Source organism: Nocardia sp. NPDC003963, assembly GCF_053605105.1.
In genome coordinates, this window is the sequence record NZ_JBSGIP010000031.1 from 1 (window position 1) to 57,671 (window position 57,671).

Here is a 57,671-nt window from a genome sequence, read left to right on the forward strand (position 1 = left end):
GCCGCCGTCCGCCACGCAACCGCGCAGACCGGCGCAGGCTTGGCCAGCGCGGCGCGTCGGCCGACAGCGGCGCGGCTGGCGCCATAGCCACCGATCCGAGATGGCTGATTTTCGATAACCGAGAAGTGTGGGCACGACGAGAGCCGTACCCGACTTGCTCTCCCGCAGCTGTCCACCGAATCCGCAGGCCCTCGTTCGTGGGGCCTGGCTGTGGTCCGGTCTCAGGAAGTTCGACACCGATCTGACCTGCGCGGATGAATTGCTGAACAAATCTCATGGCGACATCCGTACGGGGACTGGGCTGGTTGCGTAATCCCTGCCTCCTCATGGCCCGATTGTCTGACCTCACTCGGCCGAGTCAAGGGAAAGAGCGCCCTTGACACGACCTCCCTCAGCTCAGGATGGCCAGTATGAGGAAGCAGGGGAAGGGAAGTCACCAGGGGCATACCGAGGAGCAAAAAGGCACCGGAGCCGTCGATACGGGCCGAAACTGAACGACACTCATCAGCACATACGGCCAGCTCATCGGCACCACTCATCACCACCCGGTATCGCGGTTCTGCGCTGATAACGAAGAGGTCGGAGGTTCAAGTCCTCCTAGACCCACAGATGGACAACCCGATCTGTTCCGAAATCCGGTCATACCGCACGGAACGGGTCGGGTTTTCTGCTGTCGGGCGCCGGTTCCGCCGGGGCGTCCGGGCCGGTTGCCGTACCGGACAGCGAGAGTGCGCGAAGTGCGCAGAGCCAGCCGATTCCGCCGAGCACCATACGTGGGTAGTTCAGGGTGGTCCAAGTGGTGATGAAGGATTCCACGTGTTCGGGGGTCCATTGCTCGCCTTCGGACTGGAACGAGAGCATCTGCGGTACGAAGTAGAGGTAGCTCGACAGCGCATAGCAAGTCATGAGGGCGGCGGCGGCCAGCCACCAGCGCCGGAAGGCGACCGGGGTTCGCCACGCGAGGTAGAGGTTGACCAGGGCGAGCAGTGCCACGGCCGGAGAGACGAAGGGCCAGAAAGCGCGTCCCGCGCGATGGAATCCCGATTCGGTCATCGCCTCGTGTGCTCCGACGGTGGGAACGTCGGTCCACTGCGGGATCACGCCGAGTTTCTCGTACCACCCTGCGCCGAACTGGATCCCGACGAAGATCACCAGCAGCCACAGGGGTATTGCTCGTTTGGTACTCATGGTTCGTTCTCCTGACCGCAATAGTCTCTATATAAGAGTTTCTCTGATTCAGAGAGATTAGGACGAGGAGGCTGCCCATGACATCGGGGAAGACCCGGAGCGAGACCCTGACTGCGCTCCAGCTGGCATTTCGAGCCCAGTCCAGCGGGACCGTGCTGCTGCATTCGGCCATCGCGAACCGGCTGGGGATCGGGATCACCGATCTCAGTTGCCTGAATATCCTGACCATGTACGGGCCGCAGACCGCCGGGCAATTGGCCGGCCGGATCGGTATCACCCGAGGGGGTGCGGTCACCACGATGATCGATCGCCTCGAAACCGCGGGATTCGTACGGCGGGAACGTGATCCCGCCGATCGCCGGCGAGTGCTGGTGATCGTGCAGGACAGGGCGCTACAGGAGGTCGCGCCCATGTTCGGAGAGCTCTGGGAAATGCTCGGACAGCAGTTCGCGGCGCGCACCGACGCCGAGCTCGCACTACTGACAGATATCGTCACCGAAAGTGTGGCGGCGCTCGATCGGGCCCGGGAAAGTCTGCGTGAACAGCGCTGACCGATACGGGCCTGAGTGGGCGCAAAACGGTGAAGCCACTAAGCTATGGATATGAAATACGTTCTCACCATCGGAATTGTCGCTGCGGTTCTCATCGGTATCAACAAGCTGCGCCAGCGTGACGACGCCGACCTGTGGCACGACGTCACTACGCGCTGATCCCACCCGCGGACGACGTACTGCGCCGTCGCCGCCGGACCCGGTGACAGCCGGGTCCCTGTGATCACGGCCGGGCCAGTAGTTCGATGACCGAGTACACCTGTTCGGTGGTCGGTGTCGGCAGATTGTCCCGGCCGTGGATCAATCCGAGGCCGATATAGACCATTGCGCCCGCTCGCAGGCCGGCCTGATTCTCATCGAAGCCCAGATCCAGCATCGTTCGGTAGACAGTTTCGAATACGCGCTGGTCGAGATTGCGTACCGCATCGGCCACCTTGGGATTGCCGCGTGACCATTCCCGCACCGTGGTCTCCACCATCCAGTGTCGGTGATCGACGAGCATCGCCGCCATTTTCTCGATCCGTTCCTCCACCGGGATCGCCGCGAAGGCCCCCAGCTCGCGTACGGTTTCGCTCTGCACCGCGCTCCAGCGGTCGGCCATCGCCGCCATGAGCTGCTCGATATCGTCGAAATGCCAGTAGAAGCTACCTTTGGTGACACCCAGCTCCTGGCACAACCGCGGGATCTTGATCGCCCCGACGCCCTCGCGGGACAGGAGATTCAGCGCGCCGTCGACCCAGTCGTCGTAGGACAGCCGGGCGGTGCTCCGCCGCCGGGTCTGCTGCGCGCGAGCCTTTTTCGAGCGGGGTCGCGGTGGAGCCGTCCGATCGTCGGGCGAGTCGGAATGCGAAGCGGTGGACGAACCCGCCGTCATCGGTCCGACAGGTCAGCGCTGAGTCTCATACTCCGATGGTAGGGGAGGTGGTCGGCGGCCTCGGCGGATTCGCCCATCACGGTCGGCTCCCGCTCCGGAAGGGGACTATGTGTCTCCTTCGATCGGCTGCCGGATTGCCCTGTTCAAAATCCGTACCTTCGAGTACGGTATTTCCATACTTTTGAGTATGGATTGGCGCGCTGCCGTCGCGGCGCACCGGTACAGTCCCGGGCGGTCGGCGAGCGGCCGCGCGGGGGAGGGGAACAGTCATGTCGATACCAGCAGTGACGCCGGTCGAGGAGACAGCGGCCGAGCACTGCCCGACCGCCTTTCGCTACTGGCAGGCACGCGCTACTCCGGCGGTCCGGCGGCTCGAACGGTTCTTCCGGACGGTGACGGGCTCGGCGCTGTTCCCGACCGACGAGCAGGCCCGGGCGCTGTGCGCGGATATGTTCGCCGGTGACCCGGTCGCGGAACGGTTCGTCGCCGAGGTCATGCGTGGCGAGAGCGGCCGCGATCGCGGCCGGCGATCGCTGGAAACCGCACTGTGCGAGGGAATCGGCGCCGTTCCCGATGCTCCGGACTCCATGCGCGCGCTGTTCGACGAATTCGAGACGGTGCCCGACTGGGTCCAGCCGGAGCTGGTCGAACGCGGCGCCGCGGTCTGGCGGCGCTGGGGCACCGTGCTGTTCAGCTTCGCGGGGGCCGAAACGCTGGAGATGTACACCGAATCCGCGGTCGCCACCCCGCTTTCGCTGGCGGGCGGCTACGCCGGCGACAGCGCACTGCGCAGATTCCTGGAGACCTGCCGGTTCTGGATGGATGTCTCCCAGCCCGGAGCGCTGCTCACCCCGGGCTCGCAGGGGCGGGCCACCGCACTGAAGGTGCGGATCATGCACGTCTCTGTGCGCGCGGGTGTACAACGGCATCCGGAATGGGAGAACGACCGGTGGGGGCTGCCGATCAGCCAGACCTATCAGCTGCTCACGTTGATCGCCGGCAGCACCATCCCGGGGATGGGGCTGTGGGCGCTCGGTTACCAGACGACTCCCGCCGAGTTCCGGGCGCTGCTGCACTTCCAGAAGTACATGGGATACCTGCTGGGCGTGCGGCTGAGCTGGCATCCGGAAACCGTGGCCGATACGCTCCGCGTGATGGCGATGACGATGGTCGCCCGCGCTCACGATGCCGGTGCCCAGGGCGCCGAACTCATCGAGTCCTATCCCGCGGCCTTCGCGCCGCGACCGGAGCAGCGCGGTCTGGCCAGGCTCCGGGCGCACTACAACTACCGGATCAACTCCGCGTACTCGGCCCTCTATATGCTGCCCACCACCCGCCGTAACTACCGGATGCCGTCGGCCTTCCCCTGGCTGCTGATCCCCATCGCCCGGATCCCGCTGGTCACCGCCGTGGAATTCCTCCGCCGGATCCCGCCGGTCGGCCGGGTGCACGAGCAGCTCATGCTCTGGCACCGGGAGAACTGGTACCGCGAACAGATGCAGGGCCGTGAGGCGGAGTTCGAGGCAACCGGTGCGTTGCGGCGGTGACCAGTGCCGACAGGTAGTCTTGTTTGACGGTGTACGTGCCGGAACGCTACTGTTTCGCAGGCGACTCGCGGCGCAAACCGCCCCGGGGCCTTAGCTCAATTGGCAGAGCACTGCCTTTGCAAGGCAGGGGTTAGGGGTTCGATTCCCCTAGGCTCCACTCGACAACGTCTCCGGCCTGCTTCCCGTGGCCGGGGACGTTCTCTGTTTCGGCCCGGCGCGGCACGTTCGCCGTTACGCAGAGGCGGGTCCGGGCCCTGACCGGTTCCGCGCATCCGGTGCGAATCAGCCTGCCGCGCTGAGCCTGCCGCGGTGCCGATCGCCCCATTCCTCCAGCGGCCGGAGCGCTTCGGCGAGCTCTCGGCCCAGCGGGGTCAGGGAGTACTCCACCCGGGGCGGTATCTCGGGATAGACGGTGCGGTGGACGACCCCGCTCGCTTCGAGGTGGCGCAGATTCTCGGTCAGCACCTTCTCGCTCACCCCGGTAAGCGTTCGGCGGATGTTCCCGAACCGCTGCGGGCCCTCGCCGAGAATCCACATCAGGTGCATCTTCCACTTACCGCCGACCACTTCGATGGCCAGGGACATACCGCAGATCTCGTGATCCACATCACCGGATACGGCCACGGCGTCCTCCTGACCTCGTTACGGACCTCATGGTGAGCAACCCCACCCGCAAGTGCGTTCTTCCCGACTCTACCTGCGGCGACGAATATCGGGACCGGCGCCGAAACCGACTGAACCATTACCGATGAGAGGTTGTTCCGATGTCTCAGCACAACAGCCCATCCGTCACCGTGATCGGGCTGGGTCCGATGGGCCGGGCGATGGTACGGGCATTACTGGCGGCCGGTACCGAGGTCACCGTGTGGAACCGTACCGGTGCGAAAGCCGACGAGTTGGTCGCGCTGGGCGCGAAACGGGCCGCGACGGTAGCCGAAGCGCTCGACGCCAACGAGGTGATCGTGCTGAGCCTGACCCATTACGACGCGATGTACGACGTGCTCGGTCCGGCCACCGACCACCTGTCCGGAAAGGTGATCGCCAATCTGTCCTCGGATTCGCCGGACAAGGCGCGCGCCGGGGCGGCCTGGGTGCGTTCCCACGGTGGCGAGTTCCTGTCGGGCGGATTCATGTCCGCGGGCGACAACATCACCCACCCGGCGTCCTATGTTTTCTACAGCGGACCACGTGCGGTTTTCGACGCGCACGCCGAACTGCTGCGCCCGCTGAGTCCGCAGGAGTACATCGGTGCCGACGACGGGCTGGCCCAGGTGTTCTACCAGGCGCTGCTGATCACATTCCATCCGTGGATGCTGGCCTTCGATCAGGCTCTGGCAGTGATCGAACAGTCCGGCAGCGATATCGACAAGTTCCTGCCCTACGCCCAGCGTTCCAGCGAGGCCTACCCCTTCTTCATGGCCGAGTACGCGGCGGCGGCGAAGAACGGCGGCTGGGGAGATCTCGCGTCGTTCGCGATGATGGACGCCGGGGCGCAGCACATCATCGATGCCAGTGAAGAGGTAGGGGTGGACGCCACGCTTTCCCGTACGGCACAGGGTTTGTGGCGCCGGGCGCGGTCGGTCAGCGAAGCGGCCGGGCGCCCGGTGTCGATCTTCGAGCTGCTGCGTTCCGGCGCTTCCTGACCGCGCGGCATCGCGCTCGCCCGCACCGGATGCTCGGCCGTATCGGTGGCCGAGCACCCGGTGTCCTATCTATCTGCGATGGCCCGCATCGGGATTCGTCTGCCGAGCCTTCTCGGCGATCTCCTCCGCGTACTCCTGATGGCCCACGCCGGGGAGCTGTTCCAGCGTGAGGCTTTCGATATCCCAGCGCGGCCGGGAATCGGCGATGAACCGGATGGCGTCGCGGACGTTTCGCTCGCCGGCCGGTTTACCGATATGCGCCGACGGCGTATGCAAACGGAACCAGCCGAGCAGATCCGCGGCCGTGCCCTCGATACAGGTGGCGGTGACGCTATCGCCGGAATCGGCCGCATCCGGGAGCAGCAGACTGGTCGGGGAAACGCCGAGGGCGACCGCCAGCGCCATCAGGTCGTCCACGTCGACCCGGCGTTCGCCCCGCTCGATACGCGACAGACCGAGTACCGGGATCGGGCGTCCGAGGGCCTCGAGGCTGCGCGCCAGATCGGCGTAGCCGAGGTTCATACGATTGCGATACCGCGCGATATTGACCCGAACGGTATTGCCCGTCGCGCCGAGCGGGTTCTTCTTGATCACCACCTGAACAGGTTCATCTATCGAAATGATCGCGTCAAGAATCGTTTCGATGTACCGATCGGTAAGGGCTGTTCGCCCTCTCCGGCGCTGAAATCTATCAACTTGATAGCTATCGAAACGATGCTGTGACACATCTTTTCGATAGCTCGAGAGTCGGCTGTCAACTCGAGCGGGTCGCGGTCACATAGGCCTGCGGAGCGGTCTCACCCTCGTCGGCCCTGCGGTCCAATCGGAGATCGACGGTGAAGCCGGCGGTGTCGAGGGAGTCCACCAACTCGTCGGTCCGGATCCGGTGGAAGTCCAATGAGATGGTCCGGCCGAACCCTTCGTCCAGATGCAGGATGTCGGAGCCGGTCTGAAAGGCCAGCAGTAGTTTTCCGCCGGGCCGCAGCACTCGCCGGAACTCCGCCAGCACACCCGGGCGCTCCGCCGGGGGGATATGGATGAGCGAATACCAGGACACGACACCGGCCCGAGTCCCGTCCGGGATATCGAGTGCGGTCATCGAACCGACTTCGAACCCGATCTCCGGGAAAGAATTGCGCGCCATATCCACCATCGCGGGGGAGAGGTCGATCCCGTGCACCCGGATTCCCTGTGCCGCCAGGAACGCGGCGACCCAACCGGGACCGCTGCCGATATCGGCGACGGGTCCGGAATCTCGCACCGATTCGGCGAACGCCGTGAGAACCGCGTGGTTCCAGAAGTTCTGCTCGAGGTATCCGCCGAAATGCTCGGCGTAGGCGGTGGCGATCGCGTCGTAGCCGGCGCGAGTACGTGAGAGGAAACAGGATTCGGTCACCGCGACGACAGTAGTGTCCGGCGCGGCGGCGGAGGCGACCGTGACCTTTGCGGTGCCAGGGCGTAGGTTTGGTGGTGTCGACCCTGACGGAACGAGCGGAGAAGACCTGGTAATGCCTGCTTCGGAATACGGCGGGCCCGGGATCGACGGATCGGACTGGAGACGCGGACGAGTTTTCTGGTTCGACTCGGAGAAGGGCTTCGGCTACATCAAACCCGACGACGGAACCGATCAGGTATTCGTCGAGTACCGGTGCATAGAGACAGACGGCTATCGCACCCTGCACGCCGGCCAGCCGGTGCTGTTCGTCAGCACGTCCCGGCCCCGCGGTCACGAGGCGGTGACGGTCCGGCCCGAGGCGGGCGCCGCGCTACCCGAGACCGCCCGGGGTGGCGACCACGTCGAGCACTAGCGCCGGACCCCCATCGCGCCACAGGTCGGTACCGGCCAGCCCACGGCCGCGGACGCCAGTTCGCGGTCGAACGCGGCCGCGGTGTCAGCGGCGAACGGGACGGCCGATCGGGTGCGCAGATCGACGTGGACCGCGGTGAGCTCGAGAGTGCAGCTGAGTCGCCGAGTGGTGTCGTTGACCAGCAGCGCCATGGCGTGGACGACCTTTTCGGAGCGGTCCACGCCGCGTACGTACACCGAAACCTCTTCACCAATCCGGGTTTCGGAGTAGTACCGGATATGGTGCTCGCCGGTGAAGAAACCCGTGCCCCGTTCCGTGCGGTACTCGTCGGTGATACCGACTCGATCGAAAACCCCCGTCGTGGCCCGCACGCACAGATCGAAGTAGTGCGCGATATTCATATGGTCGTTCTCGTCGCGGTAGGAATCCGGGACAGTGATCGGCCCCAGCTCGCGGGAAAGCGCCACGACCTGGTCGTAGCCGGGAATCGATATCGCCCCCGTCATGATCGGCTCCTTTCGCCGGCGGCCGGTTTACAGGTACACAGAGCGGCCCCGGATCCCTGAGGACCCGGGGCCGGCTACCGCTTGTTCAGAGCGGTCGCACGTCGATGACCTTACGCAGCCGCGCCTTATCGCGTTCGAGCCGGCGGGCTTCGTAGGCGATGGGGAAATAGCGCAGGCGTTCGGGTAGCAGCGGCACCAGTCGCGCGAGGAACCAGCCCAGGATCCGGAGTTTGCGTTCGTCGGACTCGCTCCAGGTCAGACCCAGCTTCTTCCGTGCTGCCTCCGGGGTGGTGCCCACGGTGACGAAATACTGCATACGACCGAACGGGCCGGTCAGCGTCCGCCACGCCGGGTGCAGGGCCCGGGGCAGCTGGGTGGGCGGGGCGATGGTCCGGATGACCTTCAGGTAGTCCTTCGAGGTCTGGGTGGCCTCCAGGTGGTTCGCCACCTGATCGGCGAAGAACTTCTCGAAATCGGCGTAGGTGGCCGGTAGTTCCTTGGGCGGTACCGAGAAGTTGCGCATCAGCTGGAGGGCTTCGCGGTAGTAGTCCTCTTTTTCGGCGGCGGTGAGCGGCCGCTTCGCGAAGTACTTCGCGTTCTCGGAGAACGCGAAGGTGCCGGTGTGCAGCACCCAGGCCCACGGGCCGCTGGACAGTGCCGTATGCCGGACGCCTTGTGCGTCGGTGGTGTTGAGGGTGGTGTGCATCTTGCGGAGCCGGTCGGTCTCGCCCAGCGATTCCTCGCCGCCGTAGGTCCACATCATCACCGCGGACAGACTGCGCATCGCGCGGCCGATCGGGTCGGTGCGGAAGGTGGAGTGGGCGTCGACCACCGCGGAGATGGTGGGCTCCATGGTCTGCAGGAGAAATGCCGAGCCCGCGGTGAGGGAGAAGGTGATCAGCCCGGTCTCTTCCCAGGTCCGGGTGCCGGGACCGAATGGACGACGCTCCGCCGGAGCGGGCGTATCGATGGCTGCGACAGACGCGGTCATGCGGATCTCCCTTGATCTACTGCATCGAGCTGATGAGACGATAATACTCCAAATCTCTCACCATTGCGTCGAATGGCGAGGCGGGGTACCGGGTGGATCTGCGGAAACGGCCGGTGCGTGGTGGATCCGGGAATATCCGCGGAGCGGAACGGTCGCGCTCCTGGAGACTGTCCGGCCGACGAAGGAGGGGTCCGGATATGAGAGCGGGCCTCGGCGAAGGGGGGGAGTTAGCCGAGGCCCGCGTAAGGTCGGCCCGGGGGGGAGGGGCCGACGGAACCGATCCTACGCGATCTCGTGGAATTGCGCGCACAAGGGGCCCAAGAGTTTCGAACTTTTTCCGTCGCTCGTCACAGTGCTGTGAATGGATAAGAGCCTCGAGCTGCTGATCGTTCAATTATTCTGCTGGACAATCGAATTGGACTTCTGGACCAGTGTATTCCGCCCAGCGGAACACGGAGCTGCGCGGCGCTTCCCGGCTGCGCTGCGCGGTGCTGCCGGGGCCGGACTTGTCGGACGGTGCTGTCACTATGCCGCTGTGCACTATGAGCATGCGCACGGCCGTCCCCGCTGCCGTGCCTCCCCCCCCGATCGAGTGACGGCGGATACCGAATCCAAAGGGTGCTGCGCGCGACGCGGCGACCGGTCGTGAGATGTGTCGAGGCCGCGGCTCGTACCGGGAGGTCGTCGCAGAACCGGATAAATCGGATGAAAACGTCGGAGGCGGCGACGATACTGCACGGTGTCGGCCCGGTTTGCCGAAGCGCTCCAGGTCGGTGGCCGATCCGCTGCCGGCGATATACGACCAGTCCCCGACCCACATACTCATTCAGGAGAATCATGCCCGACGCAATAGTCGCCGAGGGTCTCGTAAAACACTACGGCCGCCGGGTACGCGCACTCGACGGCCTCGATCTGACCGTGCCCGAGGGGACTGTCACCGCTCTGCTGGGACCCAACGGAGCCGGTAAGACCACCACCGTGCGAGTGCTCACCACGCTGCTGGTGCCCGATGCCGGACGGGCGACCGTCGCCGGGATCGATGTACTCGCACACCCGCGAGCACTGCGGTCCCGGATCGGTGCTTCGGGCCAGTACGCGGCGGTCGACGAATATCTGACCGGTTTCGAGAACCTCGAGATGGTCGGGCGGCTGTACCACATGGGGACCCGGCGCAGTAAGGAACGCGCGCGCGAACTGCTCGAGCGGTTCCGCCTCAGCGATGCCGCCGATCGCCCGGTCCGCGGCTATTCCGGGGGTATGCGCCGCCGGCTCGATCTGGCCGGTGCGCTGGTGGCGAATCCGCCGGTGCTGTTCCTGGACGAACCCACCACGGGCCTCGATCCCCGGGCCCGGCTCGACCTCTGGGATGTCATCGAGGAACTGGTCGCGGGCGGTACCACCCTGCTACTGACGACCCAGTACATGGAAGAGGCCGACCGCCTGGCGGATGCCATCGCGGTGATCGACCGGGGACAGGTGATCGCTCGCGGCACCGCCGACGAGTTGAAGAGCATGGTCGGCGGTGACCGGATCGAATTGACGGTCGATCACATCGACAATCTGACTGTCGCGCAGCAGGCGCTCGCGCCGCTGGCCGACGGCGATATCCATCTCGAACCGGGTCTGCGCCGGCTGGTGGTCCCGGTCAGTGACGGTTCCCAGGCGCTGGTGGCGGCCATCGGCAGGCTGTCCGACGAAGGAGTGAAGATCCAGGACGTCGGGCTGCGCAGGCCCTCACTCGACGATGTGTTCCTCACCCTCACCGGGCACGAGGCCGAGGACGACCCGGGTGGAGCCGACCGCTACGAGCAGGACAGACGGTCCGGCGACGAGCGTCGACCGCCCGCCGACGGCGAAGTCGGTCCGGCGCGCGCGGTGGAAGCGATCGAGGCGATGGAAGGGAAGAACAGATGACCGCGCTGGTAACCGTCGGCGATACCGGGGAGACCCCCACCCTGGTCGAACGACTTTCCATGGTGGTCAGCGACAGCCTGACCGTCACCAAGCGCAATGTGATCAAGATAAAGCGAGTACCCGATGTGCTGATCTTCAGCACGCTCTCGCCGATCATGTTCGTGCTCTTGTTCGCCTATATCTTCGGTACCGCCATCGAAGTGCCCGGCATGGAGGGCGGCTATCGCGAGTTCCTGATCGCGGGCATCTTCGTGCAGACGGTGGTGTTCGGGTCGACCTTCACCGGACTCAGCCTGGCCGAGGATATGCAGAAGGGCATCATCGATCGCTTCCGGTCGCTACCCATGGCCCCGTCCTCGGTGCTGATCGGGCGCACCGTCAGCGATGTGGTGATCAACGTGGTGAGTCTGGTGGTGATGTCGCTGACCGGGCTGATCGTGGGCTGGCGGATCCGTGGGTCGGTACTGGACGCGATTCTCGCCTACGTCCTGCTCCTGCTGTTCGCCTACGCGATCTCCTGGATCATGGCCGTGGTCGGCCTGATCGTGCGCACACCCGAGGTGTTCAACAACGCCAGTTTCATGGTGATCTTCCCACTCACCTTCCTGGCCAACACCTTCGTGCCGATGGACGAACTGCCGACACCGCTGCGAGTGTTCGCCGAATGGAATCCGGTCTCCGCGCTCACGCAGGCATCCCGCGAACTGTTCGGTAACGCCGTGCCGGCAGCACAGACCCCGACGGCCTGGTCGATGCAGCATCCGGTGGTGACCACCCTGGTCTGGGTGATCATCATCCTGGCCGTATTCGTACCGCTGGCACTGCGGCAGTACCGCACGACCGTCAGCCGCTGAGCTCGGTCAGCTCTCGGTGGCCCCGGTATCGTCCGGGGCCACCGGGGCGCTGTTGCGCGTGTAGCCGATCCGGGGCGGGGCGGGGGCGGGTTCGGGCGGTTGCGGGCGCTTGCTGCGCACCAGCCACGCGGTACCACCCGCCGCCGCCACCGTGGCAGCGGCCAGCAGCCGATAGCGCAGACGACTGGATGGACGCAGTGGCCTCGAACTCATGGCTCAACTCTGGCACAGCCCGGCCGATAACGCAGACCGGCAGGTCAGAGCCTCGGCGCCGGTATCGATCGCGAGTACGGCGCGCCGCGCGCCGCGCGTACCCGTGGCACGATGGGCAGGTGAGTACGACACGCCCGGCCGGGTCGGGAGCACGCCGCGAGATCTGCCCGACGACCAACCGGAGCCCGCGGTGAACCCCCAGCAGCCGTCGCCGCCGGCCCAGGTCTGTGTCCGGCATACCGACCGCCCGACCGGACTGTCCTGCACCCGGTGCGGCCGTCCGGCCTGCCCGGAATGTCTGCGTCCGGCCTCGGTCGGACAGCACTGCGTCGATTGCCTGCGTGCCGATCAGCGCAGTACCCCGCAGGTCCGGACCGTTTCGGGGGCGGTGGCGGCGCGTAATTCGGTGCCGTTCGTCACCTACACCCTGATCGCGCTCAACGTCATCGTCTACGCCGTCACCGCGGCGCAGTCACGCAGCCTGATGAACAACCAGCGCGGATCGGGGCTGTTCGTGGACTGGGTCATGTACCCGCCCGCGGTGGCCGGTGGCGACTGGTTCCGGGTGATCGGTTCGGGATTCCTGCACTACGGGCTGATCCACCTGCTGCTGAACATGTTCGCGCTCTATATCGTCGGCCGCGATATCGAGCTGGTGCTGGGCCGCGCCCGCTATCTGGCCGTGTACCTGATCTCGCTGCTGGGCGGATCGGCCGCGGTGATGCTGCTGGCCCAGGACAATCTGACCGCGGGAGCCTCCGGTGCGGTGTACGGACTGTTCGGGGCGATCACGGTCATCCTGATCAGGTTGCGCCAGAGCCCGAACAATATGCTGATCCTGATCGCGATCAACGTGTTCATCAGCTTTTCGCTGCCGGGTATCTCGCTGTGGGGTCACCTCGGCGGTCTGGCCGCGGGCACCCTGGCCACACTCGGGATCATGTTCCTGCCCGCCTGGGTGCGGGCCCGGACTCCGGAGCGGGCCAGATCGGTCGGTGTGGTCGCGCTCACGGTGCTGACGGTCGTGGCCCTGGCGGTGATAGCGCTGGCATCGTCGTCCATGCGCTGACTCCGGGTCCCGGGAGTATCGCCGGGTGCACCGGCGCATGTTTTACGTGAAACATGCCGTCGCCGGCCCGGCATCGGGCCGGGGCGGCTTCGGCCGCCGCACGGCGCTCAGTGCGCGGAGCTTCCACGCAACCGCAGTTGCGTGCGCAAGATGTCGTAGACATCCTCGGGGCTCGTACCCAGATCCCAGCGTCCGAAGATGAGCAGTCGCTCGGAGCCCAGATGATCTACGTCGATCTCCAGCATCGGCGATTTGCGGCCGAGCCGGCGATAGCCCACCACCCGGGCACGCAGGATCTGCTCACGGGTGTACTCGGTGACGCCCGTGAGGGTGCGCAGTACCAGCCGCGGGTTCGCGCCGGGCACCACCGCCAGTCGCGGCCGTTGCCGCAAGCCGAGCCCGGCGAGGCCGACGAGTACCAGGGCGGCCACACCGAGCAGGAACTTACCGGGCACCTCGGTGGTCAGTACCGCCGCGACCGCGAGAACCACACCGCCCCCGGCCGCCGCTACCAGCGCGGGCAGGGGAGTTGTCCAGGTAAGACGCGGTTCGGGGCTCTCGGGCTGCACGCGGTGTCCTCCCCGTTCTGGTCGAGAGTTATCCACAGGTCTATCCACAGGTGTGCATTAATTACACCGGTGTAATCCTGAGTGCGATGCCGCTAGCGCCACCGCATCGTCATGATCAAACCGACCACCATCAGGCCGAATCCGATCAAGAAGTTCCAGGCGTTGAGGTTGCTCATCCAGCTGATCTGATCGGCCGCGAGGTAGTAGACCAGCAGCCATACCAGGCCGGCCAGCATGAAGCCGAGCATGATGGTGACGTACCAGACGGGCGATGGACCGACTGCCTTCACCTTCACCGGCGTGCGGCTGGCGGGGTTGATCGTGTAGTCGGTCTTCTTCCGGACCTTCGACTTGGGCATGATGTCCTCGTGTTCAGCGTGCAGGTCGTATTCCAAGGCTATCCCACCAGGTAATCGGTGTGATGCCCAGCGGCCGAACCGTACGCTCCGGGCAGGTGGACCGGGCGGGATCCGGCGGGCGCGTGAGGCGGTGGACGTGCGGCCGCGCCGCCGCGCGACGGACGTGTGGACCGATCCCGGCGCACCCGTATTCTCCACGTCGGTCCTCACCACACGACGCGGGTGAACCGCTCGCGCCACGACCGCGGGCCGGGCCGGGTGCTCCGGTGGGCGAACACGTAATCTTTGGGGATGCGTGTACTGGTCGTCGACAACTACGACAGCTTCGTGTTCAACCTGGTGCAGTATCTGGGCCAGCTGGGCGTCGAGGCAGTGGTCTGGCGCAACGACGACGCGGAGCTCGCGGACCCCGGGGCGGTGGCCGGTGAGTTCGACGGAATCCTGATCAGCCCCGGTCCCGGCACCCCGGAACGCGCCGGCGCCAGTATCGACCTGGTCCGTGCCTGCGCCGACCGCGGCACTCCGCTGCTGGGCGTATGCCTGGGCCACCAGGCCATCGGCGCGGCCTTCGGCGCCACGGTGACCCGGGCTCCGGAACTCCTGCACGGTAAGACCAGCTCGGTATTCCATATCGGCACCGGGGTCCTGGCCGGACTGCCCGACCCCTTCACCGCGACCCGCTATCACTCGCTGACCGTGGTGGAGAAGACATTGCCACCCGAATTCGACGTCATCGGCCGTACCGAGAGCGGGATCGTGATGGCCCTGCGTCACCACGAATTGCCGATCCACGGCGTCCAATTCCATCCGGAGTCGGTACTCACCCAGGGCGGTCACCGGATGCTCGCCAACTGGCTGGAGGTCTGCGGCGCGCGTCCCGAAGAGGGGCTCGTGCAGATGCTGGAAGCGGAAGTCGCCTCCCTGGCCGTCTGACACGAAACCGGGCGGCCGAATCATCGGCCGCCCGGTTTTCCCGTTCAGTGACTCACCCGGGTGCGGGTCAGGGGGGACCCAGCGGAAGTACGCCGGTGTTGACCGTCACCGTCGTCGAGGAGGGGACGGTGGTTCCGGCGGAGGGCTGCTGGCTGAGTACCTTGCCGGCCTGATCGGAGTTCAGCGTGATCTGCGTGATCTGCCGTACCTGGTTCGCACTGCCCTGCCAACCGCTATCGCGCAGCTTGTCCACGACCTCGGCGGTTGTGAGGCCGACCAGGTTCGGCATCGAGATGCGATCGCTCTGCGCCACCTGGACGGTGACCGTGGAACCCTCGTCCGCGGTCGAACCGCCGGCCGGGCTGGTGGACAGGACCTCCCCCCGCGGACGCGCGGACTGGACCTGCTCCACCACGATCTTGAACCCGCTGCCCTCCAGATTCGGCTGCGCCACATCGATCAACTGACCGACCACATCCGAAACCCGGATCTGCTTGGGACCGCTGCCGACGGTCAGCGTGACCTGGCTGCCCGCGTCCATCTCGATACCGGGCGAAGGATCCTGGCCGATCACCTTGTCCTTGTCCTGGGTACTGGACGGTTCCCGCTTGATCTCCGTGTTCGCCTGCAGGCCGACGTTGTTGAGCTCTTGTTCGGCGTCCTGCTGGGAGAGGCCGGTGAGGACGGGAATCGGCACCTGCTGGGGCCCGGTGGACACCTGCAGGGTGACGGTGCTGCCCTCGTCGGCTCGTGAGCCGCCCAGCGGCAGCGTCGCGATCACCTTGCCGGTACTGATCTTGGGGTCGGGTTTCTCCTGGACGGCGACATCGAAGCCGAGCGAATCGAGCTTCTGCTGGGCCTCGCTGGCGGTGGTGTTCGACAGATCCGGAACGGCCACCTGATCGGGCCCGCTACCCGGTCCGATCAGCACCCAATAGAGCCCGAAGGCCGCCACCAGCGCGGCGACCACACCGGCGGCGATATACGCCGTCCGGCGGGGCCGGCCTCCGGAATCGTCACCGTAGTCGTCGTAGTCGTCGTTGTCGGCCCGGTGATAGCCGCGGCCGGAGCCGTCCGCCGGACCGAGCATGGTGGTGCGATCTTCGTCGGTCATCACCATCGGCGCACCGGGCTTCTGACCACCCAGCACCCGGATCAGGTCCGCACGCATCTCCGCGGCGCTCTGATAGCGGTTCGCCGGATTCTTGGCCATCGCCTCGAGTACGACCGAATCCAGCTCCCGGGGCACCCCCTCGTAGACGAGCGAGGGCAACCGGGGATCCTCCCGGACGTGCTGGTACGCGACGGCGACCGGTGAGTCTCCGGTGAAAGGAGGTTGTCCCGTGAGGATTTCGAACAGCACACAGCCGACGGAGTACACATCGGAGCGGGCATCCACCGTCTCGCCGCGAGCCTGCTCCGGGGACAGGTATTGGGCTGTGCCGATCACGGCCGCGGTGGCGGTCATCGGATTGGCGGCATCGGCGATCGCGCGTGCGATACCGAAGTCCATCACTTTCACGGCACCGGCCCGGTTGATCATGATGTTGGCCGGTTTCATATCGCGGTGCACGATTCCGGCCTTATGGCTGAAATCGAGCGCCGCGCACACATCGGCGATGACCTCCATCGCGCGCCGAGGTGCGATGGGCCCCTCGTTGCGCACGATATCGCGCAACGTATCGCCGTCCACGTACTCCATCACGATGAAGGGCAGCGGACCGCCGTCGATCTCGGCTTCACCGGTGTCGTATACCGCGACGATCGCCGGATGGTTCAGGGCCGCCGCGTTCTGTGCCTCCCGTTTGAAGCGGAGATAGAACGTGGGATCGCGGGCCAGATCGGCGCGCAGCACCTTGATCGCGACATCGCGGTTGAGCCGCAGATCGCGGGCCTTGTGGACTTCGGACATACCGCCGAACCCGATGATCTCGCCCAGCTCGTAGCGAGAGGAGAGATTCTTCGGGGTCGTCATGGCTGTCCTTGTGGCTCATCGGCCGGCTCGATGAGGTGGGTGGTGTTCCCGATGGTCGGGAAGGGGATATCGATATCGGGGACCGGCGGGCGGCGACGCGTGGTCGTCTCCTCCTGCTCGTCGGTGGTTTCTTCGCTGGCCGTCGTCTCGGTGGTGCTGGGCGCGGTCGATGTGGTGGTCGGCGGCGGGGTCGTGGTGGTCGCCGGTGGCGGCGTCGTCGTGGTGACCGGCGGCGGGGTGGTCGTGACTTCCTGCGTCGGAGTCCAGACCGGGGGTTCGGTCACCACGTAGGTGGTGGTGACCGGTGGCGGTAGCGGACGGGTGGTGGGTGCCGTGGACGAGGTGCCCGGCGGGGTCCCCTCCGGGTTGGTGTCACCGCCGAACAGCAGCCACAGCACAGCTCCGCCGAGCAGCAGCGCGCCGATACCCAGCGCGATCATCCATTTCTGGTTCTTGTTGAGGGTGCCGCCCGCGCGGTCGTCCCGGTAATCGTCGTCGCCGGGGTCGTTCATCCCGCGGTCCATCGCGGTCGCCGGCCCGGCCATCGCGGCGGGCGGCGTGTTGTAGCGCACGGTCGCGCCCTCGTCGAAACCAGGTGGCGGTGCGGAGATCACACTGGTGGCCCCGGTCGCGGGGAGATTGCGCGGCGGGGGCGGCCGGCGGCCGGAACGCACCGCGGCGACCGCCTCGGCGAATTCGCCGCCGTCGGCATAACGCTGAGCGGGATCCTTGGCCAGGGTTATCTCGACCAGTTCCCGCACATTCGGTGGCAGATCCGCGGGCAGCGGCGGCGGCACATCGCGGACATGCTTCATCGCGACGGTGAGCGCACCGTCACCGGTGAACGGCCGCTGGCCCGCGAGCGCCTCGTATCCGACGACACCGAGCGAATACACATCACTGGCTGCCGTGGCGTCTTCACCGACCGCCTGTTCGGGCGCGATGTACTGCGCCGTACCCATCACCATGCCGGTCTTGGTGACCGGTGAGGCGTCGACTGCCTTCGCGATACCGAAATCGGTGATCTTCACCTGTCCGGTGGGAGTGACCAGGATATTTCCCGGTTTCACATCGCGGTGCACCACACCGGCCAGATGCGCCACCTGTAGCGCGCGACCGGTCTGCTCCAGCATGTCCAGACCCTGGGCCACGGACAACCGGCCGAGCCGGTTCAGCACAGTGTTGAGCGGTTCACCCTGAACCAGCTCCATCACCAGATAGGCCGTCTCGCCGCCCTGGGGATCGTAGGTTTCGCCGTAGTCGTAGATTCCCGCGATACCGGAATGGTTCAGTTGCGCGGTGGTCTTCGCCTCGGTACGGAACCGGTGCCGGAAGGTCGGGTCCGCCGAGAACTCGGATTTGAGGACCTTGACCGCGACCCGGCGATCCAGCCGGGTGTCCAGGGCTTCCCAGACCTGGCCCATACCGCCCGTGGCGATAAGCCGCTGCAGCCGGTAGCGGTCCGCGATCAACGCGCCGTTTGTCAGCATCGGGTTCCCCGCAGATTCACTTGCACATCCATCTCGTTCAGCGACCTCGCAGACCTGCGTCCAGTACCGCCCGGGCGACCGGCGCGGCGACCGACCCGCCTGTTGCCGCCAGCGCCCGGTCACCGCCGTTCTCCACGATGACCGCGATGGCGATCTTCGGGTTCTCGGCCGGGGCGAAGGCTATGTACCAGGCATGTGGTGGTGTATTTCGCGGATCGGCGCCGTGTTCGGCCGTACCGGTCTTCGACGCGATCCGGTAGGACGTTCCACCGCTGCCCGCGGTGTTCTCCTCCGAGGCGACCATCAGGTCGGTCAGCGTAGACGCTACCTCGGCGCTCACCGCCTGGCCGACCGAGACCGGCTCGGTGGTGGACAGTTCGCTCAGGTCCGGGTTCTGCAGCTGGTCGACCAGGTAGGGCTCCATCCGCACACCGCCGTTGGCCACCGTAGCGGCGACAACGGCATTGTCGAGCGGGGTGAGCGCGACATCACGCTGGCCGATACTGCTCTGCCCGAGGGCGGCGTTGTCCGGGATATTGCCCACCGTGCTCTCGGCGACCGGCATCGGGATACCGCGGTGTGGCCCGATCCCGAAGGCCGCGGCCTCGTCTTCCAGTGCCGCCGCGCCGACCTCGACCCCGAGCTCCACGAACGCGGTGTTGCAGGAACGCCGGAACGCCTCGTAGAGGGTGGCGGTGGGGCCGGACCCACAGGTGGAACCGTTGTAGTTCTCCAGGGTGGTGCTGGTGCCCGGCAGCGTGATGTTGGGCGCCGCGGTGAACTGGGACTGCGGATTCGCCTTCCCGTTCGACAGCGCGGCCGCCGTGGTGATCACTTTGAACGTCGACCCGGGTGGGTAGGTCTGCGAGATCGCCCGGTTGATCATCGGCTGGTTCTCGTCGGCGCTCAGATCTTCCCAGGCCTGTGTGCCCTGGGCGCCGTCGTGCCCGGACAGCAGATTCGGGTCGTAACTGGGGGTGGACACCATGGTCAGGATCTTGCCGGTGCTGGGTTCGATCGCCACCACCGAGCCGGTGTAGCCCTTGCTGGTGAGCTCGTTGTAGGCGACCTGCTGCATCGCCGGATCGATCGTGGTGACCACATTGCCGCCGCGAGGGTCGCGGCCGGAGATCAGGTCCACCAACCGGCTGCCGAACAGCTGTCCGTCGGAACCGTTGAGTACCGGATCCTCGGCCCGTTCCAGCCCGGTGCTGCCGTACTGCATGGAATAGAACCCGGTCACGTGGGCGTATGCCTGCGGATCGGTGGGGTAGACGCGCAGGTACTTGTACCGGTCGTCGGTGGCGACCGAACTGGCCAATACGGTGCCGCCGGCGGATATCTGGCCGCGCTGACGGGAGTATTCGTCGAGCAGCACCCGCGAGTTACGCGGATCTGCCCGGTAGTCGTCGGCCTTGATGACCTGCACGTAGGTGGCGTTGAGCAGCAGAGCGACGATCATCGCCATGACGGCCATGGCCACCCGGCGCAATGGGGTGTTCAACGCGGGAGACCTCCTTGCCGTCGCGACACCATCACGGTCTGGGCTTCGGCCAGCGGTGCGGGCGCCGGCTCCCGGCGGCGGGCCGGGGCGGGCTCGCGGGCCGCGTCGGAGATCTTGATGAGCAGGGCGATGAGAATATAGTTCGCCAGCAGTGAGGAACCGCCGTAGGAGACGAACGGCGTGGTGAGACCGGTGAGCGGAATCAGCTTCGTCACCCCGCCCACGACCACGAAGACCTGGATGGCGATGGTGAACGACAACCCGGCGGCGAGCAGTTTGCCGAAACTGTCCCGGATCGCCAGCGCGGTGCGCATACCGCGCAGCACCAGCACCAGGAACAGGATCAGGATCGCGGTCAGACCGATGAGGCCGAGTTCCTCACCGATGGTCGTCACGATGAAATCGGTTTTCGCGAACGGCACCTGTGAGGGGCGTCCCGCGCCCAGACCGGTACCGGCCAGCCCACCGGTGGCCAGGCCGAACAGCGACTGCACGATCTGGTAGCCGGTGTTGTTGTAGTCGTCGAACGGGTGCAGCCAGGTCTCCACGCGGACCCGGACATGTCCGAACATCTGGTAGGCGAAGACGAATCCGAGGGCGAGCAGTCCGCCGCCGATCAGCAGCCAGCCCACCCGTTCGGTGGCGATGTAGAGCATCACCAGCACGGTGCTGAAGATCAGCAGGGAAGTACCGAGGTCCTTTTCGAAGACCAGTACACCGATGCACACGATCCACACCGCGAGGATCGGGCCCATATCGCGGGCACGGGGGAACTCCATACCGAGGAAGTGCCGGCCGGCCGCGGTGAACAGTTCGCGTTTCGAGACGAGTACCGAGGCGAAGAAGATGATCAGCAGGATCTTCGCGAATTCGCCGGGTTGCAGGCTCAAACCCGGCAACCGGATCCAGATCTTGGCACCGTTGACCTCGGACAGCGAACTGGGCAGGATCGCCGGGATCGCGAGTGCCACCAACCCGACGAGGCCGAGCGTGTAGGCGTACTTGGCCAGTGTCCGGTAGTCGCGCAGCACGATGAGGATCGCGACGAACAACACGATCCCGAACGCGGTCCACAGGATCTGCTGGTTCGCGTCGGGGGAGGGGATATCCCACGAGTTGTAGGCGGCGGTCTGCTGATCGGCCAGATCGAGCCGGTGGATCAGCACCAGGCCGACCCCGTTGAGCAACGCGACGATCGGCAGCAACAGCGGATCGGTGTACGGCGCGAACCGGCGCACCGCGAGGTGCGCGACGGCGAAAAGACCGAGAAAGGCAAGGCCGAGCTTTGCGATATCCCAGGTCAGCGATTCTTCTTGGCTGGCTTCGACCAATGCCAGGGCGGCGGTGGTGATCAGTGCCGCGAATCCGAGCAGCACGAGCTCGGTATTGCGCCGGGTCGTCGGCGACGGCGCCGGAGCGAAACCGCCCGGGGGGCTCGGAAAAGCCCCGGCGGACGGTGGTGCGGGTGCGGACATCAGTCCGTCACCCGGCAGTTCTCCCCCGCGATCTGGGGCTGAGCGGTGGTCGTCGGAGCCGGGACGGTCGTGGTCGGCGGCGCGGGCGGCGCCGGGTTCTCGGCGGGCGCCGGCGGCTGCGTGGCCGGGGCGGGCATCGCGTCGGTGGGGGCGGGGGCCGGGGCGGGCGCCGGTGCGGGCGTGGTGGTGACCACACCCGGCTGGGCGGCCGAGGCGTTCTTCTTGCACACCGGCAGCAGTTCGCGGTCGGCCAGGACGGCCATCTGTTCGCGGGCCTTGTCCAGGGTGCCGGGCGGCAGCCCGCGCTCGACCTGGTCGCGGCCGGTCTGCTCCAGATCGCTGACCTTCAGCACTCGGCAGCCCTGGGGCAGTGCGGCGCCACTCTCGACGAGACTCAGATCGCCCTTGGTGGTGACACAACCGACGAGGTTCACCTCGTGGATGGAGTAGCCGAGGATCGAACCGGGTAGCCCCTGCATGACCACGACACTGTCGTTGTCCGCGCCGACGTAGTAGTTGGTGCGGATCATCTTGTAGCCGACCGCCAGACCGACCACGACCGCGAGGACGAGGGCGACCGCGAGCAGCAGCCAGCGGAGTTTATGGGATTTCTTGGGCTGCGGCTCGGGTTCGCCGGCGGCCCGCCGCGGGGCGGCGGCCGGGGGGCGCATGGCGGCGGCCCGGCCGGCGGCGGTGTTCGGCGGCGGATTGTCCTCCGCCTCACCGGACGCGGCACCCGCGACGATCGGATGGCTCTGCCCGTAGTCGAGGTCGATGACATCGGCGACGACGACGGTGACATTGTCGGGCCCGCCGCTGCGCAGGGCGAGCTCGATGAGCCGGTCGGCGCATTCGTCGGTACTGCCCTCGCGCATGGTGTTCGCGATGGTCTCGTCGCTGACGACGTCGGACAGGCCGTCCGAGCACAGCAGATAGCGGTCTCCGGCCCGGGCCTCGCGCATCACCAGCGTCGGCTCGATCTCGTTACCCGTGAGCGCGCGCATGATCAGCGACCGCTGCGGATGGGTATGGGCCTGTTCCGCGGTGATCCGGCCTTCGTCCACCAGCGACTGGACGAAGGTGTCGTCGCGGGTGATCTGGGCCAGTTCGCCGTCGCGCAGCATATAGGCGCGCGAATCGCCGATATGGACCATGCCGAGTTTCTTGCCCGCGAACAGGATGGCGGTGAGCGTGGTGCCCATACCGTCGAGTTCGGGTTCTTCCTCGACCTGTTCGGCGATGGCGGAATTACCGGCGTGGGTGGCCCGGTTCAGTTTGCCGAGTAGATCCTCGCCGGGTTCGTCGTCGTCGAGATGCGCCAGGGCGGCGATCATCAGTTGCGACGCCACTTCGCCGGCCGCGTGGCCGCCCATGCCGTCGGCAAGGGCAAGCAGGCGGGCGCCGGCGTAGACGGAATCTTCGTTGTTGGCGCGGACGAGGCCGCGGTCGCTGCGCGCTGCGTAGCGGAGAACAAGTGTCACGATCGGAGCTCGATCACTGTCTTGCCGACCCGGACAGGAGTGCCGAGCGGAACGCGGACTGCGGTGGTGACTTTGGCTCGATCGAGGTAGGTACCGTTCGTCGAGCCGAGGTCTTCGACATACCAGTCGTCACCGCGTAGGGACAACCGGGCATGCCGGGTGGAGGCATAGTCATCGGTGAGCACCAGCGTGGAATCGTCCGCACGGCCGATCAACACCGGTTGGGTACCGAGCGTTATGCGGGTACCGGCGAGAGAACCTTGAGTCACCACAAGATATTTGGCGCCCTTCTGGCCCCGGCGCATGGACGGCAGCACCGTGGAACCGCGCGGTCCCCGGGTCTGGAGTCGTTTGCCGGAAGCCGCGTAGATATCACTGCGGAGGGTACGCAGGATTGCCCACACGAACAGCCACAGCAGCAGGAGGAACCCGGCACGGGTCAGCTGCAAGATCAATCCCTGCACGGCGCTCCACCTCCTGTTCGACCGCGTGTCGGTGCTGTAGGCGTGGTGCAACCCACCCCACTGCAATGCTCGTCCCCGCGGGACCGCTGTGCGGTGCCGCGCGTGTGTTGGCACATCATAGGGCCGTCGGACGAGACCGATCACGATTAGGCCGCCTCATTATGCGAGAGGCGCCTCGTGATCCGCACGGCGAGCCTACGGCATCAGACAATACGGATAAGGATCTCGGAGTGCCCGGCACGGATCACATCGCCGTCGGCGAGTTGCCAATCCTGCACGGGGGAGCCGTTCACCAGGGTGCCGTTCGTGGACCCGAGGTCGGACAGCATCGCGGTCTGGCCGTCCCATCGCACCTCGATATGACGCCGGGACACACCGGTATCGGGGAGGCGGAAATGCGCGTCCTGACCGCGGCCGATGATATTGCTGCCTTCCCGCAGCTGGTAGGTCCGGCCGCTGCCGTCGTCGAGTGCGAGCGTCGCGGAGAAGGCGGTTCCGCCCGCCGGCGCGTAGCCGGCCGGGGCGCCGTAGCCGCCCTGCTGGCCGCCCTGCTGCGGGTAGCCCTGGCCCTGCTGCTGGCCGTAGCCCTGCTGCTCGTAGCCCTGGTCGTAGCCGGGCTGCTGGGCGTAGCCCTGCTGGTCGTAACCCTGGTCGTAGCCGGGTTGCTGGGCGTAGCCCTGTTGGTCGTACCCGGGCTGCTGTGCATAACCCTGCTGGTCGTAACCCTGGTCGTAGCCCTGCTGGCCGCCCTGGTAGCCCTGGTCGTACCCGGGCTGTCCCTGGTAGCCCTGGTCGTAGCCGGGCTGCTGGCCGTAGCCCTGCTGGTCGTAACCCTGGTCGTAGCCGGGTTGCTGGGCGTAGCCCTGTTGGTCGTACCCGGGCTGCTGTGCATAACCCTGCTGGTCGTAACCGCCCTGCTGGCCGCCGTAGCCCTGGTCGTAGGCTGCGCCGCCCTGCTGGTAGTCGTAGCCGTTCTGATAATCCTGGCCGCCGTTGTAGGCCGCGCCGGGACCGTAGTCCTCGGGGTACGCGCCGTTCTGCGGCCCGCGTCCCGCGGGTCCGGGAGCGTACCCGCGATTGCGTGGATCGGACTCCGCGTGCTCACGGCTCGGGTCGTAGCCAGAGTTCTGCGTCATGGGGCCAGCTCCTGGTTGCGGGTTAGCGGGTCGTTGTAGCGGTTCCGGGCGGCGAGCCGGTGCAGCTCCGCGGTTCGCGTCGGGGTCGACGCGACCGCTCGTCCTGAACATTCCGGTGTGCAGCGTAGGGGATGCCTCGAACGCCACGTGTACTTCGCCGTAGGTCTGCCAGCCTTGATCACGGATGTAATCCTGCAGATGTTTGGCGAAAGCGCGGGTGGTGAGGTCGTGATCGGCGTCCAGTTGCCGGTGGTCCGACGAGTTGATGGTGATCACGTAACTGTTGGGTGCGAGCAGATGCCCACCGCCGACATCTCGGACGTTGTCGGCGGCCTCACGCTGCAGCGCTGCCTCGACTTCCTGAGGAACGACGTTCCCGCCGAATGCCCTGGCGAAGACGTCACCGACGGCGCCCTGTAGGCGACGCTCGAAGCGCGAGACGATCCCCATGCGGGCCCTCCCTTCGGTGAGTCTCTCCTCATTCTTTACGACGACACGCGAATACGGCGTGTCGTACTACGAGCACGTTCTCTGCATGATATCCACGATCGGCTACACCTGTAACTACCGGAACCGTGCCGGAGTTCCCTCCGTTCGGAGAATTCACGCTCGAGCCCAGGTGGAAGAACCTTTCATCGGGCCCGTGACCACGTGATTTCGTCTGCCGGACACCTCCGTGCTAGTGTCTGTCCGTCGCTCGGGCGAGTGGCGGAATGGCAGACGCGCTGGCTTCAGGTGCCAGTGTCCTTCGGGACGTGGGGGTTCAAGTCCCCCTTCGCCCACCGAGAAGAAGCCGTGAATCCATCGGATTCACGGCTTCTTCTGTTTTGCCGGAATCGCCGGCGCTCGGATCGCCCCACTCGGAAACCGTTGATGTGGCAGTGGTCACGTATGCGTGGGCAAGCCTGCCCATCGTTACTGGAACGTGTTACAGAAATATGCCGGAAAAAGCATGTAATCCGTTGACTCCATATCTGAACCTGTTCTAATTCATTTCATGCGGAGATATGAAGGCCGTCGAGTGGTGGTGACAGGCGCGGGTTCGGGAATCGGCCGGGGTGTGGTCCTGCGACTGCTGGACGAGGGCGCTCGGATCGTTGCCGCCGATATCGACGAAGCGGGTCTGGCCGGCACGGTGGAGCGGGCCGGCGATGCGGTCGAACGGCTCGGCACCGTCGCCGTGAACATCGCCGATATCGAATCCGTGCGCGCGGCCGCCGATACCGCGCTGCGGGATCTGGGTGGGCTGGATGTGCTCGTCAACTGCGCGGGCATCCTGAAACCGGCCCGGACGCACGAGATGCCGCTCGACGAGTGGAACCGGGTCATCACCGTGAATCTCACCGGCACATTCCTGATGACCCAGGCGCTGCTGCCGCCGTTGCTGGAATCCGGCCGGGGTGTGGTGATCAACCTGTCGTCGACATCGGCCTTCCAGGCGGCTCCCTATCTGGCCGCCTATGCCGCGTCGAAGGGTGGTGTGGCCTCCTTCACCCACGCGATCGGCCTGGAGTACGCGAAACAGGGGCTGCGGGCGGTCAATATCGTCCCGGCCGGGATCACGAGCGGGATCACCACCGAATCCATCGCCGAACAGCCCGAGGATGCGGACTGGACACTGTTCGCCCGGCTGACCGGATGGCTCGACGGTGGCGCACTCGGCAATCCGGAGGATATCGCCGGGGTCGTCGCGATGGTCGGTTCCGATGACGGTCGCTATATCACCGGTACCGAGATCCGGGTCGACGGCGGCGCACTCATGTGATCTCCGGCGATATTCCCAGGGGCCGGGGCGGTGGTCACGCCGGACGTGACCACCGCCCCGGCCCTTTTCTTCCGTCTTTCCCGGGTGGACTGTGGAGGAGAGCATCCGGCCGGGTCCCGGCTGGTCGGCGGAAGGGCCGGGGGTCCGCTCCCGCGACTGCCCGCACTCTCGGTATGCCTGAATGAGACCAAGGTCACACAAGAACTTTCCGGTTGCGGCGCTGGTGCTGAGGTTTACCTCACTAGGCCCGTTCGGTGACCCAGTTCACGTCCTGGAATCGCCTTGGTTAACTACCGCGAGGCGCCTCTGGGCCCGCTGTTCGGGGGGTGCGGCAGGTTTGTCCCCAATAAACAAACTCCAGGTATTTTTCGTTCGTATCGGCCGTTCGGCAACCGTGTTAACGGCGCGCGAATGCGCTGGTCGGCGCCGAGTCGGGCGAGTTAACGGCGGTTCGGGCGAACCCATCGGTGAACCCGGCTTCGATTACGCGTAACCATGGTTACGGATATGTCCGTGACCAGTAAAAACCAAATGTACTTGCAAATGAAAGCACCGCTGTAAGGTTGTGGGTGCCTGCTGAAAGTTAGCTGGGAAAGGTCCGGTAGGGGGGTTTCTGGATGTTTGCCGAGCCTCGACGCGTACCTGTGACCTCAGCCGCAGTGGGTTGCGTAGGGATAACGATTGTGTAGAGTCGACGGTAACGCTGGCCGCAGCTAGAGCGGCGACTCGCTGCGGCCAGCGGAATTCAAATGGGGGAATCCACGCAGGTCATCGGATTCACGTTGCTGCGATCTCACAAAACGAGCTCGAACACTGTGTGCTCGAGGTTGTCTATCCGTTATCGCACGGGGTGAACGGCCTCGCCCACCGCACTGGTCCCGGCGTCCGGCCGCGCGGCCCGGCGTCCGGCGGTGAAGATGTAGGCGAGAAAGGCCGCCTCGGCGAGCAGTCCGATCGCGATCCGCGCCGGGGTGGGTAGGGAGCTCGGGGTCACGAATCCCTCCAAAAGGCCCGCTACCAGCAGGGTCGGGACCAGTCCGAGAGCTATTACGGCAGTGGTACGACCTTGACGGGCGACGGCCTCCGCGCGGCTCAGCCGGCCCGGATCGATAAGGGTCCAGCCGAGTTTCAGTCCGGCGCCGCCCGCAATGAAAATGGCTGTCAGCTCCAGCATTCCGTGCGGCAGTAGGAAGCCGAAGAACGAGTCGAGTCGCCCGGCCTCGGCCATCAGGCCCGCCGTAATGCCGATATTCAGGGCATTCATGAACAGAAGGTAGACAACAGGGACGATGAGCACGCCCAGGAACAGGGCCAGGGCCGCTACCCAGGCATTGTTGGTCCAGACCAATGCGGCGAACGCATCGTTGGAATGCTCGGTGTAGTAGGTCTCGAAGGCGCCGCCCGGCGCGGTCAGCGCACCGGTGTTCCCTTGGAGCCCAAGAGTTTCGCGAGCCGACGGGTCGTACGTGATCCAGGTCGCGAACCCGGTCGCGACACTCAGGAACGCCACCCCGACACCCAGCCACCACCCCAGGGCGCGATACACCGCGCCGGGGAAGCCGTGAGTGAAGAACCGGCCGATCTCGCTCCAGGTGTTCGGCGCGCTGCCGACGATCCTGCCGCGGGCGCGAGCGATCACCGCACTGAGACCGGCCACGAGTTCGGGTTCGGGACTGTGGGTCTGGAGCCGGGCCAACTGCTGCGAGGTGCGCCGGTAGAGCAACACCAATTCGTCGGCTTCGGCGCCGGTGAGTGTGCGCTTGCGCGACAACATATCCAACCTGGCCCAGGTGGGCCGGTGCCGCGCGCTGTATGCGTCCACGTCCATGGGCTCGCCTCCCGCTCCCGCCGCTTCCGTCGTCGCGTTCGCGACGCAGGTGCCCGCCGCGGACTTCCCGAGCGCGACGACATCCGTGGCTCGTTCTCGGCGAGCTGGTGGCGGCCCGGACCCCCGCGCCACCGACTACGGGGTCGGAAACCGGTCGCCGTGGAAGAATGCTAGGCGATATGGCCGAATTCACGACGGGCGAAGCCGTGGCGATCGAACTGCCGGTCGCCCGCATACCCACCCGCGCGGCAGCGTTCGTGCTCGATCTGCTGCTGCAGGCCGTCCTGGGGGTCGCACTGTTCACCGGTGCGCTGCTGCTGGTCCGTGGAGACGACTCCAACCCGTGGTTCTCCACTCTCACATTGGTTTCGCTGGTCGCGGTACTTGTCGGATACCCGGTCGCTTTCGAGACGCTGCTACACGGTGCCACCCCGGGCAAACTGGCGCTCGGCTTGCGCGTGGTGCGCGCCGACGGCGGTCCGGTGGATTTCCGGCATGCGCTGACCCGGGGCCTCACCGGCGCGATCGTGGATTTCTGGATGCTCGGGCTCTTCGGCGTGATCGCCGTGGTGAGTTCGCTGTGCTCACCGCACGCGCGCCGGGTGGGAGATGTACTCGCGGGAACTGTGGTGGTGCACATACAGCAGCGGCTTTCGATCCCCGCGCTGGCCGTACCACCGGTTCGGCTGACCGGCTGGTCGGCCGAACTGGATCTCACCGACCTGCCCGAGGATCTCGCCCTGGCGGTGCGGCAGTATCTGACGCGGATCAACGCGTTGACCCCGGCCGCGCAGTACGAACTCGGTCACGCGCTGGTCGCGGCGGTGTGTGCCCGGTTGCGGGTGGTTCCTCCCGCCGGTTTTCCACCGGTGCAGATCCTGGGCAGTGTGGTCGCCGAGCGCCAGCGCCGTGCGCTTCCCGCACCGCCGCCCCCGGGGCTGGTCGCGTTCCCACCCGTCTCGTTCGCCGGCACTCGCTGAGGCGGTCGTGCCGGAGTCAGAGCGCGCCGGATTGTTTGAGTTCCAGGTATTCGTCGGCCAGGGCCGCGGGCAGATCCGCTCCGGCCGCGGCGACCACGGCTGTTCCCTGCCGGCGCAGCGATTCCTGTAGTACTGCCTGCTCGGCGATTCTGGATTCGGCGGCGGCGGCCCGGTACAGCTGCGGTAGATCGCCGCGTCCGGCTGCCGCGGCAGCGATATCCGGATCGGTGACCGATACGATCAGCACGCGGTGGCGTTCGGTGAGAACAGGCAGCACCGGTAGCAGGTTCTCGGTCACCGCGGCGCCGTCGAGGCTGGTGAACCAGACGATCAGACTGCGCCGGCGGGCCCGCTGGATCGCGGCCCGGACCAATCCCTCGGCATCGGTATCGACCAGCGCGGGGGTGACCCCTGCCAGGGCGTGCATGAGCTTGGCCCGGACACCCCGGCCGAGACCGCTGCGTACCTCGGCACGTACCTCTCGGTCGTAGGCGAGCAGGCCGACCATATCGCCGCCGGTCGCGGCCAGGCTGCCGAGCAACAGAGCTGCCTCGATCGCAGTTTCGAGCCGGGTGCCCTCGCCGACCCGGCCCGCGCTGATGCGACCGGTATCGAGGAGCATGAGTACCTGCCGGTTGCGCTCCGGCCGCCAGGTGCGCACGAGGACATCGGTGGCTCGTGCGGTGGCGCGCCAGTCGATGGTGCGGACGTCGTCGCCCGGTACGTACTCGCGGAACGAGTCGAATTCGGTGCCTTGACCACGCAGATCGGCCGGACTGCGGCCTTCCGGATGTTGCAGCCGCTTCACCTTGGCGGCGAGCAACCGTTCGCTGCGGAACGGAGGTAGGGCCCGGACCCGGGCGGGAGCGGAGCGGTGGAACTGGTGACCGGCCAGACCGAGCGGTCCGAACAGGCGCAGGGTCACCGGACCGGCCGAGCGGTCACCGCGGTAGGCGGGGGCGAGGGTGGTGTGCAGCCGGACCCGGCCGGATACGGGGACGGAGATGCGGTGTTCGCGCTCGGTGGCGCGGGCGCTGGCGGGCCAGTCGTCCCAGACGAAGCCCCGTAGCGTCCGCTGCCCGGTATTGGTCACCGCCAGTTCGACGTCGGTGGTGGCGCCGAGGCGCAGCACCGACAGCTCCGGCCGATGCAATACCACCTCGTCGGCGCGCGCGGCCAGCAGCCGATCGGTCACGGCGAGTACGAGGATCAGCGCGGTGGCCGCCAGGACGCCGAACCAGGACGGGGCCAGTAGCGTGACCACCGTCGCCGCCGCGGCCGCGACGGCGACCAGCCGGCCGGTGACGACCACGTCCTACACCGGAACCGGGATCGAGAGCAGCAGTGACGCCATGACCTGCTCCCCGGTGATCCCGTCCAGTTCCGCTTCGGGACGTAGTTGCAGGCGGTGCCGCAGAGCCGCTACGGCAACCGTTTTCACATCGTCCGGCGTGACGAAACCACGTCCGTTCAACCAGGCCAGGGCCCGGGCCGCGGACATGACCGCGGTGGCACCGCGGGTGGACGCACCGTGCTGGACGGCCGCCGCCGTCCGGGTGGCGCGGCACAGATCGACGATATAGGCCAGTACCTCCGGCCGGACCGTGATCCCCGCGACGGCGGACCGGGCCGCCGCGATATGCGCGGGGCCGGCTACCGGACGCAGCCCGGCCGCGACGAGGTCGCGGGGATCGAAACCCTCGGCATGCCGCTGCAATACGCGGAATTCGTCGTCGCGGTCCGGGAGGTGGATATCGACCTTGAACAGGAAACGGTCCAGTTGCGCCTCGGGCAGCGGATAGGTGCCCTCCTGTTCGATGGGGTTCTGGGTGGCCACCACGACGAACGGATCGGGCAGCGGCCGGGGGAGACCGTCGACCGAAACCTGCCGCTCCTCCATCGATTCCAGCAGCGCCGACTGGGTTTTCGGTGGTGTGCGGTTGATCTCGTCGGCCAGCAGCAGATTGGTGAACACCGGACCGTCGCGGAAGGTGAACTCGGCCGAATGCGGATCGTAGATCTGCGATCCGGTGACATCGGCCGGCATCAGGTCGGGGGTGAACTGCACGCGGCTGTGCCGCAGATCGAGTGCGGTGGCCAGGGCGCGGACGAGCAGCGTCTTCGCCACCCCTGGAACCCCCTCCAGCAGGACGTGGCCGCGGCAGAGCAGGGCCAGCACGAGATACATGACGGCACTGTCGTTACCCACCACCGCCTTGCCGATCTCGGCGCGTAATGCCGCGAACGCCGCAGCTGCCTCGGCCGAGGTGGGCGCCGCGGGACCGCCCGCGCCTGCCTTACTGGTGTCAATGCTGGTCATCCGACCTCCGCTTCGATCCATTCGAGTTGCGCGGCAACGAGTTCCAGAGTGTGCGCATCGGGCACCGGACCGTACAGCGCCGCACCGACGGTGCCCGGATCGGCGCCGATAAGCGCGGCGACCGCCGTCGTCAGTTCCGCCGGGGCGGCCCCGGTACCGAGCGAGCGACGCAGTCTGCGCACGGTCGCGGCGCGCAACACACCCGCGATATGCGCGTGATCGCCGGAACGGCGGTAGAGGCCCGCCTGACCCGACAGCAGTTCATCTGCCGCGACCTCGACCGGCCGGGGTTCGCCCACCACCGTGCCCCGGCGTCGCGCCCGCCACCACACCAGCAGAGCTCCGGCGATCAAGAACTGCAGCCCGCCGAAGGCGAGCCGGTCCGGTGTGCGGTCGAATACGGAATCGCCGCCCGTGGGCCGGGGGAGGTCGGGGTCGTAATCGGGGGGTGGGTCGATCGGTGGCGGATCGGCCGGCGGCACCTCCGGCGGGCGCGGCGCACTGGGCCCGGTACAGCCCTGCAGGACCGCGTACAGCACCAGCAGGATCACCGCGAGTGCGGCGACCGCACCCCAGAAGCGGGGGTCGCGCAGTATCCCGGTCCATTCCCCGGCGGTGCGCCGGGATCGCGACCCGCGCCGCCGGGTTTCGATATCGACCGGTTCGGGCGCCGGAGGCGGTGCGGCCGCGGAGAATCGGTCGGCCTGCGTGAGGCGGCGGTATTCCTCCTCGCGCGCGGCGCGGCCACCGTAGACGACTTCGTCGAAAGCCTGCGCCGCGGCGGGGAGTTCGCCGGTGTGTTCGGCGGGCAGGTTCGCCGCCGCCTCGTGGGAGGTCTCCCGGGCGGTGCGGGATCGGCGTACCTCGAGCAGACCGCGCTGTTCCATACCGCGTAGCACCGCCCGGAAGCGTTCGCGCAGCGCGGTATCGAAATCGCCGTGCGCGGCGGCCCGTTCGGCGGCATTCCCGTGTACCGCGGCGGCATCCAGACCGGGCCGATCCGGGGTTGTGTGATCGGGATCGGTCACCGGCGACCTCCAGTGGGGGCAGGGATCCGGATATCGGCGCCCTCCCGGCGGCAGCGCAGATCGAGATAACCGACCACCCGGGTACTGGACTCCACTACCTCGGTGAAAGCGGCCAGTAGTAGCCCGGCGGTGGTGACCAGGACGAGAAATGCCCAGCGGTGCGTCCCGGAGATATCGCCGACGAAGAGCACCAGGCCCAGCAACGGTGCCGTGAGCAGTGCGAACAACAGGTGCTGGCAGATCCGGAGGCCGGTTCGCTGCATACGCCTGTCCCCGACCAGCACTCCCGACCGCGCCAGCGCCACACCGGCGCCGGCTCCCTCGGCGAACAGCACCGGCACGGCCGCGAGATGACGCGCCCGCAGCCAGGCCAGCCAGACCAGACAGAACGGATAAGTGACGAGGAACCACAGCAGACCGCCGAGGAAGGTGAGCGGGAACAGCAGCCCACTGATACCGAGCACGGCGACCCCTATCGCGGTGAACGACAGCTGGGTGACCAGCAGCGGGCCCAGCCGCGCGACCGTCCGGCGCAGGCTCTCCCGCAGTCCGATCGGGACCAGGCCGACCCGGGCCAGACCCGTGGCGACCGTGACACCGCGCAGGACGAACCGGACGAACCAGGCGGCGGTGAGGGTCGCGAACAGCGCGGCGAGGGCGGTTCCTTTGTCGGAGCCGCCGGTGAGGTGGGAGACCAGCCCGATCGAACCGGCCACCACGAGTTCTCCGGCGACCAGGAGTACCGCGGCACATCCCGCGAGCATGCGGATATCCGCCTGTATCAATGCGAACGGCGCGTCGAGTAGTTCCCGGAAACTCAGCGGGCGGATCGGCACCGTCGCTGTCTGGGGTCGTTCTTCCGGATGTTTTCCCGCCCCGACGGAACCGGCCGTATCAGCGGCAGGCTGCACGCGGCCGAGTCTAATGGCCGCGGTCGGGCGTGGCCCATCCGAAGGACGCGCGCCGCGGGTATGGATACCGGACTACATCCGGCCGGCGGGGTGGGCCGGGTATCGCGAGGAGCGGATCGGCCCCGTGGTGCTCAGCTGCCCGGAGGCAGTTCGCGAAGGCCGGGCTCCGTCCGGGTGTGGCCCGTGGGCAGCGCGGCTGTCGTCGCGGGTTCCAGGTGGGTCGTGGCGGAGACGATGGCGTCGGGGTCCAGGGTGATCTCGGCGTCCGCCGTGGCGCCGCGGTGGCGAGTGGACGGCCGCCGAACCGATCGGGATCCGTCGATATCACTGTCCACACCGACTCGGCGTGCCCGGCGCACAGTGAACGTGATCTCTTCGGCCTCGGTGAGCACATGGCGCGCGGTGCGCAGCGGTTGGCTCGCGGTATCGATGGCGGTATCGATGGCCGAGCTGACGAAACCCGGGACGAGCGGGCGGATCCACCGGGCGGCGGTATCGGTGAACGGAATCGTGCCGATGAGCGGGAGTTCCAGACCGGCCGGCTGCCGGACCGCGACCTCCTTGCCGAGCGGTACCGGTAGGCCCGGCTCCCCGGGCGGCAACGCGTTCTCCCGGATCGGTGGCACGGCGGTGGATTCGGGGCCGCGTTCGGTGACTCCGATCTCCAGCCCGCCGAGCGCGGCGATGACCCGGGTGCGCTGTCGCTCACGATCGATGGTGGTATCGGCTTCGGCCTCCAGTTCGGCCGCGGTGAGCTGCTGATCGGCCCGGACGGCCGCGGTATCGGCGCGGACCGATGCCGCTTTCTCGGCGATCGCCATATCGGCCGCGCGTTCGGCGCGGTCGCGGACAGCCTCGGCGGCCCGGCGCCGCTCCTGTGCGGTCTCCCCGCGCCACCAACGCAGAATCAGCGGCAGCAGCGCCAGTAGTACGAAGACCGACCAGATGAGCAGCCGTAGGGCCGAGGTCCCCAGCTGCCCGGAGGTGTATTCGTGCGCGGCCGACCATCGCGCACCGAGCCCACGATCACCGTCGGCGACCGTCGTCCGCGCCTCGTGCAGCGCCAGGCGGGCATCGGTCACGCGCTGGTCGAGCGGGGCGACGCGCTGCTGCGCCGCGGTCGACGCGGTGCGGGCGTCGTCGAGCATTTCGTCGGCCGTCTGTGCCTCCGGCCCGCGGCCGGGCACCCCGGTGATCTTGGTTTGCGGGCACTGCGGAGTCGGGTTGAACTCACACCGCGCGATGGTCAGGGCGGTGTCGATATCCGTACCGGCCGCCGCGATACTCGCGTCCAGCGCGGTGCGGTCGGCGACGGCACGATCGAGTTCGCCCTGCGCGGTCCGGACGGCCGGTGCGTCGATCACGGCGGCCGCCGCGCGGTCGTCCAGTATCCGGTCCACCGTGCCGCCGAACAGTACGGTGACCGAGACCTCGGCCAGTACGACACCGGCGAGGACAGCGACGCCGATCCGGGTGGCGACGGCCGGGAAGTTGAGTGTTCCGGCGGGCAGATCCGGGCGGGCGGTCGGTTCGGCCCCGGCCAGTGCCCGGCCGAGCAGGCCCGCGAGGATCCCGGCCGCCGACCCGATCGTCGCGACTGCCGCGGGATGTTGATCGGCGGCGCCCATGGCGGCGGCGGTGACCGCGCCCGCGACGAGGGCGAACAGCGCCACCCCCGCGCCCGTGACGGTGTAGCCGGTGCGCTCGTATCCGTCGGCGGTTTCGGCGGGCTGTCCGCCGCCGAGCCAGATGAACATGCCGGTGACGCTCATGGGGCCCATATCCTCTGCAGCTGCCATCGATTCGTTGTCTCAGCGTGACAGGCCACACGCCTGTCCATCGACCCTTGGCGATCGGGTGTGGGGATCTTCACAAGGGGCGCCGGTCAGCATTCCACGACGACCGGGCGGCCGCGTCTCGGGCGCTCCGGCGATATCGCCGAAACGTGCGCTGCCGCAATGGGAACGGTGCGCGATCGAGCCGCGAAAATGTGTTGTAAACCACTCGATACAGCGTTTGCTGATGATGTGCTGTGTATGCGAAACGCAAAAACAGTCCGGACGGTCGGATCATGTCCCGTGCTTGTCACGACGCTGTCACGAACATCTCACCGAGGCGCGCAACAGTTAGCCGCACGCTGATGGGTTTGCCTTCCGGCGCAGTCGGGAATTCATCTTCGATGCAGGTGAGCGTGGGTTCGGCAGATGCGGCGTGGCATCGCGAAAGGCTCGCGATCATGGGATCGCCGCTGTTCGGAGGGCCGATCCGGGATCGATTCGCCCCGGAATGCTGCTTTACACTAGAAAACGCGCATATGTGGAGGAACGAATGAAGAAGCCCAGCTAGATCCGATTATTAGGGCAACCTTGGTTGGTTGGGTCCCGGACCTGGCTTATCGTTTGCTCTTACGCCGCACATACCAATGTCCGGCCGAGGGCAAGCTCGGGCGACCACCGATCAAGCCAGCCTAGCGGGCGAAATCCCGCTCCCGAGTTCCGAACGCGTAAGCGTTTCGTTACCGGCGGGTACCTGCGCACAGCGACAGGTGGAAAAACTTCAGACGTGACTGCACGCCGAACACCATCAGCGCGGCTGGTGTCGGCCAACGTACGAACGCAGTCCAAGTACGGAGCGTTCGACAGTACCGGCGTTCGACAGGGCGTTCTCGCAACAGGCCGCACCACGTCGAGGTCGACTTTTTCGAAGGCAGAGGCATGACGCAACTACCTGGCCACAGGTCCCCCGGACCCATCGGGCTCTACGACCCGGCGAACGAACACGACGCCTGTGGTGTCGCGTTCGTCGGTGATATGCACGGCCGCCGCAGCCGTGACATCGTCGACAAGGCTATTACGGCCCTGTTGAATCTGGAGCACCGCGGTGCCGCGGGCGCCGAGCCGAACTCCGGCGACGGCGCGGGCATCCTCATCCAGGTACCCGACCGGTTCTTCCGGGCAGTCGTCGACTTCGACCTGCCGACGGAGGGCTCCTACGCCACCGGTATCGCTTTCCTGCCCCAGGCCCGGCGCGAGGCCGCGCGGGCCTGCTACGGCGTCGAGAAGATCGTCAAGGAAGAGGGCCTGACGGTCCTGGGCTGGCGTGAGGTCCCGATCGACGAATCGTCGCTCGGCGCGCTCTCCCGCGATGCCATGCCGCTGTTCCGGCAGGTGTTCATCGCCTCCCCCGCCGATGCGGCCGAACCGCTCTCCGGAATGGATCTCGAGCGGCGCGCCTACGTCGTACGCAAGCGGATCGAGCACGAACTCGGTCGCGCGGGTGCGGGTGAGGGCTCGGTCGGCAAGGAATCGGTCTACTTCCCGAGCCTGTCCGGTCAGACTTTCGTCTACAAGGGTATGTTCACCACCCCGCAGCTGCGGGCCTTCTACCTGGACCTGCAGGACGACCGGGTCGAGAGCGCCCTGGGCATTGTGCACTCCCGGTTCTCCACCAACACTTTCCCGTCCTGGCCGCTGGCCCACCCGTTCCGCCGGGTCGCGCACAACGGTGAGATCAACACCGTCGCCGGTAACGAGAACTGGATGCGGGCCCGCGAGGCGCTGCTGCGTTCGGATATCTTCGGCAAGGATTCGGCCGGTAAGAACCGGCTGGAGAAGATCTTCCCGGTCTGTACGCCCGGGGCCAGCGATACCGCCCGCTTCGACGAGGTGCTGGAACTGCTCCACCTCGGTGGCCGCAGCCTGCCGCACGCGGTCCTGATGATGATCCCGGAAGCCTGGGAACGCAACGAGAACATGGACGCCGAACGCCGGGCGTTCTACGAGTACCACTCGATGCTGATGGAGCCGTGGGACGGCCCCGCCTCGGTGTGCTTCACCGACGGCACCGTTATCGGCGCCGTGCTGGACCGCAACGGGCTGCGCCCGAGCCGGATCTGGGTCACCGACGACGGCCTCGTGGTGATGGCCTCCGAGGTCGGTGTCCTCGATATCGACCAATCCAAGGTCGTCCGCAAGATCCGTCTCCAGCCCGGTCGGATGTTCCTGGTGGATACCGCCCAGGGGCGGATCGTCGGTGACGACGAGATCAAATCCCAGCTGGCCGCCGAACATCCCTACAAGGAATGGCTCGACGAGGGCATCAAGAACCTCTCCGACCTCCCGGACCGGCCGCATATCCATATGTCGCACGATCGCGTGCTGATCCGGCAGCAGATCTTCGGGTACAGCCTCGAGGAACTGAACCTGCTGATCTCGCCGATGGCCAGGACCGGTGCCGAAGCGCTGGGCTCGATGGGCACCGATACCCCGATCGCCGTGTTGTCGGCGCGCCCGCGGCTGCTGTTCGACTACTTCTCCCAGCAGTTCGCCCAGGTCACCAACCCGCCGCTGGATGCCATCCGCGAAGAGGTGGTCACCAGCCTGCGCCGTCATATCGGCCCGGAATCCGATCTGCTGCATCCCAGCCCGGAGTCCTGTCGTCAGATCGTCATCCAGCAGCCGATCATCGACAACGACGAACTGGCGAAACTGGTCCATATCAACGACGACGGCAGTCAGCGCGGCCTGCGCTCGGTGGTCGTGCGCGGCCTGTACGAGGTCGCGGCCGGGGGCGAGGGTCTGCGCCGGGCGCTGGACGCGATCAACACCCAGGTCTCGGCGGCCATCGACGGCGGCGCCCGGATCATCGTGCTCTCCGACCGTGAATCCAACGAGAAGCTCGCGCCGATCCCGTCGCTGCTGCTCACCTCGTCGGTGCACCACCATCTCGTCCGGGAGCGCACCCGCACCATGGTCGGCCTGGTGGTCGAAGCCGGCGATGCCCGCGAGGTGCACCATATGGCCACGCTGGTCGGTTTCGGCGCGGCCGCGATCAACCCCTACATGGCCTTCGAGTCGATCGAGGACATGCTGGAACGGGGTGCCCTGGAGGTTCCCGGTAGCACCGGTGACCTGGCGGCCGACTACCGCAAGGCCGTCGCGAACTACAACAAGGCCGCCAGTAAAGGTGTGCTGAAGGTGATGTCCAAGATGGGCATCTCCACCGTCGCCTCCTACAACGGCGCGCAGCTGTTCCAGGTGATCGGCCTGTCGCAGGAACTGGTGGACGAGTACTTCACCGGTCTGCGTTCGCATCTGGACGGTATCGGTCTCGACGAGATCGCCGCCGATGTGGCGGCCCGGCACTCGATCGCCTTCCTGGAGAACCGCAACGAGCGCGCGCACCGTGAGCTCGAAGTCGGTGGTGAGTACCAGTGGCGTCGCGAGGGCGAATACCACCTGTTCAACCCGGACACCGTCTTCAAACTGCAGCATGCCACCCGCAGCGGGCAGTACTCGATCTTCAAGGAGTACACCAAGCTGGTCGACGACCAGTCCGAGCGGCTGGCCTCGCTGCGCGGTCTGTTCAAGTTCAAGAAGGGCGCGCGCTCCCCGATTCCGATCGAGGAGGTCGAGCCCGCCGCCGATATCGTGAAGCGATTCTCGACCGGTGCGATGAGCTACGGCTCCATCTCGGCCGAGGCACACGAAACTCTGGCCATCGCGATGAACCGGCTCGGTGGCCGTTCCAACTCCGGTGAGGGCGGCGAATCGCCGGCCCGGTTCGAGCCGGAGGACAACGGTGACTGGCGGCGCAGCGCGATCAAGCAGGTGGCCTCGGGCCGCTTCGGCGTGACCGCGCACTATCTGACCAACTGCACCGATATCCAGATCAAGATGGCCCAGGGTGCCAAGCCCGGCGAGGGCGGGCAGTTGCCCGCGCACAAGGTGTACCCGTGGGTCGCCGAGGTCCGCCACTCCACGCCGGGTGTCGGCCTGATCTCGCCGCCGCCGCATCACGATATCTACTCCATCGAGGATCTGGCGCAGCTCATCCACGACCTGAAGAACGCGAATCCGCAGGCGCGGATCCATGTGAAGCTGGTCGCCGAGCCCGGCGTCGGCACCGTCGCGGCGGGTGTGTCCAAGGCGCACGCCGATGTGGTGCTCATCTCCGGCCACGACGGCGGTACCGGTGCCTCCCCGCTCACCTCGCTCAAGCACGCCGGTGGCCCCTGGGAACTCGGCCTCGCCGAAACCCAGCAGACCCTGCTGCTCAACGGTCTGCGCGACCGGATCGTGGTGCAGGTCGACGGTCAGATGAAGACCGGCCGCGATGTGATGATCGCTGCCCTGCTGGGCGCCGAGGAGTACGGTTTCGCGACCGCGCCGCTGGTCGTCTCGGGCTGCATCATGATGCGCGTCTGCCACCTCGACACCTGCCCGGTGGGTGTGGCGACCCAGAACCCGGTGCTGCGCGAACGCTTCACCGGTAAGGCCGAGTTCGTCGTGAACTTCTTCATGTACATCGCCGAGGAAGTCCGGGAACTGCTGGCGGAACTCGGTTTCCGTACCCTGGACGAGGCCATCGGCCGAGTGGATCTGCTCGATACCGGTAAGGCCAAGCGGCACTGGAAGGCGAGCAAACTGGATCTGTCGCCCATCCTCGACGATGTCGAGACGGCGTTCATGTTCCAGGACCGCCACCGGACCAAGGAACAGGACCACGGTCTGGACAAGGCACTGGACAACGAGCTCATCGCGCAGAGCCGCGACGCGCTCGAATTCGGTAAACCGGTCCGGATCGATACCAAGATCACGAATGTGAACCGCACGGTCGGTACCATGCTCGGCCACGAGGTCACCAAGCTCTACGGTGGCGCCGGTCTGCCCGACGACACCATCGACATCACGCTCACCGGCTCGGCCGGTAACAGCTTCGGTGCGTTCGTCCCCGCCGGTATCACCCTGCGGGTGCAGGGCGACGCGAACGACTATGTCGGCAAGGGTCTTTCGGGGGGCCACCTGGTGGTCCGCCCGGCGCCCAACGCCCCGGCCGATTTCCGGGCCGAGGAGAACATCATCGCCGGTAACGTCATCCTGTTCGGCGCGACCAGCGGCCAGGCGTTCATCGGCGGTGTGGTCGGCGAACGGTTCGCCGTGCGCAACTCCGGTGCCACCGCGGTGGTCGAGGGCGTCGGTGACCACGCCTGCGAGTACATGACCGGTGGCCGGGTCGTCATCCTGGGCGATACCGGACGCAATTTCGGTGCCGGTATGTCCGGCGGCCTGGCGTTCGTCTACGACCCCGACGGCACCTTCGCCGGCCGGCTCAACCCGGAACAGGCCGAGGCCGTCGAAGCGCTGTCCGGTGACGATTTCACCTGGCTGCGCGACATCATCGGCCAGCACCGCGACCAGACCGGCTCGGCGGTGGCCGAACGGATCTTGGGCGATTGGTCGCAGCAGGTCAACCACTTTGTAAAGGTCATGCCGCGCGAGTACAAGAAGGTGCTGCTCGCCATCTCCGAGGCCGAGAAGAGCGGTAAAGATGTCGATGAGGCGATCATGGAGGCCGCTCGTGGCTAGTAAGAAAATTCCGGTGGCAGCGTCGATGGGGCGCTTTGACCATACGAGGCCGCTAGTGGCTGGTAAGAAAATTCCGCAGGTGGCGTCGACGAGGCGCTGTGACTATTCGGGGGCCGCTCGTGGGTGACACCCAAGGATTTCTGAAGCACACGTCCCGGGAGCTACCCGAACGCCGTCCGGTGCCATTGCGGCTGATGGACTGGAAAGAGGTCTACCAGGAGGGTTTTCCGCATCAGACCCTGCAGCGGCAGGCCAGCCGCTGTATGGACTGCGGTATCCCGTTCTGCCACAACGGCTGCCCGCTGGGGAACCTGATTCCCGAATGGAACGACCTGGTCCACAAGGACCGCTGGCGCGAGGGTATCGACCGGCTGCACGCGACCAACAACTTCCCGGAGTTCACCGGGCGGCTGTGCCCGGCGCCGTGTGAGGCCTCCTGTGTGCTCGGGATCAATCAGGATCCGGTGACCATCAAGCAGGTCGAGGTCGAGATCATCGAGAACGCCTTCGACGAAGGCTGGGTCGCGCCGGTCTACCCGACGCGGCTCACCGGTAAGAAGGTCGCCGTCGTGGGGTCCGGCCCCGCGGGCCTGGCCGCCGCGCAGCAGCTCACCCGGGCCGGCCACACCGTCACCGTTTTCGAGCGGGCCGACCGTATCGGCGGTCTGATGCGGTACGGCATCCCGGAATTCAAGATGGAGAAGCGTTTCATCGATCGGCGGCTGGCGCAGATGGAGGCCGAGGGCACCATCTTCAAGGCCGGCGTGAACGTCGGTGTCGATATCACCGCCGACGATCTGCGCGAGAAGTTCGACGCGGTGGTTCTCGCCGGTGGCGCCACCCAGGCCCGCGATCTGCCCATCCCGGGTCGCGAACTCGAGGGTATTCACCAGGCCATGGAGTTCCTGCCCTGGGCCAACCGGGTGCAGCACGGTGACGCGGTGACCGACGACAACGGTCTGCCGCCGATCCACGCGCACGGTAAGAAGGTCGTCATCATCGGCGGCGGTGACACCGGCGCCGACTGCCTGGGCACTTCGCACCGGCAGGGTGCGGCCAGTGTGCACCAGTTCGAGATCATGCCGCGGCCGCCGGAAGAGCGCGCCGGGTCCACTCCGTGGCCGACCTACCCGCTGATGTACCGGGTCTCCTCGGCGCACGAAGAAGGCGGCGAGCGGGTGTTCTCGGTGAACACCGAACGTTTCGTCGGTGCGGACGGCAAGGTCACCGGGCTCGACGCACACGAGGTCAAGATGGTCAGCGGCCGTTTCGAGAAGGTCGAGGGCACCGAGTTCACCCTCGAGGCCGATCTGGTGCTGCTGGCCATGGGCTTCGTCGGTCCCGACAAGCCCGGTCTGCTCACCGATCTCGGTGTCGGCTACGACCAGCGCGGCAATGTGCAGCGGGACAAGAACTGGGCCACCAATATCCCCGGTGTCTTCGTCGCCGGTGATATGGGCCGGGGCCAGTCCCTGATCGTCTGGGCGATCGCCGAGGGACGGGCCGCCGCGTCGGCGGTCGACAAGTACCTGGAGGGCGAGACCGCGCTTCCGGCGCCGATCCCGCCGACCGCTGTCGCTCAGCGCTGATTTCGATTCGGCGGTGACGAACTGCTGAATCGAGGGCTCCGCAGCACAATCGAATACATCACGGCGCGGTGTCCGGCGGAAGGTTTCCGTCGGGCACCGCGCAGTTTTGTCCGGGTGCGGGAGAAATCGGTGCTCCTGCCCTCCGCGGTATTGCGCTCCCCGGATATCTCCGGAGGTCGGAACGAGGGTTGGGCTGGCGATACCGAGATCGTCGCTCTATTGTTACTTCTGGTGTGTCCCGGTACGAGATCGTGATCCGATCGTGTAATTGTGACGCGTGGTTGTTGTTCACCTGTTACACACATCGGTGTCATCGACCGGGTTCAGCATCTTGGCGATGACTTAAACGGGAGTGTCCCGACCAGGGGCCAGGGTTGACTGGAGCAGAATGCAGTTCAAAAGGGTTGCCGCGGCGCTGGGTGCCTGTGCGGCGGTTGCGTCGGGATTGGCGTTCGGAGGATCAACGGCCTCGGCCGATCCCGGATGCCCGAGTCTGTACGTAGTAGCCATTCCCGGGACCTGGGAAACCGGCCACGACAAACGCCCCACACCGGGCATGCTCGCCCGGGTGACCAACGGCCTACCGTCTTCGGCCGAGGTCGATTATGTGACCTACGCGGCCACCGCTTTCCCCTGGGAAGGCGATATCTACGCCGACTCCAAGAAGGAGGCGGTATCCAATGCCCGTGGCATGATCACGAATATGGCCGAGCGCTGCGGCGCGACCAAGGTCGCGCTCGTGGGTTACAGCCAGGGCGCCGATGCCGCCGGTGATCTCGCCGCCGAGATCGGCACGGGCCTGGGCCCGATCCGGCCCGAACGTATCGCGGGTGTCGGCCTGATCTCCGATCCGCGTCGTGCCCCCGGCGATACCCAGGTCGGGCCGCCCGCACCGGGCGCCGGAGCCGGTGGCCCCCGGGTCGGCGGATTCGGCTGGGTCAGTGACCGTACGCGTACGGTGTGCATCCCCGACGATCTCTACTGCGCCACCGCGTCGGACGATTTCATCACCCGGTTCGCGGGTTTCCTCGCGCAGAGCTCCGACGCCAACCCCGCCAATATCTGGCGTTACCAGATGGAGGTCGGTGCCATCGTCAGTGACCTGGTGGCCAACGGCGGTCTGCCGACGCTGCAGGCTCAGCTGACCGAAGGTGCCAACGAGCAGCGCGTCAAGGACCTCGACACCTTCTACCGGTCCGAGTCGCATCACTCCTACGGCAGCTACAAGGTCGGTGGCGGCCAGACCGCGCTGTCCTGGATGCACGACTGGATCGCCGGAATGGCCTGATCAGCCGGAGATATTGCGGGGGAGCAATTCCCAGACATGTCCGTTCTCGTTCACGGTCGCCGCGGTGCGGCGACCGGTCCGGGAGAACAGGATCCGGGTGATCGAGCAGTAATCGATCGGGAAGGTCAACGGGCGGGCCAGGCCGAGAATGTCCTGCAGGGTCACGTTGATGACACCGCCGTGTGCGAAGACCACCACGGTATCGGCCGCGGGCGTGGTGGAGGCGATCTCGGTGATCGCGTCGTGCACCCGGCTACGGAACGCATCCGCGTCGATCTGCGGCGGCAGATGGCCGGCCTTGATCCGGTCGTAGGTGTCGCGGAATTCCACCTTGGCGTCCTCGATCGGGATATACGACGGTAGTTCCCGGTCGTATTCGGCCAGATCGTCCATGATGTCGACGTCGAGACCCAGTTTCGCGGCGGTCGGCACGGCGGTTTCGCGGGCCCGGCGTTGCGGGCTGCTGATCACCCGGACGATGCGATGCGGTTCCAGGGCGGCCGGTACCCGTTCGGCCTGCTCAACTCCGACAGACGCGAGGCCGGGGTCGGCCGCTTGTCCGGCATTGTCGACCCGGAGCGGTTGGCCATGGCGAACGAGTATCAATTGCACGGGTCCACTCTGCCCCATCGACCCGGCGGATCGGCATCGAGGTCAGGGTGGGGGCACCGGCCTCGCCGGGCACCGGTAGCACTGGAGCGGCGCCGGGCAAGGGCAGAACCCGGGGGTATTCGAAAGCAAAGGGCCCGGTCCGCCGTGATCACGGCGAACCGGGCCCTTTGTGTCCGGCGGAGAATTACTGCCCGGAGGGCGGGTACGGCGGCTGACCGCCCTGCGGGGGGTAGTTGGGGTCCGATGGGTATCCGCCCTGTTGCGGGTATCCGCCCTGCTGGGGATATCCACCTTGTTGCGGGTATCCACCTTGTTGCGGGTATCCACCTTGCTGGGGGTATCCGCCCTGCTGGGGATATCCGCCCTGCGGAGGGTATCCGCCCTGCGGCGGCTGGCCCGGCTGCGGGAACTGGCCCGGGGAGTTGTTGTCGCTCTTCTTCTTGCGGGCGAGCACGACGATCGCCACGATGACGACCACTACGAGCACGCAGCAGATCAGGCCGAACAAGCCGAAGCCGCCGCCCTTGCCCTTGCTCTTCCGACGAGCGGTCAGATCGACCGCGGACGCCAGCGTATCGGTGCTCGCCCAGGCCGAATAGTCCACCTGGCCGGCGTGGGTGAGCAAGTCCACGTAACTCAAAACGAACCCCGTTCCGAAAGTAGGCCCCTCCTCCTGGGGCCGAAGTCACTACACCGTACTTCCCCGACTCACGCGTGGGAAACATTCCGCGCAGCCGATCGGTGCGCACCGGCCGGCGTGCGCCGACCGGTCACCGCGGCCTGACCAGCGGGAAGGGCTGGGTCTCCCGGAGTGCCCGGCCGGTCAGCAGCGTGATCACCCGGTCCACGCCGATACCGAGCCCCCCGGTGGGTGGCATGGCATGTTCGAGTGCGCACAGGAACTCCTCGTCGAGTTCCATCGCCACCTGACCGCCGTCGGCCGCGATCCGTGATTGGGCGGCGAGGCGGCGCCGCTGCTCCACCGGATCGGTGAGTTCGCTGGACCCGGAAGCGAGTTCGATTCCCCACGCCACCAGATCCCAGCGTTCGGCCAGGGTTCGGTCCCGGCGGTCCGGCCGGGCCAGCGGTGAGACCGAACTCGGGAAGTCCGTATAGAAGGTCGGTTCCCGGGTGGCTTCGACGATCAGCCGCTCGTAGAGCGCATACGCGGTGCGTCCCGCATCCCAGTTCGGCTGAGCGACGATATCGGCCTTCTCGCACAGTTCCCGCAGGTCCGGTAGTGGCGTCCGTGGTGTGATCTCGATTCCGAACTCCTCCGTCAGCGCCCGGTACATCGACCGCACCCGCCATTCCCCGGAGATATCCACCGCGTGCAGCGAACCGTCCGGGGTCGGGCGCATGGCGATCATCGAATCGTTCGCGGCGAGCGCGGCCTGCTGGACCAGTTGCCGGCACAGGGTCATCATGCGCCGATGATCGCTGTGCGCCTCGTAGGCCTCGAGCAGGGTGAATTCGGGCAGCTGGTGTGTATCGGCGCGGGCGTTGCGGAAACCGGGGCCCAGCTCGAACAGTTTCTCCACACCGCCGACACACAATCTTTTCAGTGACAGCTCCGGTGCGGCCCGCAGATGCAGATCGGTGTTGTCGGCATCGATATGGGTGCGCAGGCTGCGGGTGGCCGAGCCGCCGGGCCCGTGCTGCAGAACCGGTGTCGTGACCTCCAGGAAACCGCAATCGTGCAGGGCATCGCGCAGGGCACGCAGTACCGCGCTGCGCCGGGCCAGCAGTTCCCGTGCCTCCCGGTCGATCATGAGGTCCAGATAGCCGCGGCGCATCCGGACCTCCGGGTCGCTGAGGCCGTGCCATTTGTCGGGCAGCGGATGCAGGCATTTCCCGAGCATCCGCCAATCCGCCACCAGCAGGGACAGTTCGCCGCGCCGACTGTAACCGAGCTGGCCGCTCACCGATACGAGATCACCGAGATCGACGAGTTCGCCGAATTCGTCCAGGCGCTGCCGGCCGAGCCGATCGCGGTCGAGCAGTAGCTGGATATCGCTGGTCCAGTCCCGGACCACCGCGAAGATCACGCCACCGTAGTCGCGGCGCCGCAACAGCCGACCGGAAACGCGGACAGTGGTACCGCGCGGTGTGCGCCGGGCCGCGGCCACGGTATGCGTCGGGGGATAGGGCAGCGGGTACGGGTCGATATTCGCGTCGGCGAGCCGGTCCAGCTTCCCGGTCCGTACCCGCACCTGTTCGGGGCGATGCGCGGGGAGGCGTTCCGGTTCGGACTCCCGGATCTCGGCATGCGCGCCGGAAGGTGCGGGGGCGGGGTGCTCGGGCGCGGTGCGGTGGCGTCCGGTGAAGGTGAACGCCGTGGATCGTGTATCCGAACCGGGCATCAGGCCTTCGGCGTACGCCGCGGCGACAGCGATTCGCGCGAGATCACGCGGGGTATCACACAGGACGTAGCGGGGTACCCAGCGCGGCTGGTACCGCATACTGGCCCGATGCAGCCGGGCCGACTGCCACCATCGGGAAAACGCCAGGGGCAGAGTGCGCGCGCTCCCTACGATCCCGGCCGCGGTGCGCAGCGCCGCCAGCGGTGCGCGCGATACCGGCCGCCGATATCCGTGGTCCGCCGACTCGAACACCGACCGGAACAGTGTGAAGCTCAACGACACCTGGTGGACGCCGTGCTGTTCGGCACGTAGTGCGAATTCGGCGATCAGCAGATCCGTGATCTCCGCGGGACTGCCCGGTGCCCGGCGGAGCAATTCCAGTGTCGCGCCGCTCTTCCCCCACGGGACCAGCGACAGCAGGCCCAGCACCCGTTCGTCGGTATCGACCGCCTCGACGAGCAGACAGTCACCGTCCCGGCGGTCGCCGAGCCGGCCCAGTGGCAGCGGATAACCACGTTCTGTCTCGCTGTGCCGCCACTCCTCGGCGCACAGGGTGAGCCGGGCCAGCTCGGCGGTCCCGATATCGCGATGGCGGCGGATCCGTACGGTCACACCTTGTTTGCGGAGTCGGGCCACGGACTGCCGGACCGGCTGGAGTTCCGGTGCCGCCAGGGAGAAGCTGCGGGTGTCGAGGACGGCCTCGGCTCCGGCGCTCACCGAGATGAGCCCGGCGCGCTGGTATACGGGTACGGCGGCTTCACCTGCCCCGATCACCGCGACCCGCCAGCCGAAACCGCGCGCGTAGCGCAGCCAGGTCTCGACCGCCTGCGGCCAGGAGTCACGCGCTCCGATCGGATCGCCGAGGGCAAGGCAGATACCGTGCTCCACCCGGTAGCCGATGGCCGCTCTGCCGTTCGGTGTGAAGATCAGTTCCCGGTCTCGGCGGGTCGCGAGATAGTCGATCGAACCGGTGGGGTCCGGACCTTCCAGCAGATCGCGTAGTGCCGACTCGTCCGCGTCGGTGAGTGCGTATTCCGTTCGGCGGGTGCGGTGCAGGACCAGTACCGCCGCCGCGAACACCAGCGCACCGAACAGTCCGACCAGGAACTGGGCCTGGAACGGCGGTGCTCCGGCCGAGACCGCCGACCCGGGTACGAGATTCACGGTGAGTTCGGAGACCACCCATCGTGCGCGCTGCCCCGCCGAGGACAGTGATCCCGGAAACACCTGGACCACAGCCCAACCGGTGATTATCGCCAGTACCAGGCCCGCGGCCAGGGACAACGCCGCCGGGCGGGGTGCGCAGCGCCGGAACCGCGCACCGAATTCCGAACGGCTCAGGATCAGCAGCAACAGCGCGGCCGAGTGGGCCAGCGCGGCGACCACGGCATGCCTGTCGTGCGTGCGCGCGATATCGGTCAGGTTCACCGGGATCCAGCTCGCCAGATAGAGCACCGCCGCCCACCAGGCCACCCGCTTGTGTCCGGCCAGTCCGATCGCCAGCCAGCCCGTCAGCCCGGCCCACAGCAGATTGGTATCCGGCGCGTACAGGTAGTACCGATCCAGATAGCCCCGGACACCGTCGAGCGCCGCCGAGAGCGCCGGGGACAGGCTCCATAGCAGGCAGGCGGTCGCGAGCACGCCCGATACCGCTGCGGCGACACGCGGTTTCGCCGCGAACCGCCCGGGCGTGCCGGATCGGCCGGGTGCTTGGGGGTGTCGCGGTTCCTGCGTGGATATCACCGTTCCAGTCTGACGCCAGGAATCACCGAATCATGGCTGTGGCCCCGCGTGTTAGCGGTATATCGGACCGGAAACGCACGTATTTCCCTGTGTGCGGGCACGGTTGGCCGATATGGGAAACCGGGTCCCGGGCGTGGCGCGCGAAGTTGCCCCGAAATGTCGGAAAAGTCTTGTTGTCGTATAGCCGACGAGGTTCACTCGACTGATTACCGGGGCCGGTCGGAATGCGTTGTGACCGGGGGAGTAAGCATGAACCTATGTCGGATCCCATCGATGTGCCGATCGACGATGACGCCATACGGCTCGGACAGTTCCTGAAACTGGCCTCTCTTATCGAATCCGGGTCGGAAGCCAAAACCGTTATCGCGGCCGGACTGGTGCGAGTGAACGACGAGGTCGAATTGCGCCGCGGCCGGCAATTGCAGGTCGGCGACGTGGTCGCCATCGCCGGTCATTCAGCGCGGGTGAGCGCCGGATAGTTCACGGCCGCGGCGCTCGGCCGCCGGAGTATCAGGGCTCGGCGCGGACCACGATGCCGTCGTGATCGCTGTAGAGCATCTCGCCGGGCGTGAAAGTCGTGCCGCCGAACTCCACCGGGACGTTCTTCTCGCCGCTACCGGTCTGCGTGCTCTTGCGCGGATTGGTACCCAGCGCCTTCACGCCGATCTCGAGGGTCCGCAGAATCGCGGAATCGCGGACCGCGCCGTTCACCACGACCCCGGCCCATCCGTTGTCGACTCCGCGGCCGGCGATGATATCGCCCACCAGGGCGGTGTGCACGCTCGCCCCGCCGTCGACAACCAGCACCTGCCCGGCACCGGGTTCACCGAGCGTCTGTTTGACCAGCAGATTGTCCTGGAAACAGCGGATCGTGACGATCCGGCCGGCGAAGACCTGACGGCCGCCGAACTGGATGAACTGGGTGTCACAACTGCGGATATCGGGGCCGATCTCGTCGGCGAGATCCGCGGTGGCCACCTGCTGCTCTGATTCGGTCACGTTTGTCGATTGTGCCGGGTGGAACGCCGCAGTGGGTACCGACCCCCGGCGCCGGGCGCGCCGCGGGCGTGCGCGGACAGCTAACGGCGGTAGCGAAAGTTGTAGATCTCACGATCGAGCTGGGAGAACTTCGTTTCGTCGACCAGGTTAGGGTCCAGGCCGTGCTGTACGAAGCGGAACCGGCGCCATACGTAACTGAGGGCGATTCCGAAGATGATCAGCGGCACGATCATCATCACGATCAGGCCCAGCTTGAGTGTCATGGGCCCCGGGAACAGCAGGATCAGCACGAAGAAGGGAATGATCGGGATGAGGAAGCGGATTATGTAGCGTCTCATTGCTCCGGGGCCGATGAGGTCCTGAACTACCCACTCGCGCAACTCAGGGGGCAGTTCGAAGCCCAGATCGTAGACGATCCGTTGCCTGAAGGTCGGCTTGTTCATAGCTCCAGGCTATGCCGGTGGGATATCTCTCACCAGGGCTGATTCATCGCTCGGCTTCAGGCGCGACCGTGCCGCTTCTCGTAGGCGGCGCGTTCGATCTCGGCGCGGCGTCGGACGTCGGCGTCGGCCAGCGCCGGATCGAGCCCGTGCTTCACCAGCCGGTTGCGCCTGAAGACGTAGGTGAGCGCCACGGTGAAATAGATCAGTGGGAGCAGCAGCAGCGCCATCATCGACGCACCCATCCACAGTGGTCCGGGCACCAGCAGGAACAGCAGCAGTACCAGCACGATCGGCACCAGCATCCGGGCGAGATAGCGGCGCGTCGCCCCCGGGCCCGTGAGATCGTTCAGCACCCAGTCCGAGTACTCGGCGGGCAGGGTCCGGCCGCAGATGTACCCGACCCGCTGGGCGAAATTCGGGGTCCTGGCAGGCATGATCCCAGACTATCCGGTGATGGCGAGGGAAGCCGCCAGCCCGAAGACCACCGCCATCACCGAAACCTCCACCACTGCGCGGCGCAGCGAGGCCGTCGCGGAGATCCGATGCGCGGCGGCCGCGACGACCCAGCTCCGGCGCCACCACCAGCCCAATACCAGCAGCACTGCCAGCAGTACGGATTTGGCCAGCATGATCCGTCCGTAACCGGTGGTGAAGAACGGCTCGATTCCACCCAGGCGAACGAGACCGTTGATCACTCCGGTGAGTGCCACCGCCGCGATCATGGGCAGTGCGACCGCGGAGTATCTGGGCAGCGCGGTCGCCCAATCGCGGCGTCCGCGGACCACCAACCCCAGTGCCAGCAACAGGCCCAGCCAGGTCGACGCCGCCAGGGCGTGCACCCCGGCCAGTACCGAACCGGCCAGCTGCTGTGACATATGTCCGGTGATCGGTCGCAGGGTGACGCTCACGGCCGCGAAGACCAGAACCAGATCGGGCGAACCCGGGCCCGGCCGCCGGAAGGCAACCGCGGCGTACAGCGTGATCGCGGCGGTGGCGAGCAGGATGGCCAGGCCGATCTGACCGGCGCTGATCCGCACCAGATAGGTACCGAAGTCCGCCGGGCCCAGCGTCCGCACCCCGGAACCGACCACCTCACCCGCGGCGAAGACCAGCGTCGTGAATTCGAGGCAGCACCAGAGCCCGGCCAGTGCCGCCAGCATCCGCCAGGGCACCTGGATCCGGTCGGACAGCCGGGGCAGGATGGTCAGCCCGAGTACGGCCGCGCCCGCGATATCGGCGCCGAACCGCACCGTGGAGGCTGCCGGAACCCCGCCGAGGGCCCAGGCCAGCAGCACCCCGAGCAGACCCGCCGGAATCACGAGTCCGAGCGCGACCCGTTCGTCGGTCCCGCTCGGGACACCGTTTCTCACCGCTGGTTCTTGCCCTTGCCCGGATTCGAGCCGAACAGCGCGAACGCGAGACCGCCGCCGAACAGCACGATCGCCCCGACGATGTACACCCATACCGGGATTCCGCCGCCCGAGCCACCGTTTCCGGCCTGCGCGTTCGCCGCGGGGCCCGGGGTGCCGTCACCGGCGCGGCTCAGCGTGAAGCTGCGCTCACCGTCGACGACATGGCCGTCGGCCGAGGTGACGCGGAAGGCCATCCGGTAGACGCCGGCCGGGCCGAGTTCACCGACCTCGACACTGAGCGTGCGGCCGTCGACGATCGGTTCGCCCTTGGACCAGAGATTGCCGTCCGGGCCCACCACGGTCATGGCCGGGAAGTTGGGCTGCAGGGGTTCGTTGAAGGTGATGGTGGCGCGCTGCGGCCCGGTCTCGACGCTCGCACCGTCGGCGGGGTCGCTGCCCACCACCGCGGAATGGGCGGCGGCCGGTCCGGCCAGCGCGCCGAGGGTCACCATGAGCAGGGTGGCGATCAGTGCGAAGCGCCGGCCCCATCGGGTCGTCGAACGGATCATCGCCGGCTCCGCACGACTGCGCCGACTCCCGCACCCAGCGCCAGCGCGCCGAGTGCCAGCCCCAGACCGCCGAGCCAGCGGGCTGTAGTGTCGCCGCTGTTGTCCGCGGGTGCCGCGGCTGCTTCGTCTCCGTGCGCGCCGTGGGCGGTTTCCGCACCGGTCAGGGTGACCGCCGGCGCGGGATGCTCGACCGAATCGTGGTCGCCGGTCTCGTTCCAGCGCACCACGGTGCCGTCGCTGTAGGTCTGCTCGGCCGGGAAGACGACCGAATCGGATTCCGGGAACGGTCCGAGCGAGACCACGAAACGCTGGAACTCACCCGGCCGGATACCGGGGGTCCCCGGGTTCGCGGTCCACGTGACGGCCGTGATCTGATCCTTGCCGTTGCGGTCGATCTTCGCGGTCCAGCCGGGTACCGGCTCGGTCCGGGCGGTGGCGAATTCCGGCACGGTGATCCGCACCGAGGTGGTCGCGGCGGTATCCGATTCGGTCGGCACGCTGAAGGTGGCGACAGCGCCGCGCCCGGGCTCGGCATCCGGTGCGGAAACGCTCACGTGCGCGGCGGCGGTACCGGCTCCGGCCAGTACGAAACCCGCGGCGAAGGTCGCGGTCAGACCCCGGCGCAGGCCGGGGGAGATCCCGTGGGACATGTGTTGGAAGCTTTCTCTCCGAGAGGAACAGGGGTGTCGGGGGCGAGGCGCGCGGGTGGGGCGCGCGGACCCGAGGATCCGTTCGGAGAGCGATGGGCCGCGACGGCGACGTTCGGGGCGACGCGGGCCCGGGGTGCGGCCGGTACCGGGCGCGGCGGTGCGAGCAACGCCCGGACGATCGTGGACGCCGACCGGTAGAGCCGTTCGGCCGCGGTGATCACCAGCGCGCAGACCGCGACGGCGACCATATGGGCGACGGTCATCGTCACCGCCGTTGTGTCACCGGTGGTGTCGTGATGGCCGGTGAGCCCGGTCAGCGCCCAGTGCCCGGCGAATTGCCCCATCGCGAGGGGGACCAGAATGCTGCGGCCCGGTGCCGTCCACCGGCCGCTGTCGCCGATGACCGATCCGGCGGCGGCACCCGTGATCAGTGCCGTGAGCAGCAGTAGTGCCGCTCCGGCGGAGGTCGGGTATCCGCCTCCCGCGGCGCCGTGCGCGGCGACGGCCAGCGCTCCGGTCGTCGTGCCCACCACGCAGCCCCGCAGTAGCGCGGTAGTCGGGTACGTGCTGGGCATCGCGGGCTTTCGGATTCGCCGACCTGACCGGGCCCGGCTGGTCGGGGAGTGGGCAGGGCAGTGTCCATAGTCGCCGACCGGGCCGCGGGCCGCGCACCCGGGCCGGGTATTCGGCGAGGCAGCGGACCGATCGGTGCCCGGGTCGAGGTCAGGCGACGCCGAGGCGGGCGAGGACGTCCGCCTCGATCCGGGACAGTTCCGCGGTGATGGAGGTGTACACCGAACGCCGCCGGCCGGCCGGCATCTGGTCCGCGGTGCGTACGGCCGCGGTGAGGGCGTCGAGCCGGTTCCGGGCGTCGGCGACGAACTGCTGGGTGTCCTTGTCCTTACCGGACTTTCCATCCGCGATCTTGTCCAGCGCGGCCTCGGTATTGCCGATACGAGCCTGCAACCGGCCACCGTGCCCGGCATAGTCGCCGAGCTGGTTCACTCCGACACCGAGCTGCCGGGCCCGCCGGGCGTCGAGCTGCCCGCGCAGGTAGGTCGCGCCGCGGTAGGCCAGCGGGGCGAGCACCGGGACCAGGACCCGCGCCACCCCGATGTACTTCTTGATCTGGCCGGGGCTGAACGGATCCCGTTCGGCGCGCGCGGCGGTTTTCAGGGCGGCCTTCTCTTCGGCCTGCAGGGTGGCGACCTGGGCTTTGGCGACCTTCTGCTGGGAACGGGCCTCGGCGCGCAGCCGTTTCCGATCGTTCTTCGCGCCGAGTTTGGCCTCCATGGCGGCTTTGTGCTTGAGAGCCTTGGCCTCTGCCCGCCGACTCGGCCGCCGTTTGCGCTTGGTGAACAACCCCATCGAAGGCCCTCCGTCATGCTGGTTCGCTACGGCGATACGACACGGAAAACCGCACCGTCCACCCGTGTCACACGGTTCGCCGACACCCTATCGGGTTCCCGGCCGAACCGGCGAGAGACTCTGCCCGCACCGGTGCGGCGACGGCGTTCGGCGGATACTCGATTGGGTGGACTGTCGGGGGCAGGGACCATACTGCTTGCGTGCAACCGGGCAGTGTCGACAGCGAAGACCCCTCCGACGCCGATAGCGAGCGGCGGGAGTCTCCCGTACCCTCCGGGCGGACGACCGCCGGTGCGGGCCGGTCCGCATACCTCGACGCCCGGGGGCTGATCGGCTGCCGCCATCGGCTCGGTATGGACGCCGCACATCCCGAACAGCTCGCCGAGGTACGCGAGGACACCGGAGTCCAGCAGCGGCGGGAAGCGGCCCGGGCTCATCGTGACCGGGTGCGCGAGACCCTCGTCGCCGCCGACCCCGCCGGCTGGGTGGTCATCGATGCGTCGCTGCCCGCGAGCGCCCGTGCCGCGGCGACCTTGCGTGCCTGTGCGGCGGGCGCCGCCCGGATCTGGGGCGGGCTGCTCCCGCAGGAGCCCGATACCGGCCGCCGCGGTGGTGCCGAGATCCTGTTGCGCGATGTTCGCAACGGCGGCTATATCCCGGTCATCGTCGTCAACCACAAGGTGACCGACCCGCGCCGCCCCGAACCGGCCGAATTCCATCCGCTGACCTCCGATCTGTTCGATTGGCACCCCGTCCCCGACCGTGCCCGCAAACTGCGCCAGCAACCGCGCGACCAGCAGCGGCTGGCCCATGTGTACCGGATGCTGGAACGGCACGGTCTGGCGCCGGCCACCGCGATCGGCGGGGTCGTAGGGTTCCATTTCGACCGGATCCTCGTCCACGATCTGACCACCGTTCTCCCCGACTACGACAGCCGGTTCGCCGATCGGATCGCCGTGGTGCGCGGTCAGGTGGAAACCGTTCCGTCGAAGGTCCCCGAATGCCGCCAGTGCATCTGGTGGACTCGTGGTGGAGAAGGTGGCTGCCAGGCCTGGTTGAACGCCCATCGCGATGTGAGTGTGGTGGCACCGGGGTCGCGCGCCGAGGTACTGCGCGGGCACGGGGTCGCGACCATCGACGAACTGGCCGCCTGGTCGGGACCCGAACCCGAGGACTGGCAGCACGGCCCGTTCGAGGAAACCGTGGTGACCGCACGGGCGTGGCTGGTCCAGGCGCCGTTGGTCCGCCGGTTCGACCGGGTCTGGGTGCGCCGGGCCGATGTCGAGGTGGACGTCGACCTGGAGAGCTACCAGGAGGACGGCGCCTATCTGTGGGGGACCCTGCTCGACGGGCAGTACCGGGCCTTCGTCACCTGGGATCCGCTGCCCACCGAGGACGAGGGCCGCTCGTTCGGCGAATTCTGGACCTGGTTGATGGAGATCAGGGCCCAGGCGCTGACCGCCGGGAAGACCTTCGCGGCCTACTGCTACTCCCGCAGTGCCGAGGACAAATGGCTCTACGAGTCGGCGCGACGGTTCGCCGGGCGCCCCGGCGTACCGACCGAGAAACAGGTCACCGCGTTCGTCGATTCGATCCAGTGGGTCGATATGTTCCAGGCGGTCACCGATCAGTTCATCTGCCCGAGCGGTAAAGGGCTCAAGAAGATCGCGCCGGTAGCGGGTTTCTCCTGGCGCGATCCCGAGGCCGGGGGCGAGGCCTCCATGAGCTGGTACCGGCGGGCGGTCGGCTACGACGCCGAACCCGATCTCACCCAGCGCACGCGCCTGCTGGAGTACAACGAGGACGATGTCCGGGCCACCGCGGTACTGCGCGAATGGATGAACCCCCGGATACCACGGGAGCACAGCGCCGAGCGCGAGGTACCCGCCCTGAGCGATTTCGCCGCGGCGCCCGGAACACCGCCCGACCTGTGGACGAGTCCCGCGCAGGCTTGATTACCATTGGTGACCGTGACAGAGCACGTCGAACAACTCGAGTTCCAGGCCGAGACCCATCAGCTGCTCGAGCTGATGATCCACTCGGTCTACTCCAACAAAGACACGTTCCTGCGGGAGCTGATCTCGAACGCTTCCGACGCGCTGGACAAGCTGCGGCTGGAGTCCTACCGGGACAAGGATCTGCACGTCGACACCGATGACCTGCACATCGAGCTGGAGGTCGACAAGGATCGGCGGATCCTCACCGTCCGGGACAACGGCATCGGTATGTCTCGTGCCGAGGTGGTGGACCTGATCGGAACGCTCGCCAAATCGGGTACGGCCGAACTACGCCGGAAACTGAACGAAGCGAAATCCGAGGCCGCGGCCGAAGAACTGATCGGCCAGTTCGGTATCGGCTTCTATTCGACGTTCATGGTCGCCGACAAGGTCGAACTCGCCACCCGCCGCGCGGGGGAGACCACCGGTACCCGCTGGGAATCGGCGGCCGGTTCGGGGACCTACACCATCGAAACCCTGGACGAGGCCCCGCAGGGCACGGCGGTCACACTCCACCTGAAACCGGCCGACGCCGAGGATCACCTCTTCGACTACACCCAGGAGCACAAGCTCCGCGAAATCGTGAAGAAGTACTCCGATTTCATCGCCTGGCCGATCCGGATGCAGGTCGAGCGCACGGTCACCGAAGGCGAGGGCGAGGAAAAGGAGGAGAAGACCGTCGTCGAGGAGCAGACGCTCAACTCGATGAAGGCCCTCTGGACCCGCCCGCGCAGCGAGGTGTCCGACGAGGAGTACCAGGAGTTCTACAAGCACGTCAGCCACGCCTGGGACGAACCGCTCGAGATCATCCCGCTCAAGGCCGAGGGGACCTTCGAGTACCAGGCACTGCTGTTCCTGCCTTCGCAGGCGCCGTTCGATCTGTTCACCCGTGAGCACAAGCGCGGGGTCCAGCTCTACGTGAAGCGCGTCTTCATCATGGACAACTGCGAAGAGCTCATGCCGGAGTATCTGCGCTTCGTCAAGGGTGTGGTGGACGCGCAGGATCTCTCGCTCAACGTTTCCCGCGAGATCCTGCAGCAGGACCGGCAGATCCAGATGATCCGCAAACGTCTGGTGAAAAAGGTTCTCAGCACGGTCAAGGATCTGCAGGGCGCGGAGGACCAGGCGAAGTACCGCACCTTCTGGCAGGAGTTCGGCCGGGTTCTCAAGGAGGGCCTGCTCTCCGATTTCGACAACCAGAAGACCCTCCTGGAAGTGTCGTCCTTCGCCTCCACCCATTCCGAGTCCGAAGCGACCACGCTGGCGCAGTACGTGGAGCGGATGCCCGAGGGCCAGGACGGTATCTACTACATGACCGGGGAATCCCGGGATCAGGTGGAGCGGTCACCGCATCTGGAGGCGTTCCGCGCCAAGGGCCGCGAGGTGCTGATCCTCACCGACCCGGTCGACGAGATGTGGGTCGGTCAGGTGCCGGAGTTCGACGGCAAACCGTTCCAGTCGATCGCCAAGGGCGAGGTCGATCTGGAAACCGAAGAGGAGAAGAAGGAATCCGAGGCCCTGCGCGAACAGCAGGACAAGGATTTCTCCGAGGTGCTGACCTGGCTGGGGAAAACTCTCGAGGACAGTGTGAAGGAAGTCCGGCTCAGCTCGCGGCTGACCAGCTCGCCGGTATGCCTGGTGGGTGACGTCTTCGATATGACCCCGATGCTGGAGCGGATGTACCGGGCCTCGGGTCAGGAGCTGCCGCAGTTCAAGCGCATTCTGGAGCTCAATCCGACCCATCCGCTGGTGACCGGTCTGCGCGATGCCTACGACACCCGCAAGGACGATGCCGACGCGGGTAAGGTTCCCGAGCTCACCGAAACGGCCGAACTCCTGTACGGTACGGCCGTTCTGGCCGAGGGCGGTGAGCTGAAGGATCCGGCGAAATTCGCCCAGATCCTCGCCGACCGGCTGACGCGTACCCTGTGATCGAGACGGAGGCCGTGCCACGT

Annotated in this window: 50 protein-coding genes and 3 tRNA genes; 19 read left to right on the forward strand and 34 right to left on the reverse strand. The window is 66.9% G+C overall.

Annotated features, from left to right (window positions below):
- Positions 1-537 precede the first annotated feature (537 nt).
- Positions 538-606: transfer RNA gene (locus ACWEWT_RS29275), tRNA-Ile, on the forward strand.
- A gap of 33 nt (positions 607-639) precedes the next feature.
- On the opposite strand, the gene ACWEWT_RS29280 is transcribed toward ACWEWT_RS29275, so the two are convergent.
- Positions 640-1,188, reverse strand: a complete 549-nt coding sequence (locus ACWEWT_RS29280) for a DUF1772 domain-containing protein (protein ID WP_452563768.1) — start codon at positions 1,186-1,188, stop codon at positions 640-642.
- Positions 1,189-1,265: 77 nt separating this feature from the next.
- Between ACWEWT_RS29280 and ACWEWT_RS29285 the strand changes: the two genes are divergently transcribed.
- Positions 1,266-1,739 (forward strand): MarR family winged helix-turn-helix transcriptional regulator, encoded by a 474-nt coding sequence (locus ACWEWT_RS29285; RefSeq protein ID WP_452563770.1) that lies wholly within the window; start codon positions 1,266-1,268, stop codon positions 1,737-1,739.
- A 223-nt stretch (positions 1,740-1,962) separates the two neighbouring features.
- Here ACWEWT_RS29285 and ACWEWT_RS29290 read toward each other — a convergent pair whose 3' ends face one another.
- Positions 1,963-2,613, reverse strand: a complete 651-nt coding sequence (locus ACWEWT_RS29290; protein ID WP_452563771.1) for a TetR/AcrR family transcriptional regulator — start codon at positions 2,611-2,613, stop codon at positions 1,963-1,965.
- A 269-nt stretch (positions 2,614-2,882) separates the two neighbouring features.
- Between ACWEWT_RS29290 and ACWEWT_RS29295 the strand changes: the two genes are divergently transcribed.
- Together ACWEWT_RS29295 and ACWEWT_RS29300 are read left to right on the forward strand one after the other, a co-directional pair.
- Positions 2,883-4,160 carry an oxygenase MpaB family protein gene (locus ACWEWT_RS29295; RefSeq protein WP_452563773.1) on the forward strand — a complete coding sequence of 426 codons (1,278 nt, stop codon included), beginning with the start codon at positions 2,883-2,885 and terminating at the stop codon, positions 4,158-4,160.
- Between the two features lie 84 nt (positions 4,161-4,244).
- Positions 4,245-4,317: transfer RNA gene (locus tag ACWEWT_RS29300), tRNA-Ala, on the forward strand.
- Positions 4,318-4,442: 125 nt separating this feature from the next.
- Here the strand turns inward: ACWEWT_RS29300 and ACWEWT_RS29305 are convergent.
- Complete coding sequence (locus ACWEWT_RS29305) at positions 4,443-4,745, reverse strand: winged helix-turn-helix transcriptional regulator (RefSeq protein ID WP_452563868.1); 303 nt, start codon at positions 4,743-4,745, stop codon at positions 4,443-4,445.
- Positions 4,746-4,924: 179 nt separating this feature from the next.
- On the opposite strand from ACWEWT_RS29305, the gene ACWEWT_RS29310 reads away from it, so the two are divergent.
- A complete protein-coding gene (locus tag ACWEWT_RS29310; protein ID WP_452563775.1) occupies positions 4,925-5,803 on the forward strand; it encodes an NAD(P)-dependent oxidoreductase in 879 nt (292 codons plus the stop codon).
- Between the two features lie 69 nt (positions 5,804-5,872).
- On the opposite strand, the gene ACWEWT_RS29315 is transcribed toward ACWEWT_RS29310, so the two are convergent.
- Positions 5,873-6,400, reverse strand: a complete 528-nt coding sequence (locus ACWEWT_RS29315) for a helix-turn-helix domain-containing protein (protein WP_452563776.1) — start codon at positions 6,398-6,400, stop codon at positions 5,873-5,875.
- Positions 6,401-6,557: 157 nt separating this feature from the next.
- Positions 6,558-7,199: a class I SAM-dependent methyltransferase gene (locus tag ACWEWT_RS29320; protein WP_452563778.1), complete on the reverse strand. Its 642-nt coding sequence runs from the start codon at positions 7,197-7,199 to the stop codon at positions 6,558-6,560.
- 112 nt (positions 7,200-7,311) lie between these two features.
- Between ACWEWT_RS29320 and ACWEWT_RS29325 the strand changes: the two genes are divergently transcribed.
- Positions 7,312-7,611 (forward strand): cold-shock protein, encoded by a 300-nt coding sequence (locus ACWEWT_RS29325; protein WP_452563780.1) that lies wholly within the window; start codon positions 7,312-7,314, stop codon positions 7,609-7,611.
- Here the strand turns inward: ACWEWT_RS29325 and ACWEWT_RS29330 are convergent.
- Positions 7,608-8,117 (reverse strand): acyl-CoA thioesterase, encoded by a 510-nt coding sequence (locus ACWEWT_RS29330; protein ID WP_452563781.1) that lies wholly within the window; start codon positions 8,115-8,117, stop codon positions 7,608-7,610. The two genes, ACWEWT_RS29325 and ACWEWT_RS29330, sit on opposite strands and share 4 nt — an antisense overlap.
- Before the next feature lie 85 nt (positions 8,118-8,202).
- Positions 8,203-9,108, reverse strand: coding sequence for an oxygenase MpaB family protein (locus ACWEWT_RS29335; protein WP_452563783.1), 906 nt, complete (start codon positions 9,106-9,108; stop codon positions 8,203-8,205).
- A gap of 837 nt (positions 9,109-9,945) precedes the next feature.
- Here ACWEWT_RS29335 and ACWEWT_RS29340 point away from each other — a divergent pair.
- Together ACWEWT_RS29340 and ACWEWT_RS29345 are read left to right on the forward strand one after the other, a co-directional pair.
- Positions 9,946-11,022: an ATP-binding cassette domain-containing protein gene (locus ACWEWT_RS29340; protein WP_452563785.1), complete on the forward strand. Its 1,077-nt coding sequence runs from the start codon at positions 9,946-9,948 to the stop codon at positions 11,020-11,022.
- A gap of 59 nt (positions 11,023-11,081) precedes the next feature.
- Positions 11,082-11,876: an ABC transporter permease gene (locus tag ACWEWT_RS29345; RefSeq protein WP_452563870.1), complete on the forward strand. Its 795-nt coding sequence runs from the start codon at positions 11,082-11,084 to the stop codon at positions 11,874-11,876.
- A gap of 6 nt (positions 11,877-11,882) precedes the next feature.
- Here ACWEWT_RS29345 and ACWEWT_RS29350 read toward each other — a convergent pair whose 3' ends face one another.
- On the reverse strand, positions 11,883-12,089 hold the full coding sequence (locus ACWEWT_RS29350) for a hypothetical protein (protein ID WP_452563787.1): 207 nt from the start codon (positions 12,087-12,089) through the stop codon (positions 11,883-11,885).
- A gap of 190 nt (positions 12,090-12,279) precedes the next feature.
- Between ACWEWT_RS29350 and ACWEWT_RS29355 the strand changes: the two genes are divergently transcribed.
- The gene (locus tag ACWEWT_RS29355; protein ID WP_452563872.1) at positions 12,280-13,158 is read left to right on the forward strand and encodes a rhomboid family intramembrane serine protease; all 879 of its coding nucleotides are present in this window, start codon (positions 12,280-12,282) and stop codon (positions 13,156-13,158) included.
- 107 nt (positions 13,159-13,265) lie between these two features.
- On the opposite strand, the gene ACWEWT_RS29360 is transcribed toward ACWEWT_RS29355, so the two are convergent.
- Entirely contained in the window at positions 13,266-13,727 is a 462-nt protein-coding gene (locus tag ACWEWT_RS29360) for a PH domain-containing protein (protein WP_452563789.1), read from the reverse strand.
- A 92-nt stretch (positions 13,728-13,819) separates the two neighbouring features.
- A complete protein-coding gene (gene crgA, locus ACWEWT_RS29365; RefSeq protein ID WP_063125759.1) occupies positions 13,820-14,086 on the reverse strand; it encodes a cell division protein CrgA in 267 nt (88 codons plus the stop codon).
- Between the two features lie 291 nt (positions 14,087-14,377).
- On the opposite strand from crgA, the gene ACWEWT_RS29370 reads away from it, so the two are divergent.
- On the forward strand, positions 14,378-15,019 hold the full coding sequence (locus tag ACWEWT_RS29370) for an aminodeoxychorismate/anthranilate synthase component II (protein WP_452563791.1): 642 nt from the start codon (positions 14,378-14,380) through the stop codon (positions 15,017-15,019).
- A 67-nt stretch (positions 15,020-15,086) separates the two neighbouring features.
- On the opposite strand, the gene pknB is transcribed toward ACWEWT_RS29370, so the two are convergent.
- The 7 genes from pknB to ACWEWT_RS29405 form a co-directional block, all read right to left on the reverse strand.
- Complete coding sequence (gene pknB / locus ACWEWT_RS29375; RefSeq protein ID WP_452563793.1) at positions 15,087-16,994, reverse strand: Stk1 family PASTA domain-containing Ser/Thr kinase; 1,908 nt, start codon at positions 16,992-16,994, stop codon at positions 15,087-15,089.
- The gene (locus ACWEWT_RS29380) at positions 16,991-18,484 is read right to left on the reverse strand and encodes a serine/threonine-protein kinase (RefSeq protein ID WP_452563795.1); all 1,494 of its coding nucleotides are present in this window, start codon (positions 18,482-18,484) and stop codon (positions 16,991-16,993) included. The genes pknB and ACWEWT_RS29380 overlap by 4 nt, the downstream gene beginning before the upstream one ends.
- 37 nt (positions 18,485-18,521) lie before the next feature.
- A complete protein-coding gene (locus ACWEWT_RS29385) occupies positions 18,522-19,988 on the reverse strand; it encodes a peptidoglycan D,D-transpeptidase FtsI family protein (protein WP_452563796.1) in 1,467 nt (488 codons plus the stop codon).
- Entirely contained in the window at positions 19,985-21,463 is a 1,479-nt protein-coding gene (locus tag ACWEWT_RS29390; protein ID WP_452563798.1) for an FtsW/RodA/SpoVE family cell cycle protein, read from the reverse strand. Before ACWEWT_RS29390 ends, ACWEWT_RS29385 begins: the two co-directional genes overlap by 4 nt.
- Positions 21,463-22,944 carry a PP2C family protein-serine/threonine phosphatase gene (locus tag ACWEWT_RS29395; RefSeq protein ID WP_452563800.1) on the reverse strand — a complete coding sequence of 494 codons (1,482 nt, stop codon included), beginning with the start codon at positions 22,942-22,944 and terminating at the stop codon, positions 21,463-21,465. Before ACWEWT_RS29395 ends, ACWEWT_RS29390 begins: the two co-directional genes overlap by 1 nt.
- Positions 22,941-23,408 carry an FHA domain-containing protein FhaB/FipA gene (locus ACWEWT_RS29400; RefSeq protein WP_452563802.1) on the reverse strand — a complete coding sequence of 156 codons (468 nt, stop codon included), beginning with the start codon at positions 23,406-23,408 and terminating at the stop codon, positions 22,941-22,943. The genes ACWEWT_RS29395 and ACWEWT_RS29400 overlap by 4 nt, the downstream gene beginning before the upstream one ends.
- Before the next feature lie 203 nt (positions 23,409-23,611).
- On the reverse strand, positions 23,612-24,994 hold the full coding sequence (locus tag ACWEWT_RS29405) for an FhaA domain-containing protein (protein WP_452563803.1): 1,383 nt from the start codon (positions 24,992-24,994) through the stop codon (positions 23,612-23,614).
- A 249-nt stretch (positions 24,995-25,243) separates the two neighbouring features.
- Between ACWEWT_RS29405 and ACWEWT_RS29410 the strand changes: the two genes are divergently transcribed.
- Together ACWEWT_RS29410 and ACWEWT_RS29415 are read left to right on the forward strand one after the other, a co-directional pair.
- Positions 25,244-25,326, forward strand: a tRNA-Leu gene (locus tag ACWEWT_RS29410).
- Between the two features lie 215 nt (positions 25,327-25,541).
- The gene (locus tag ACWEWT_RS29415) at positions 25,542-26,309 is read left to right on the forward strand and encodes an SDR family NAD(P)-dependent oxidoreductase (RefSeq protein WP_452563805.1); all 768 of its coding nucleotides are present in this window, start codon (positions 25,542-25,544) and stop codon (positions 26,307-26,309) included.
- 838 nt (positions 26,310-27,147) lie between these two features.
- Here ACWEWT_RS29415 and ACWEWT_RS29420 read toward each other — a convergent pair.
- Positions 27,148-28,137 carry a stage II sporulation protein M gene (locus tag ACWEWT_RS29420; protein ID WP_452563807.1) on the reverse strand — a complete coding sequence of 330 codons (990 nt, stop codon included), beginning with the start codon at positions 28,135-28,137 and terminating at the stop codon, positions 27,148-27,150.
- A 179-nt stretch (positions 28,138-28,316) separates the two neighbouring features.
- On the opposite strand from ACWEWT_RS29420, the gene ACWEWT_RS29425 reads away from it, so the two are divergent.
- Entirely contained in the window at positions 28,317-29,117 is an 801-nt protein-coding gene (locus ACWEWT_RS29425; protein ID WP_452563809.1) for an RDD family protein, read from the forward strand.
- A gap of 16 nt (positions 29,118-29,133) precedes the next feature.
- Here the strand turns inward: ACWEWT_RS29425 and ACWEWT_RS29430 are convergent, their stop codons facing one another.
- The 5 genes from ACWEWT_RS29430 to ACWEWT_RS29450 form a co-directional block, all read right to left on the reverse strand.
- Positions 29,134-30,429 carry a DUF58 domain-containing protein gene (locus ACWEWT_RS29430; RefSeq protein ID WP_452563811.1) on the reverse strand — a complete coding sequence of 432 codons (1,296 nt, stop codon included), beginning with the start codon at positions 30,427-30,429 and terminating at the stop codon, positions 29,134-29,136.
- A 3-nt stretch (positions 30,430-30,432) separates the two neighbouring features.
- The gene (locus ACWEWT_RS29435) at positions 30,433-31,437 is read right to left on the reverse strand and encodes an AAA family ATPase (protein ID WP_452563813.1); all 1,005 of its coding nucleotides are present in this window, start codon (positions 31,435-31,437) and stop codon (positions 30,433-30,435) included.
- Complete coding sequence (locus ACWEWT_RS29440; protein WP_452563815.1) at positions 31,434-32,465, reverse strand: DUF4129 domain-containing protein; 1,032 nt, start codon at positions 32,463-32,465, stop codon at positions 31,434-31,436. Before ACWEWT_RS29440 ends, ACWEWT_RS29435 begins: the two co-directional genes overlap by 4 nt.
- On the reverse strand, positions 32,462-33,376 hold the full coding sequence (locus ACWEWT_RS29445) for a hypothetical protein (protein ID WP_452563817.1): 915 nt from the start codon (positions 33,374-33,376) through the stop codon (positions 32,462-32,464). The genes ACWEWT_RS29440 and ACWEWT_RS29445 overlap by 4 nt, the downstream gene beginning before the upstream one ends.
- A gap of 131 nt (positions 33,377-33,507) precedes the next feature.
- On the reverse strand, positions 33,508-35,175 hold the full coding sequence (locus tag ACWEWT_RS29450) for a DUF4407 domain-containing protein (RefSeq protein ID WP_452563819.1): 1,668 nt from the start codon (positions 35,173-35,175) through the stop codon (positions 33,508-33,510).
- A 915-nt stretch (positions 35,176-36,090) separates the two neighbouring features.
- Between ACWEWT_RS29450 and gltB the strand changes: the two genes are divergently transcribed.
- The 3 genes from gltB to ACWEWT_RS29465 all read left to right on the forward strand — a co-directional run bounded on the left by gltB (position 36,091) and on the right by ACWEWT_RS29465 (position 43,620).
- Positions 36,091-40,743: a glutamate synthase large subunit gene (gltB, locus tag ACWEWT_RS29455; protein ID WP_452563821.1), complete on the forward strand. Its 4,653-nt coding sequence runs from the start codon at positions 36,091-36,093 to the stop codon at positions 40,741-40,743.
- A gap of 119 nt (positions 40,744-40,862) precedes the next feature.
- The gene (locus ACWEWT_RS29460) at positions 40,863-42,332 is read left to right on the forward strand and encodes a glutamate synthase subunit beta (protein ID WP_452563822.1); all 1,470 of its coding nucleotides are present in this window, start codon (positions 40,863-40,865) and stop codon (positions 42,330-42,332) included.
- Positions 42,333-42,720: 388 nt separating this feature from the next.
- Positions 42,721-43,620 (forward strand): cutinase family protein, encoded by a 900-nt coding sequence (locus ACWEWT_RS29465; protein WP_452563824.1) that lies wholly within the window; start codon positions 42,721-42,723, stop codon positions 43,618-43,620.
- Here the strand turns inward: ACWEWT_RS29465 and ACWEWT_RS29470 are convergent, their stop codons facing one another.
- The 3 genes from ACWEWT_RS29470 to lysX all read right to left on the reverse strand — a co-directional run bounded on the left by ACWEWT_RS29470 (position 43,621) and on the right by lysX (position 48,338).
- A complete protein-coding gene (locus ACWEWT_RS29470; protein ID WP_452563825.1) occupies positions 43,621-44,250 on the reverse strand; it encodes a histidine phosphatase family protein in 630 nt (209 codons plus the stop codon).
- A 166-nt stretch (positions 44,251-44,416) separates the two neighbouring features.
- Complete coding sequence (locus ACWEWT_RS29475; RefSeq protein WP_452563827.1) at positions 44,417-44,872, reverse strand: hypothetical protein; 456 nt, start codon at positions 44,870-44,872, stop codon at positions 44,417-44,419.
- A gap of 130 nt (positions 44,873-45,002) precedes the next feature.
- Entirely contained in the window at positions 45,003-48,338 is a 3,336-nt protein-coding gene (gene lysX / locus ACWEWT_RS29480) for a bifunctional lysylphosphatidylglycerol synthetase/lysine--tRNA ligase LysX (RefSeq protein WP_452563828.1), read from the reverse strand.
- Positions 48,339-48,595: 257 nt separating this feature from the next.
- Between lysX and ACWEWT_RS29485 the strand changes: the two genes are divergently transcribed.
- Positions 48,596-48,817, forward strand: coding sequence for an RNA-binding S4 domain-containing protein (locus ACWEWT_RS29485; protein WP_452563830.1), 222 nt, complete (start codon positions 48,596-48,598; stop codon positions 48,815-48,817).
- A gap of 31 nt (positions 48,818-48,848) precedes the next feature.
- Here ACWEWT_RS29485 and rraA read toward each other — a convergent pair whose 3' ends face one another.
- From rraA to ACWEWT_RS29525, 8 genes are all read right to left on the reverse strand, one after another.
- A complete protein-coding gene (gene rraA / locus ACWEWT_RS29490) occupies positions 48,849-49,337 on the reverse strand; it encodes a ribonuclease E activity regulator RraA (RefSeq protein WP_452563832.1) in 489 nt (162 codons plus the stop codon).
- An 80-nt stretch (positions 49,338-49,417) separates the two neighbouring features.
- The gene (locus tag ACWEWT_RS29495; RefSeq protein ID WP_452563834.1) at positions 49,418-49,780 is read right to left on the reverse strand and encodes a DUF5313 family protein; all 363 of its coding nucleotides are present in this window, start codon (positions 49,778-49,780) and stop codon (positions 49,418-49,420) included.
- A 56-nt stretch (positions 49,781-49,836) separates the two neighbouring features.
- Positions 49,837-50,214 (reverse strand): DUF5313 family protein, encoded by a 378-nt coding sequence (locus ACWEWT_RS29500; protein WP_452563835.1) that lies wholly within the window; start codon positions 50,212-50,214, stop codon positions 49,837-49,839.
- Between the two features lie 9 nt (positions 50,215-50,223).
- Positions 50,224-51,150, reverse strand: a complete 927-nt coding sequence (locus tag ACWEWT_RS29505; RefSeq protein ID WP_452563837.1) for a CopD family protein — start codon at positions 51,148-51,150, stop codon at positions 50,224-50,226.
- Positions 51,147-51,701: a copper resistance CopC family protein gene (locus ACWEWT_RS29510; protein WP_452563839.1), complete on the reverse strand. Its 555-nt coding sequence runs from the start codon at positions 51,699-51,701 to the stop codon at positions 51,147-51,149. Before ACWEWT_RS29510 ends, ACWEWT_RS29505 begins: the two co-directional genes overlap by 4 nt.
- Positions 51,698-52,351 (reverse strand): YcnI family copper-binding membrane protein, encoded by a 654-nt coding sequence (locus tag ACWEWT_RS29515; protein WP_452563841.1) that lies wholly within the window; start codon positions 52,349-52,351, stop codon positions 51,698-51,700. The genes ACWEWT_RS29510 and ACWEWT_RS29515 overlap by 4 nt, the downstream gene beginning before the upstream one ends.
- Positions 52,312-52,926 carry a hypothetical protein gene (locus ACWEWT_RS29520; protein WP_452563843.1) on the reverse strand — a complete coding sequence of 205 codons (615 nt, stop codon included), beginning with the start codon at positions 52,924-52,926 and terminating at the stop codon, positions 52,312-52,314. The genes ACWEWT_RS29515 and ACWEWT_RS29520 overlap by 40 nt, the downstream gene beginning before the upstream one ends.
- Before the next feature lie 148 nt (positions 52,927-53,074).
- Entirely contained in the window at positions 53,075-53,719 is a 645-nt protein-coding gene (locus ACWEWT_RS29525; protein WP_452563844.1) for a DUF6474 family protein, read from the reverse strand.
- A 326-nt stretch (positions 53,720-54,045) separates the two neighbouring features.
- Here ACWEWT_RS29525 and ACWEWT_RS29530 point away from each other — a divergent pair, with 326 nt between their 5' ends.
- Positions 54,046-55,674, forward strand: coding sequence for a TM0106 family RecB-like putative nuclease (locus ACWEWT_RS29530; protein ID WP_452563873.1), 1,629 nt, complete (start codon positions 54,046-54,048; stop codon positions 55,672-55,674).
- 15 nt (positions 55,675-55,689) lie between these two features.
- Positions 55,690-57,648, forward strand: coding sequence for a molecular chaperone HtpG (gene htpG, locus ACWEWT_RS29535; RefSeq protein ID WP_452563846.1), 1,959 nt, complete (start codon positions 55,690-55,692; stop codon positions 57,646-57,648).
- Positions 57,649-57,671: the final 23 nt, after the last annotated feature.

Bases quoted from the DNA above. Each gene is read 5' to 3' on its own strand.
- ACWEWT_RS29450 (WP_452563819.1), bottom strand. From the start codon at position 35,175: ATGGCAGCTGCAGAGGATATGGGCCCCATGAGCGTCACCGGCATGTTC.
- ACWEWT_RS29370 (WP_452563791.1), top strand. From the start codon at position 14,378: ATGCGTGTACTGGTCGTCGACAACTACGACAGCTTCGTGTTCAACCTG.
- ACWEWT_RS29465 (WP_452563824.1), top strand. From the start codon at position 42,721: ATGCAGTTCAAAAGGGTTGCCGCGGCGCTGGGTGCCTGTGCGGCGGTT.
- ACWEWT_RS29345 (WP_452563870.1), top strand. From the start codon at position 11,082: ATGGTGGTCAGCGACAGCCTGACCGTCACCAAGCGCAATGTGATCAAG.
- ACWEWT_RS29350 (WP_452563787.1), bottom strand. From the start codon at position 12,089: ATGAGTTCGAGGCCACTGCGTCCATCCAGTCGTCTGCGCTATCGGCTG.
- ACWEWT_RS29485 (WP_452563830.1), top strand. From the start codon at position 48,596: ATGTCGGATCCCATCGATGTGCCGATCGACGATGACGCCATACGGCTC.
- ACWEWT_RS29500 (WP_452563835.1), bottom strand. From the start codon at position 50,214: ATGCCTGCCAGGACCCCGAATTTCGCCCAGCGGGTCGGGTACATCTGC.
- ACWEWT_RS29435 (WP_452563813.1), bottom strand. From the start codon at position 31,437: ATGACCAGCATTGACACCAGTAAGGCAGGCGCGGGCGGTCCCGCGGCG.
- ACWEWT_RS29525 (WP_452563844.1), bottom strand. From the start codon at position 53,719: ATGGGGTTGTTCACCAAGCGCAAACGGCGGCCGAGTCGGCGGGCAGAG.
- ACWEWT_RS29420 (WP_452563807.1), bottom strand. From the start codon at position 28,137: ATGGACGTGGACGCATACAGCGCGCGGCACCGGCCCACCTGGGCCAGG.
- pknB (WP_452563793.1), bottom strand. From the start codon at position 16,994: ATGACGACCCCGAAGAATCTCTCCTCTCGCTACGAGCTGGGCGAGATC.
- ACWEWT_RS29515 (WP_452563841.1), bottom strand. From the start codon at position 52,351: ATGTCCCACGGGATCTCCCCCGGCCTGCGCCGGGGTCTGACCGCGACC.
- ACWEWT_RS29470 (WP_452563825.1), bottom strand. From the start codon at position 44,250: ATGGGGCAGAGTGGACCCGTGCAATTGATACTCGTTCGCCATGGCCAA.
- ACWEWT_RS29285 (WP_452563770.1), top strand. From the start codon at position 1,266: ATGACATCGGGGAAGACCCGGAGCGAGACCCTGACTGCGCTCCAGCTG.
- ACWEWT_RS29510 (WP_452563839.1), bottom strand. From the start codon at position 51,701: ATGATCCGTTCGACGACCCGATGGGGCCGGCGCTTCGCACTGATCGCC.
- ACWEWT_RS29295 (WP_452563773.1), top strand. From the start codon at position 2,883: ATGTCGATACCAGCAGTGACGCCGGTCGAGGAGACAGCGGCCGAGCAC.
- ACWEWT_RS29415 (WP_452563805.1), top strand. From the start codon at position 25,542: ATGCGGAGATATGAAGGCCGTCGAGTGGTGGTGACAGGCGCGGGTTCG.
- crgA (WP_063125759.1), bottom strand. From the start codon at position 14,086: ATGCCCAAGTCGAAGGTCCGGAAGAAGACCGACTACACGATCAACCCC.
- ACWEWT_RS29310 (WP_452563775.1), top strand. From the start codon at position 4,925: ATGTCTCAGCACAACAGCCCATCCGTCACCGTGATCGGGCTGGGTCCG.
- ACWEWT_RS29330 (WP_452563781.1), bottom strand. From the start codon at position 8,117: ATGACGGGGGCGATATCGATTCCCGGCTACGACCAGGTCGTGGCGCTT.
- ACWEWT_RS29290 (WP_452563771.1), bottom strand. From the start codon at position 2,613: ATGACGGCGGGTTCGTCCACCGCTTCGCATTCCGACTCGCCCGACGAT.
- ACWEWT_RS29495 (WP_452563834.1), bottom strand. From the start codon at position 49,780: ATGAACAAGCCGACCTTCAGGCAACGGATCGTCTACGATCTGGGCTTC.
- ACWEWT_RS29390 (WP_452563798.1), bottom strand. From the start codon at position 21,463: ATGTCCGCACCCGCACCACCGTCCGCCGGGGCTTTTCCGAGCCCCCCG.
- ACWEWT_RS29335 (WP_452563783.1), bottom strand. From the start codon at position 9,108: ATGACCGCGTCTGTCGCAGCCATCGATACGCCCGCTCCGGCGGAGCGT.
- ACWEWT_RS29325 (WP_452563780.1), top strand. From the start codon at position 7,312: ATGCCTGCTTCGGAATACGGCGGGCCCGGGATCGACGGATCGGACTGG.
- gltB (WP_452563821.1), top strand. From the start codon at position 36,091: ATGACGCAACTACCTGGCCACAGGTCCCCCGGACCCATCGGGCTCTAC.
- ACWEWT_RS29305 (WP_452563868.1), bottom strand. From the start codon at position 4,745: ATGTCCCTGGCCATCGAAGTGGTCGGCGGTAAGTGGAAGATGCACCTG.
- ACWEWT_RS29340 (WP_452563785.1), top strand. From the start codon at position 9,946: ATGCCCGACGCAATAGTCGCCGAGGGTCTCGTAAAACACTACGGCCGC.
- ACWEWT_RS29425 (WP_452563809.1), top strand. From the start codon at position 28,317: ATGGCCGAATTCACGACGGGCGAAGCCGTGGCGATCGAACTGCCGGTC.
- ACWEWT_RS29520 (WP_452563843.1), bottom strand. From the start codon at position 52,926: ATGCCCAGCACGTACCCGACTACCGCGCTACTGCGGGGCTGCGTGGTG.
- ACWEWT_RS29280 (WP_452563768.1), bottom strand. From the start codon at position 1,188: ATGAGTACCAAACGAGCAATACCCCTGTGGCTGCTGGTGATCTTCGTC.
- ACWEWT_RS29405 (WP_452563803.1), bottom strand. From the start codon at position 24,994: ATGGGGATCGTCTCGCGCTTCGAGCGTCGCCTACAGGGCGCCGTCGGT.
- ACWEWT_RS29380 (WP_452563795.1), bottom strand. From the start codon at position 18,484: ATGCTGACAAACGGCGCGTTGATCGCGGACCGCTACCGGCTGCAGCGG.